The organism is Virgisporangium aurantiacum (genome assembly GCF_016863635.1).
Classification (GTDB): domain Bacteria; phylum Actinomycetota; class Actinomycetes; order Mycobacteriales; family Micromonosporaceae; genus Virgisporangium; species Virgisporangium aurantiacum.
The window spans coordinates 1-57,671 of the sequence record NZ_BOPG01000022.1 but is presented as its reverse complement, the minus strand read 5'-3'; the positions used below and the strand labels follow the sequence as shown (position 1 = coordinate 57,671).

Below are 57,671 nucleotides of genomic sequence, written 5' to 3'. Positions count from 1 at the left end.
CGACGCGGCGCACCTCCCAGCCCACCTCGTCGTACTGGGCAACCAGCTCGGTCGGGGTGGCCACACCGGCGTCCACCAGCATTTTCGCGGTCGCGACCAGCGGGTCGCGGCCGACGTCGGCGGCGATCTGCGCCGGGGTCCGGTAGACGCTCTCGTCGTCGGCGCCGTCGTGGCCCATCAGGCGCACCGTCGTCAGCCGCAGCACGGCCGGGCGGCGTTCGGTGCGCACGAACGCGGCGGCCTCGGCGGCGGCGTCGTAGGCGGCGGCGAGGTCGCAGCCGTCGGCCTCGAAGTACGTGAGCCCGATTCGCGACCGGAGCATCGCCGGCACCCAGCCCTCCGGCGAGGCCACGCTGACGCCCAGCCCGTTGTCTTCGCACACGAACAGCAGCGGCAGTTTCTCGCCGCGGTGGTCGAACCAGCCGGCGGTGTTGAAGGCCGCGGTCGCGGTGGCGTGGTTCACCGCGGCGTCGCCGAACGAACACACGACGATCGCCTCGGGCGCATAGCGTCCGCGCTGGTCGATGTCGTCGGCGGGCGTCGCGCCATCGGCGGATTTTTCGGGACGCACGTGAGCATGGCCGTTCGCCTCGATCGCGTACGCCAGCCCGACGGCGCGCGGCAGGTGCGCGGCGGCCGTGGTGGTCGTGGGGATGATCCGCAGGTCGGCGTTGCCGAACACCTTCTGCCGGCCGCCGGCGATCGGCTCGTTGGCCGAGGCGACCAGCCCGCGCAGCACGTCGCGCATCGGGTCGGTGCCGGGCACCTGGGCGGCGCGGGCGCAGTAGAACGCGCCCGACCGGTGGTGCAGCAGCGCCGGGTCGGCCGGCGACACCGCCGCCGCGACCGCGGCGTTGCCCTCGTGACCGGCCGAGCCGATCGTGTGGAAGCCCTCGTCGAAACTGCGGAGCCAGCGGGCGGCCAGGTCGAGGTGCCGGCTGACGAGTTGGGCCTGGAACAGCTCGCGGGCGAGCGTGCCGGTGAGGCCCGACCCCTCGCGAACCGGCTCGTCGGGGTCGGCCGGAGACTCGGTCGGCCGCAACTGGGCCAGTTCGGCGTGGAACCGCTCGTCGAGATCCTGCGGTGTCGTCACGCGTGACAGCATCTCCGAAAACGGCGTCCCCCTGCCAGCCTGACGCACGGTCAGTGTCTGTTTCGCAGCGCGGCGTACTCGTCCGAGGCAAGGAACACCGGCAGCAGGAGCTCCGCGGTGACGCCGAGATCGCGGCCGATCGCCTCGTCGGGGGTGAGGAACACCATCGCCTGACCCTCGCCGAGCACCACGTCGTCCTGGGTCGCGTCGGTGCCGGCCCAGTAGGCGTGGATCTCGACGGTGTTGTGGGCGTTGATCACCGACGGCCGGAAGTGGACGCCGTACGGGGTCAGCTCGGCGACCGCGAGGCCGGTCTCCTCCATCAGCTCCCGGTGGGCGGCCTGCATGGGCTCCTCGCCGGGCTCGATGGCGCCGCCGGGGAACGACCACTGGTTGGCCGCGACCCGGGCATTGGCGTCCCGGTGCTGCATCAGGACCCGCCCCTGCCGGTCGACCAGGAGCACCACCGCGACGCGTCGTTCGATCACGCCTCCATATGCTGCCGGATGGTGTCACCCCTGGAGAAACGACAGGCGGATCTGACGCGTCGGATTGTCTCCGTTCGGGTCGACGAGGCAGATCGACTGCCACGTTCCGAGCGCGATCCGGCCGTCGAGCACCGGCAGCGTGGCGTACGGCGCCACGAACGCCGGCATCACGTGGTCGCGGCCGTGGCCCGGTGACCCGTGCCGGTGCCGCCACCGGTCGTCGGCGGGGAGCACGTCGTCGAGCGCGGTGAGCAGGTCGTCGTCGCTGCCGGCGCCGGTCTCGATGATCGCCACGCCGGCGGTGGCGTGCGGCACGAACACGTGCAGCAGCCCGTCACCCTTTCCGGCGACGAACGACGCGGCCTCGCCGGTGATGTCGCGAACCGTCGGCTGCGACCCGGTGCGAACGGTGATGACCTCGGAGTCCATCCGCAGAGTCTGCCCGACCGGGTGGCGGTCCTCCTCCGGAGGCCGCCACCCGCCGGTGGGTCAGCCGCCGCCTCCGCCGCAGCCACCCCCGCCGCCACCACCGCAGCCGCTGCTTCCGCCCCCGCCGCAGCTGCTTCCCCCACCACAGCTGCTGCCGCCGCCGTCGCTGCCCGCACCGCACCCGCTGCCGGCCGCGTAGCCGCCCGCACCGCCGGCCGCGGCGCCGCCGGCGTACCTGCGCCGCCGGCCCGATCCCCGGCCGCCGCCACCGGCCGGCCCGCCCCGGGCCCGCCGCCGGCTGGACGCCGCCGCGACGATCGCGAAGAACACGACGGAGATCAGGAAGCAGGCCGCGAATCCGACCAGCACATCCACGTTTTCGCTCATGTCAGCTCCCGCCTCCGCCGCAGCCCCCGCCGCCGCAACCACTGCCGCCGCCGCTGCCCGAGTCACCTGAACCACCAGAATCACCGGAACCACCCCAATCGCCGGAGTCTCCCCAGTCCGAGTCGTCGCCCCGCCGGCGGCGCTGCCGGGTGCGGCGGTAGATCGGTGTGCCGGCCGGCGGGCGCCGGAGCCGGCCCCACCGGCCGGTCACGAGCCCGATGAGTGCGACCAGCCCGAGGCACAGGAGCGCGCCGGCGATCCCGCCGGCGTCGAAGCCGGCATCCGCCAGCAATGTCGTGGTCTCAGCCATGCATAGACGCTAGGTATCGGCCCGCCTACGCGGCGGTCGATGCCGGGGAGCTTGGCCAAGACTTGAGCCCGGTGAGATCGGTGTGAAGAGCGAGTTACCGGCGGGTACCCGGTCGGCGCGGTGGTCGAGGTGACGGCGCCACCCCACACGGGGCAGGATGGGGTGAACAAGACAGGAACGCCATCTCGAGAAGGAACGCCTGTGGCCAGCGAACGCAAGCGCCCGGTGATCAGCGACGGCCTACCCAGCCAGCTGCCTGACATAGACCCGGAAGAGACCAACGAATGGGTCGAGTCGCTCGACGGTGTGATCGACGCCGCGGGTGCCAAGCGCGCCCGCTACATCATGCTGCGCCTGCTCGAACGGGCGCGGGAGCGCCAGGTGGGCGTCCCGCCGCTCACCACGACCGACTACATCAACACGATCCCGCCGGAGCGGGAGCCGTGGTTCCCGGGTGACGAGCACGTCGAGCGCCGCATCCGGGCGTACATCCGGTGGAACGCGGCGATGCTGGTGCACCGCGCGCAGCGTCCCGAGATCGGTGTCGGTGGTCACATCTCCACCTACGCCAGCGCGGCGAGCCTGTACGAGGTCGGCTACAACCACTTCTTCCGCGGCCGCAACCACCCCGGTGGCGGCGACCAGATCTTCTTCCAGGGGCACGCGAGCCCCGGCATGTACGCACGCGCGTACATGGAGGGCCGCCTGACCGAGGGACAGCTCGACGGGTTCCGGCAGGAGCTGTCGAGCACCACCGGCAGCCTGCCCAGCTACCCGCACCCGCGGCTGATGCCGGACTTCTGGGAGTTCCCGACGGTCTCGATGGGCCTCGGCGGCATCAACGCGATCCAGCAGGCCCGGTTCAACCGGTACCTGCACCACCGCGGCATCAAGGACACCAGCGAGCAGGCCGTGTGGGCGTTCCTCGGCGACGGCGAGATGGACGAGCCGGAGACGCTCGGCGCCATCGGCATCGCCGCCCGCGAGGAGCTCGACAACCTCACGTTCGTCATCAACTGCAACCTGCAGCGGCTCGACGGTCCGGTGCGCGGCAACGGCAAGGTGATCCAGGAGCTGGAGGCGTTCTTCCGGGGTGCCGGCTGGAACGTCATCAAGGTGATCTGGGGCCGGGAGTGGGACCCGCTGCTCGCCGCCGACACCGACGGCGCGCTGGTGAACCTGATGAACGTCACCCCCGACGGCGACTACCAGACGTACAAGGCCGAGTCGGGTGCCTACGTCCGCGAGCACTTCTTCGGCCGCGACCCGCGCACCCGCAAGATGGTCGAGTCGCTCTCCGACGACGAGATCTGGAACCTCAAGCGGGGCGGCCACGACTACCGCAAGGTGTACGCGGCCTACCAGGCGGCCACCGAGCACACCGGCCAGCCGACCGTGATCCTGGCCAAGACCATCAAGGGCTGGACGCTCGGCTCGCACTTCGAGGGCCGCAACGCCACGCACCAGATGAAGAAGCTCACGCCGGCCGACCTGAAGGAGTTCCGCGACCGGCTGTACCTGGAGATCCCCGACAAGGCGCTCGAGGACAACCCGTACCTGCCGCCGTACTTCCACCCGGGCCGGAACAGCGCCGAGATGGAGTACCTGCACGAGCGCCGCCGCCAGTTGGGCGGGTTCGTGCCCGATCGCAGCACCACGGTCGTCCCCTTGAACCTGCCGCCGGCCGACGCCTACAAGGATCTCAAGAAGGGCTCGGGCAAGAACAAGATCGCCTCGACGCAGGCGGTGGTCCGGCTCATCAAGGACCTGATGAAGAACAAGGAGACCGGCAACCGCTGGGTGCCGATCATCCCCGACGAGGCGCGCACGTTCGGCATGGACGCGATGTTCCCGACGGCGAAGATCTACTCGCCGCACGGGCAGAACTACACGCCGGTCGACCGGGAACTGTTCCTGTCGTACAAGGAGTCGACCAAGGGTCAGATCCTGCACGAGGGCATCAACGAGGTCGGCTCGGTGGCCAGCTTCACCGCCGCGGGCACGAGCTACTCCACCCACGGCGAGCCGATGATCCCGGTCTACATCTTCTATTCGATGTTCGGGTTCCAGCGCACCGCCGACGGCCTGTGGGCCGCCGCCGACCAGATGGCCCGGGGCTTCCTCCTCGGCGCCACCGCCGGCCGCACCACGCTGAACGGCGAGGGGCTCCAGCACGAAGACGGGCACTCGCTGCTCATCGCGGCGACGAACCCGGCCGTGGTGGCGTACGACCCGGCGTTCGCGTTCGAGATCGCGTACATCGTGGAGGACGCGCTCAAGCGCATGTACGGCGAGCGGCCGGAGAACATCTTCTACTACCTCACCGTCTACAACGAGCCGATCCACCAGCCGGCGCAGCCGGAGGACGTCGACGTCGACGGCCTGCTCAAGGGCCTGTACCGGTACTCGCCGGCCACCGCCGAGGGCCCGCGCCTGACGATCCTCGCGTCGGGCACCGGCATGCAGTGGGCGCTCAAGGCGCAGAAGCTCCTCGCCGAGGAGTGGGACGTGGCCGCCGACGTGTGGTCGGCCACCTCCTGGACGGAACTGCGCCGCGACGCGGTGCAGACCGAGGAGTGGAACCTCATGCACCCCGACCAGGAGGCGCGCCTGCCGTACATCACGAAGGCGCTGTCGGAGTCGGCCGGGCCGGTCGTCGCGGTCAGCGACTTCATGCGGGCGGTACCCGACCTGATCTCCCGCTGGGTACCGGGCCCGTACACGAGCCTCGGCACCGACGGCTTCGGCATGAGCGACACGCGGCACGCGCTACGGCGGCACTTCCACGTCGACGCCGAGACGATCGTGGTGGCGGCGCTGCGGCAGCTGGCCCGCAACGGCGACGTGCGGGCGAGCGCACCGGCCGAGGCGGCCAAGAAGTACGCGATCGACGACGTCAACGCCGCGCCCGTCGGCGAAACCGGCGGAGACACGTGACCGAGCACTTGTGCGAGGTCACCATTCGGCTCAGTGGAGTTGAGGCGCTCGCTTCGCGAGCACCTCAACTCCAAGGCCGCAGCTCGCGAAGCGAGCTGCGGCCGTGAGTTTGCCGATGCCGGCCTTTCCGCCGGGCTTCACCTGGGGCGTGTCCACCGCCTCGTACCAGATCGAGGGTGCCGTGGCCGAGGGGGGCCGCGGCACCTCCGTCTGGGACACGTTCGCGCACACGCCGGGCCGCACGCGGAACGGCGAGACCGGCGACGTCGCCTGCGACCACTACCACCGGTACGCCGCCGACGTGGACCTGATGGCCGACCTCGGTGTGGACGCGTACCGGTTCTCGGTGGCGTGGCCGCGCATCCAGCCCGACGGCGTCGGCCCGGCAAACCCCGACGGCCTCGACTTCTACGACCGGCTCGTCGACGCGCTCCGCGCGAAGGGCATCAAACCCCTGGTCACCCTGTTCCACTGGGACCTGCCGCAGGCCCTGGAGGACAAGGGCGGCTGGCTGAACCGCGACACGGCCACGCGGTTCGCCGAGTACGCGTCGCTGGTCGCCGGGAGGCTGGGCGACCGGGTCGAGCAGTGGATCACGCTGAACGAGCCGTTCATCGTCACCTCGCTCGGGCACGTGCTCGGCGTCCACGCTCCGGGACGCGCGGGCGTCGAGCACGCTCTGCCCGTCACCCATCATCTTTTGCTGGGCCACGGCCTGGCCACGGCCGCGATCCGCCGGCACTCGACGGCGGCCGTGAGCCTGGCGAACAACTACAGCCCGGCGTGGGCGGTCGGCCCCGACGGACGTCCGGAGACCGCGACCGACGACGACCGCGCCGCCGCCCAGCTCTACGACGTGTTCCACAACCGCCTCTACACCGACCCGCTGCTGCTCGGCGAGTACCCGCCCGGTGTCGAGACGCTCTCGCCGCTGGAGGGCCTGGTCCTCGACGGCGACATGGACACCATCTCGCAACCGCTCGACGCGCTGGGCGTCAACTACTACAACCCCACGGCGGTGCGCGCGCCGCAGCCGGGCGCCGACCTGCCGTTCGACCTCGCCCGGCTGGAGGGCTACGAGCGCACCGGCTTCGACTGGCCGGTGGTGCCGGCGGGCCTGCGCGAACTGCTGGTCGACCTGCTGCACCAGCGGTACGCGAACCTGCCGCCGCTGTGGATCACCGAGAGCGGCTGCGCGTATCCCCGGTCGCTCGACGACCAGGACCGGATCGCGTACCACGACGTGCACGTCCGGGCCGTGCAGGAGGCGATCGCCGCGGGGGTCGACGTGCGCGGCTACTGCGCCTGGTCGCTCATGGACAACTTCGAGTGGGCCGAGGGCTACAGCCAGCGGTTCGGCCTGGTCGACGTCGACTTCGACACCCTGGTGCGGACCCCGCGGGCGTCGTACCGCTGGTACCGCTCGCTGATCCGCGGTGAATGAACGGCGTCTGATCGGCTGGGCCAGGCGGGTGGGCGGCCGGGCCGCGTGCGGTGCCGCCGCCGTCCTGTCCTCCGCTTCGGGTGAGCTGGTCGTGCGGGCCGGCGACCTGGTCGCGAAGATGCACGACGCGCCGGTGCCGCACGACACGCTGCTGCTGGCCGACCGGCTCCGCGAGGTGTTCGTCCCGCCGCTCGCCGCGTCCGTCGTGGGCGGCCGCCCGGTGACGCTGTGGCCGCTCGGCGTCCCCGTCCGCGAGGCCGACCTGGATTCGCCGGGCCCGTGGGCGTCGGCCGGCACGCTGCTCGCCCGGTTGCACCGCGAGCCGGTTCCGCCCGGGGTCTTCGGGCCGTGCGACGCGCCGGTGCGCGTCGAGCGGGCACTGGGCCGGTTGGCGGCGACGCCGTCGTCTCCCGGCCGAAGGGCGAAAATCATCCGTGACGCGCTGAGCACGGTCGTCCTGCCCTCTGCGCCCGCCACCACCCTGGTGCACGGCGACTTCCACCTGGGTCAGGTGGTGCGCCTGGGCACCGGCCGCCGCCTGATCGACGTCGACGGCGTCGGTGTCGGCGACCCCGCCTGGGACCTGGCCCGGATGGCCGCCTGGTACCTGGCCGGCGTGATCCCGCCCCACGCCTGGACCATGTTCCTCACCACCTACCGCGCCGCCGGCGGCCCCGCCGTGCCGCCCGCCGCCGACCCCTGGCCGATCCTCGACCCGTACGCCCGCCTCCTGACCATCCAGGCCGCCGCCCTCGCGGTCGCCAAGCAAGACCTCGACACCGCGGAAACGTTCGTCGCCGCCTGCCACCGCATGCGCTGATCCCCCCTCAGAAGTCGATCTTGCAGTTGTGGTGCCTCACAAAACCGGCCAATATCGGGCGATCCCGGCACCATAACTGCAAGATCAACGGGGAGGGGTCAGCGGAGGGTGGAGCGGTTTGTGGGTTGGAGGCGGAGGTGGTCGGTCTTCAGGGCGGGTTCGGAGGGCTGGGGTTTGAGGCCGGGGCGGGTCAGAACCACGAGGGCGTGGTCGTTTTCGCGTACCGGGAGGGCGGGGAAGGTGTTCTTTTCGTAGGCGGTCGACAGGGTGGCCAGGGCGCCGTCGATCGACGGGGTCGGTGGCCAGGGGTGGTCGCGGTAGAAGACAAAGATCTCCAGGTCGGACGGGGGTGGCGGGGTCGTCGGGCGGGGGCCCACCGGGAGCGACTCCGTGCGGAGGAGGAGGACGTCGTCCGAGTCGATCATGGTGGCGTTGGCCGCCGGGCCGTGTCGCTTCCACACCGGGCCGCCGTAGAAGGCGGCCAGCGCCGCCCGGCGGGCCTCCATGTCGTCGGGGTAGCCGCGCAGCCACACGAACATGTCGGGGCGGTCGAGGTCGCGGAACTGGCCGAGCACGGTCATCCCCAGGTCCTCCTGGGTCTCCACGAACTCGCGGTCGAACAGGTCGATCAGTTCGTCGCGTCGGCTCGGCTTCAGCACATACCGTCGCAGCTCAACGAGCATTCATGATCCTCTCCAGTAGGTCGGCGATCGACTGCCGGGCGAGCACCGCCCGGAACGCGTCGGTGGCCTCGTCGTAGACCTCGGTCAATACGGGCCGGATGCCGTGCCCGACGGGGCAGAGCAGGTTCGGCTCGCTGTGGTGCAGCGCGACCAGCGGTTCCGGTGCGACGGCCGCGTAGACGTCCAGCAGGGAGATCTCCGCGGGCGGCCGGGACAGGCGCCACCCGGCGCCGGTGCCGCGCCGAACCGACACGAGACCCGCCCGCTGCAGGTCGCCGAGGCTGCGCCGGATGATCACCGGATTCGTGTTGACGCTCGCCGCCACCTCCTCGGACGTGAGCACCTCGCGCCCCTGGTGATGGGCAAGTGCCAGCCACGCCAGCGCGTGCGCCGCGATCGTCACCCTGCTGTTCGCCGCCACTGTAACAGTCTCTGTTACAACGAGGGTCGGCGCAAGCGCCGAATGCGGTGGTAGAGCCACGCACGGTAATCGATTGGTGCCGCAGGTAGCGCGGACTCGGCGTCGGGCTCTAGGCTGCCGACCGGCAGCGAGTGCAGGGAGGCCAAGAGTGACGGTCGTCGACGCCAACCCCAGCGTATGGGAGGTGTTGGCGGGGCGTGCCCCCGGAACCCCGGTCGGCCCGGCCGACCCCGGGCTGTGGCGTGCCGTCAGCGACCGCCTGAACCCGGCCCGGGCGATGCCGCGCCTGCGCGACGGGCTCGAGGTGGCCGACCTGGTCAGCGCGCGCGGCGCCAGGTACGTGATGCTGCGCTCGCCGGACAGCCGCACGCCCTGTTACGTCCGGCTCACGCCGGAGGAGATGAAGCTCGCCGAGCTGATGGACGGCGACCTCTCGGTGGCCCGGCTGGTGGGCGAGTTCGCCCGCATCACCGGTCGCCTCGCTCCTGAGCAGGTCACCCGGGTCGTCGCCGACCTCGCCGGCAACCGCATGCTCGAGGAACTGCCGCTCGACGCGTTCCGGCCGCTGGAGCAGGTGCGTCGGGTGCCGCCGGCCGTGAAGATCGCCAGCACGGTTCTGGCGTTCGCCCGCGGCCGCCGGGTCGTGCTCGCCGGCATCGATCCGCTGGTCAGCGTCCTCTACAACCTCGGCGGGCGGCTCGTCTTCACCCGCGTGTTCGCCGCGATCCTCGGCGTGCTGGGCCTGGCCGGGCTCGGCGCGTTCTGCGTGCTGTGGTTCCGGGCCGACCAGTCGCTGTTCCTCGTCGGGGACTCGTACCTGCTCGGCGTCGTCGTCATGGTGCTGCTCAACGTGGTGGCGCTGGCGTGTCACGAACTCGGGCACGCGCTCGCCGTCAAGCATGCCGGTAGACGCGTGCCCGCGGCCGGGTTCCTGGTCTACTTCGGCATCCCGTCGGTGTTTGTCGACACCACCGACGTCTGGATGGCCGGCCGCAAGCAGCGGATCATCACCACCGCCGCCGGCCCGGCCGCCGGCCTCGTGCTCGCCGGCCTGATGTCGCTGGTCGGCCTCGCGATCCCGCCGCTCGCGCCGCTGGCGTTCAAGCTCGCGTTCGCCTGGTACCTGAACTCGCTGTTCAACCTGAACCCGTTCCTCCCGCTCGACGGCTACTACCTGCTGATGGACTGGCTGGAGGTCCCGAACCTGCGGGCCCGGGCGATGGCCTGGCTCGGCGCCCGGATGCGCCGCCGCCCGCCGGCGTTCGGCCAGCTCGACCGCGAGGGCCGCATCATCGCCCTCTACGGGATGCTGTCGATGGTGTGGCTGCTCATCGCGGTCAACCTGTTCTGGCGGTTGTACGTCGACCGGATCTCCGGCGCCGGCACCGGGCTGTGGCACGCCGGCCTCGGCGGCAAGCTCCTGCTCCTGATCATCGTGGTGATCCTCACCGCGCCCGTGCTCTACCTGCTCGCCGGCAAGGGCGCGCGGCTGTTCCGGTCGTGGCGGCGCAAGACCGCCGAGGCCAACCACAACAAGGACTTCCCGCAGCGGCTCGACGTGCTGCGCACGTCGGCTCTCGGCGGCCTCGGCGCCGACGCCCTCGCCGACCTCGCCTACGACGCCACCTGGGAGCGCCCGGTCGACGGCCGGCCGCTGATCGTCCGCGGTTCGGCGATGCCGCAGGTGTACGTGGTCGCGGCCGGGGTCGCGGAGGCGCGCCGGCCGGGCGACCCGGGCGGGGTGATCCGGCAGCGGGTCGGCACCGGCGGCGTGGTCGGCCTGGCCAACGTGATCACCGGCAACCCGTCGAGCCTGAACTGGTACGCGATCGGCGCCACGCTGCTGGCGATCCCGGCGACGGCGCTGATCAACGCGGTCGGCGAACTGCCGGCGCCGCCACCGGCCGAGCTCGCCGAACTCGAGGACCTGCTCGACGAGTCCCCGCAGTTCTCGACGCTGTCGGCGGAGGCCTACCTCGGCCTCACCGCGCGGGCCGAACCGGTGCCGCTGCGGCCCGGCGCGGCCGTCGTGCTGGAGGGGCCCGGCGACGCGGTGGTGGTCGCGTCCGGCACCCTCACCCGCTTCGACGGGCAGGAGATCCGCCGCGGCAACGTGCTCGGCCCGTTCGGGAACGAGGAACCCGGCGAGGCCGCGGTCGCCCGCACCCCGGCCCGGGTGTGGCTGCTGCCGCGCCTGGCGACGCTGACGCCGCTGCCCGGGTCCGACGCGCCGGTCTCCGGCACGGGTGCCGGCCGGGTGCCGCCGATCGCCGGCGTGCACGGCACGGGTGCCTATCCGCCGCTCACCGTCCCGCCCGGTCCGCCGCCGGCCGACCTCGACCCCGAGGTCGACGGCCGGTTCGAACGGCGGATGTGGTGGCTGGTCCTGATCTTCCTGCTGTTCGGCCTGCTGCTCACCGGCACGAACTTCTGGCCGGCGCCGGCCTGGGCCGAGATGCCGGACGACCGGGCGATGCTGACCGTCACCAACGGCAGCGCGCTGGTCACGGTCGACGGCGAGGAGTCCCGGCTGGACAAGAACGCCGATCGCTACATCGGCGCCGGCGCCCGCATCGCCACCACGAAGGACTCGGCGGTCCGGCTGGTCTTCCGGGGCGGCGCGGCGAGCGTCCTGTGCGCCGACACCTCGGTGACGATCGGCGACCTGCTCAGCCCGCCCGGGCACCCGGTGGCGCCGACCGCGCTGCTGACCATCAACCGCGGCCGGTTGCTGACCGACACGTCCAGTTCGTCCGGTGCGTTCCGTCCGCTGACGATGACCGTCAACACGCAGGCCGGCCCCCTGGTGACCGCCGGCGCCGTGCGGCTGACCGTCGAGCCGGGTGCCGCACAGGTCGCGTCCGGCGTGGCGGCGCTGAACGGAACCAGCCTGCCGACCGGCGGGCCGGCACCGGCCTGCGGCGACGGCACGTCGCTGCCGGTCGGGTCGGACAAGAGCCGGGAGCAGCCGCCGGTGGCGGTCACCGACACGCCGTCGCTGCCGTCGCTGTCGCCGAGCGACTCGGCGTCCTCGTCGTCGGAGAGCGAGAGCGCGACGCCCACGACGACCCGCACGCCGCGGCCGGGCACCACGACCACGAACCCGGGCAACCCGCCGGTGCAGACCACGCCGCCGACGCAGCCGCCGACCTCGCCGACGCAGCCCACCGAGCCGCCGGTGAGCCAGTCGCCGACGTCGTCGAGCACCCCACCGGTCATCACGCGCGAGCCGACCGGCGAGCCGACGTTCACCGATCCGCCCGACTGATCGTCCAATGCGGATTCGGTCAAGACAGACGGTCGTGACCAAAACGACGAACGGATGCACCCGCGCGGGGGTCGACCAGCGCAGATAGCCCGGTTACGTTTGGGGCGATGCGTGTCGAGATGATCACTCAGCGGAGGCTTGGCGGGGAGCGTTCACCCGCCATACCTGCCGCGACTTGTGATCCGGACTCCGCATCGAGGTCCGCATCATGCGGGCGGCGGCCCGCTGCACCCACACCGGATCGGCCGGTTCCCAGGCGTACTCACCGGGCCGGGTCACCCAGCGCACCGCGCCGGTCGGCAGCGGGGTCGGCGGGGCCGGGATCCACGATCCGGCCCGGTGCAGCACCACGGCCGAGTTCCCGGCCAGCGCCGGCAGCAGGCCGGCGCCGCCCTGCACCAGGAACATCCACCGGTGCGCCTGTTTTCCGTTCGGCGCGACGGCCACCGGGCCGTGGACCTCCCGGGCCAGCTTCCGCCCGACCGGACCGGCCACCTCCAGGACGTCGAACGTGTGCCCGGTGGCGAGCAGCACGCCGTACTCGGACCGCTGCCACCAACCGGCGATCCGATCGGGGTCGAGCAGTGCCTGCCGCTCCCAGTCCGGCACCGCCGGGTGGCAGGTGACCGTCGGGCAGCCGATCTGGTCGCAGTCGAACCGGTCGCCGCTGAGGCGGGCGCCGGGGACGACCGGCCAGTCGTGATCGGCGTAGCGGTGGGCCGCCCGCCGGAGCCGTAATCGCTGGAACATGTGCCGAACCTCCGCGCGGAAAGTTTCGCAAGCCCGCGTCACTTTCGCCGGGCCGAGTCGTTTGACCGATCAAGGTTTCTGCAACTTGCACGAGCACTTGCACGAGCAAAACTAGAGCGCGGTACCAGACCCGACCGCACAGCGCGTGCGATGTAACGCCAACGGCGTCACCTGGCCGGCTTCGAGGGAACCAGGGGGTATCCACCGTGGACGAGCTGCCGATCGGCCGTCGCGTGGCGTACTGGCGCACCCGCCGGAAGATGTCACAGCAGGTGTTCGCCGATCGCCTCGGCAAGTCGAAGAGCTGGGTCGACAAGGTCGAGCGCGGGGTCCGCCGCCTCGACAAGTTCTCCGTCGTCTACGAGATCGCCGACGTGTTGCAGCTCGACGTGCAGCTCCTGCTCGGCAAGGATCCGCAGCGCCGGCCCGACAGCATCAACTGCATCGACCAGGTCGAGGTCGAGGAGATCCGCGCGGCGCTGGAGCGCTACGACCAGATCAGCGCGTTCTTCCACGCCCCGCCGGAGCCGCCCGCGCTGCCCGAGATGCGCAAGGCCGTCGGCCACGCGTGGCTGACGTACCAGCACGCCAAGTACGGGGTACTGGCCCGGGCGCTGCCCAAACTGCTGCGCGAGGCGCAGGCCGCCGACACCGCGCTCGCCAACACCGCCAGCTCGGCCGGCGCCGCCCACCTGCTCGGCGAGGTGTACCAGATCGCCTCGTCGGCGCTGCGGAAGCTGGGCGAGCACGAGCTGGCGTGGCTGGCCGGCGACCGGGGGATAGCGGTCGCCCAGCGCGCCGACGACCCGCTGCTCGCCGCGACCGCCACCTACCGCGTCGCGCTGTCGCTCATGTCGATGGGCCGCGCCCGGCCGGCGCTCGAGGTCAACGTCAACATCGCCAACCGGCTCGCGTCGGGGGGCGAGAGCGGCGAGGCGACCGAGCCGGAGCGGCTGAGCGTCTACGGCGCGCTGCTGCTGCAGGGCTCGATGGCCGCCGCCCGGATCGGCGACATGGCCACGGTGCGTGACCTGCTCGCCGGCGCCGACGACGCCGCCCGCCAGATCGGCGGCGACCAGAACCACTACTGGACGTCGTTCGGCCCCACGAACGTGCAACTGCACCGGGTCGCCACCGCGGTCGAGTTGGGCGAGGGGCGGCTCGCGGTGGACGTCCACGAAAATCTTGATGTGGAGGCGTTCTCCGCCCTCATGCCGGAGCGCCGCGCTCACCACTATCTCGACGTGGCCCGGGGATATGCCCTGGTGGGCGAGGTGTCCAAGGCCAGTGAGATGCTGCTGGAGGGTGATCGGCTCGCACCGTCGGAGATCCGGTGCCGGCCGCTCGCCCGGGAGGTTCTCAGCGACATCCTGCGCCGCACCCGGGGCGCACCCCCACCCCCGGTCGCGGAGTTGGCCGAGCACATGGGAGTTGGCGTATGACGGCTGCCGCGGGCGATACGCGGAAGCTGGTGCTGTACATCGTTGTTTGTGGTTCACCCGTCGCGCGCAGCGCTGCCGACGGCGTCCGGCTGGCCCTCGCGGACGGCTGGGAGGTCTGCGTGGTGGCGAGCCCCGACGGGCTCAAGTGGATCGACGTCCCCGCGCTCGCCGCGCTGACCGGGCACCCGGTGCGGCACCGCTACAAGTATCCGGGCGACCTCGACGTCCTGCCCGGGCCCGACGCGATCCTGGTGGCGCCGGCCACCGTCAACACCATCAACAAGTGGGCCGCCGGCATCGCCGACACGCTGGCGCTCGGGCTGATCGTCGAGGCGGTCGGCAACGGGCTGCCGATCGTCGCGATGCCGTTCACGAACGAGGCGATGGCGCGCCATCCGGCGTTCCCGCGCAGCGTCGACCTGCTCCGCGAGTGGGGCGTCACCGTGCTGTTCGAGCTTCCGTCGTTCGCGCCCGGCACGGGAGAGTCCTTTGTGGACGATTTCCCGTGGCGGATCGCCGTCGACGCGGTGAAGCAGCGGGCGTGGCGGTCCGAGAACGCCGATCACTGGTAGCCTCGCCGCCGTGACAATCCTCGCCGACGTCGTCGCGTTTCTCGACGACCGGTACCCGCCGGCCTGGGCCGAATCCTGGGACCGGGTGGGCCTGGTGCTCGGTTCTTTCGACGCCGAGGTCGACACGGTGCTGTTCGTGGTCGACTGCGTGCCGGAGACGGTCGAGGAGGCGGTGTCGGTCGGCGCGCAGCTGATCGTCGCGCATCACCCGCTGCTGCTGCGCGGGGTGTCGACGCTCGCACCCACCACGTACAAGGGCCGCATCGTGCACCGGCTGATCCGCGCCGGCATCGGCCTGTTCACCGCCCACACCAACGCCGACGTGGCCGCTCCGGGCGTCTCCGATGCTCTTGCCCTTGCGCTGGGGCTGCGTGACCTTCGGCCGCTGCGTCCTTCTGCTGTCTCTTCCGACATGGGCACCGGCCGCATCGGGACGTTGCCGTCGAAGCTGACGGCGGCGGCGCTCGTCGAGGTCGCGGCCCGCGCGCTGCCGCCGACCGCGTGGGGGGTCAGGGGCTCAGGGGACGCGGACCGCATGATCGAGACGGTCGCGGTCTGCGGCGGTTCCGGTGACCCGTTCCTGGGGGACGCCATGGCGGCCGACGCCTATCTGACGTCGGACCTGCGCCACCACCCGGCCAGTGAGTTCGTCTCGAACGGCGGGCCGGTGCTGCTCGACGCCGCGCACTGGGCCACCGAGCGACCGTGGCTCGATCTTGTCGCCGCCGAGGTTTCCGGTGCCCTGCCGGTGCGTACTGTCGTCTCTGACATCGACACCGACCCGTGGACGATGCATTGCTCTTCTCCCAAGGAGGTCCGGTGAAGGCCGATCCCGAGGCCCAACGGCGGCTGCTCGACCTGCAGGCCCTCGACACGGGGCTGGCCCAGCTCGCCCACAAGCGGCGCACCATGCCCGAGAACGCCGAGGTGGAGCGGCTGGGCAAGGAGGTGCAGGGGCTGGCTGACGAGCGGGCCAGCGCCCAGGTGGCCGTCGACGACCTCGACCGCGACATCGACCGCATCGAGCGCGACGTCGAGCAGGTCCGCACCCGCGCCGACCGCGACAAGGCCCGCCTCGACGCCGGCACCGGCCCGGCCAAGCAGCTCGAGGCGCTGCAACACGAACTCGAGACGCTCGCCCGGCGCCAGCGCGACCTGGAGGACGCCGAACTCGAGCTGATGGAGAAGAAGGAGGAGGCCGAGACCGTTCTCGCCGAGATCGACGGCCGCCTCACGTCGTCGCGCACCACGCTCGGCGAGGTCGAGCGCCGCCGCGAGGAACTGCTCGCCGGCATCACGAGGGACGAGGAGTTCCGCCGGTCCGGCCGGGCGCCGCTAGTCTCCGATCTGCCCGTCGACCTGGTCAAGCTCTACGAGCAGGTCCGCGAGAACACCGGAATGGGCGCCGCGCTGCTGCGGGCCGGTCGCTGCGAGGGCTGCCGCCTGGAGCTGAGCGGCAGCGAGAAGACCCGCATCCGCGCCGCCGCTCCCGACGACGTCGTGCGGTGCGACGACTGCCGCCGCATCCTGGTGCGCACCGCGGAATCGGGGCTGTAGCCCTTGCACGTGATCGTCGAGGCCGACGGCGGGTCCCGGGGCAACCCCGGGCCGGCCGGGTACGGCGCGGTGGTCCTGTCTGTTGCTGATGGCTCGGTTCTGGCGGAGCGGTCCGCGGCGATCGGCACCGCCACCAACAACGTCGCCGAGTACGGCGGGCTGATCGCCGGCCTGGAGGCGGCGCTCGAGCTGGGTGCCACCCGGGTCGACGTGCGGATGGACTCGCAGCTGGTCGTCGAGCAGATGTCCGGCCGCTGGCAGATCAAGAACCCCGGGCTGCGCGCGCTCGCGGCGCGGGCCGCCGATCACGTCAACAAGTTCACGTCGGTGACGTTCCAGTGGATCCCCCGCGAACGCAACAAACGCGCCGACGCGCTGGCGAACCAGGCCATGGACGCGGCGGCTGGCATCGTGCGGGCCGCTCCGGGCGGTCCGGCCGCTGCCGCCGATCGCGAGGCGGAGTTGCCGCGGCCGCCGCTCGCCGGTCCCGAATCTCCTGGACGCCGGGCGGCCCGGAAGGTGGCCGCGGAGGCCGCCGCGCACTCCCGCCCGCGTCCCCCGTCCTCCTGGGAACCTCGGTCGGCGGCGCCGCTACGGCTGATCCTGATCCGCCACGGCGAGACCGCTTTCACCGCCGAACGCCGCTACTCCGGCCGCGGCGACGTCCCCCTGACCGAGCGCGGCCTGGCCCAGGCGTCCGCCGTCGCGGCACGGTTGGCCGGCGTGTCGCTGGCGGCGGTGGTGACCTCCCCGCTGGAACGCTGCGTCCGCACCGCCGAACTGGTGGCCGGTCCCGCCCGCGCCCCGGTGATCGTCGACGCCGACCTGATCGAATGCGACTTCGGCGACTGGGAGGGCCTGACGTTCCGCGAGGTCCGCGAGCGCTGGCCGGCCGAGCTCGAGACCTGGCTGGGATCGACGGCCGTGTCCCCACCCGGCGGCGAATCGCTGACGGCGGTGGCCGAACGGGTATCCTCCGCGATCGCGCGACTGCGCTCCGGTCACGGCACGGGCGTGGTGGCGGTGGTGAGCCACGTGTCCCCACTGAAACTGATCCTGCGCGACGCCCTCGCCGCGGGCGACGAGTTCCTGTTCCGTTGCCACCTCGACCCGGCGGGAATCTCCACAGTGGACATGTGGCCCGATGGGGCGGTGTCGGTGCGGTCGATCAACGAGACGTTCTTCCTGAGTTAGCAGGATGTCAGGACGGAAGTTCGTCGACGTTGACCCGGAAGGCGAACGGTGACTCGACCGCCAGCGTCTCGCCGGCCCCGACGGTGACGTGCTCGACGTAGTGGTCACCGTCGAGGCGCAGCAGCCGCAGCGTCGCCACGCCGGTCTGGCCCGGTTCGACGAGCAGGTACCACTCGATCTTCGCGGCGGCGTAGAGCTGCATCTTCAACAGCCGGTCGTTTCCGGCGTTGCCCGGTGACACGATCTCGCCGACGAGGACGACCTCGGCCGCCTCGATGAACGTTCCCTCGGTGTCGGTGTCGGCCACCACCAGATCGGGGATGACGATCCGATCGGCGCCGAGCCGCACGTTGACCGCCTCGAACGCCAGGAAGCCGGCCGCCTCGGCGGCCCGGTCGAGCGTGTACGCGAGGACCATGGACAGCCGCTGGTGCCGCTTGCTCGGCGCGGGGCTCACGACCAGACTCCCGTCGAAGAGTTCGATCCGGTTGGGCGTCTCGCCGAGCGCGAAATACTCGGCCTCGGTCCACGGCCCCGGGTGCGGATCCAGCACGGCGACACTCATCGGCGGTTCACCTCCTCGACCATGCTCCCACAGCCGGCCACGGCCGGCGCTGTCCCACGGAATGGGCGACGGACGAGTTGGCCTGTACGCCGGGTTCTGTACCCGCCGAAGCGGGCTGGCGACCATCCATCTCGGCCTGCCGTTGCCGACAGGCTCTAGCGGCCTACCCGCAGGCTCGGGCGGGCAGCCCTCGAACGCCTGCGCAGACCTTCCCGTGGGTCGGTCCTCTTGGCCTTGCTCCGGGTGGGGTTTACCGAGCCACCCCGGTCACCCGGGGTGCTGGTGGGCTCTTACCCCACCGTTTCACCCTTACCGGCCCCCAAGGGAGCCGGCGGTCTGTTCTCTGTGGCACTTTCCCGCGGGTCGCCCCGGGTTGCCGTTGACAACCACCCTGCCCTGTGGAGCCCGGACGTTCCTCGGCGGCATCCTCACGGGTGCCGACGCGGTCGCCCAGCCAACTCGTCCATCGCAGCGCCATTATAGAGACGACAACGACCGCCGCACGTGGGCCCGCGCGTGATGGATCCGGCTCTTCACCGTGCCGACCGGCACGCCCACCTGCACGGCGATCTCGTCGTAGTCGAGTTGGCAGATGTCCCGCAGCACCAATGGTGTCACCAGCTCGGGGCGGTGGGCCTCCAGCCGCTCCAGGGCGTCGAGCAGGTCGAGCCGGGAACCGGCGATGACGCTGGTCGTCCGCGGGTCCACGATATCGACCGGAACGGACGACGCGGAACGCTCCAGGGAGCGACGCTTCAGCGAACGATAGGTCTGCCGGGCGCAGTTCGCGACCACCACGTGCAGCCACGTCGTGAAGCGCGACCGGCCCTCGAACCTGCCGATCGTGCGTGCCACCTGCAGCAACGCGTCCTGGCACGCCTCCTCGGCGTCCTCCCGGCACGGTAACAGGCGCTGGCAGTGTCGCAGCACCGTCGGGCGTACCCGGCCCAACAGGTCGTCGAGGGCCGCCTTGTCGCCGGCCGCCGCTCGACGGGCCAGGTCTTCCACCAGATCGTCAGCCCCCATAATGCCTAAGCATGCCGGTCCCCAGTGTCATCGGTCGATACCGCATCCGCGAGCGCCTCGGCTCGGGTGCGTTCGCCACCGTGTGGCTCGCCGACGATGATGCGCTCGACTCGCTCGTCGCCGTCAAGGTGCTCGCGGAGAACTGGTCGGATCATGCCGACGTGCGCAGCCGGTTCACGCAGGAGGCGCAGGTCATGCGGCGCGCCGATTCCGACCGGCTGGTGCGGGTCTTCGACGTCGGCGAACTGCCCGACGGGCGGCCGTACTTCGTGATGACGTACGCGTCCGGCGGGACGCTCGCCGAGAAGCTGAGGAACGGCCGGCTCCCGACCGGGGACGCGGTGCGCATCGCGGTCGAGATTGCCCGCGGGGTCGCGACCCTGCACGCGGCGGGCGTCATCCACCGGGACCTGAAGCCGTCGAACATCCTGTTGGACGAGGACGGCGGCACCCTCATCGCCGATCTCGGCCTGGCCAAGGCGATCGCGCACGCGTCCGGGTTCACGGTGGTGGCCGGGTCGCCCGGTTACATGGCGCCGGAACAGGCGGTGCCGGGCGGTGGCATCGACGTGCGGGCCGACGTCTACGCGATCGGCGCGCTGCTGTACCACATGCTCACCGGCGCGCCGCCGGCGAAGGCCGGCGTCCGCACGTCGGTGCGGCCCGCGGTCGACGCGGTCGTCGCGAAGGCGCTCAAACCCCGTCCCGCCGACCGGTTTCCGTCCGCCGACGCATTTGCGACCTCACTCGCGTCCACAATGGACAGTAAGCCGCGTGGGCGCCGCATCCTTCGCGCGGCGGCCGTGCTGGCGATGGCCGCGGCCGCCGCGCTGGTTCCGGCCGCGGCCGCGGCCGGCCCCGACGCCGGCCTCACCCGCGTGGCCGACGCGTCGGGCCGGGTGTCGGTCGCGGTCCCGGCCGCCTGGGCAAAGGAATTCCGGGACGCGGGCTGGGAGCCCGCCGTTCTGCGCCTACCGCCGGGACAGCAGCCGGCGGTGCTCGTGGGGCCGGATCTGTCCACATGGGACGATCCGGCCAGCCGCACGCCGGGCCTGTTCGCCGGCCTGCTGCCGGCAACGGGGACGGCGCCCGCGCTGCCGGACCACCGGGGGTGTGTCCAACAGCCCGAGCGCCGATCGGGCGAGGCCCGTGTCTTCCGGTGGACGCGCTGCGCCGGCGGTGACGTGTCCTACAGCGAGGTGCTGCTGCCGGGCGTCTACGTCCAGATCAAGCAGATCGGTGCCGTCGACCGCACCGACCGGCTGCTGAGCCGGCTGCGAATCCGTTAGGACGGGCGGGTTGCGCTCACCGGGCGGGTGACGATCTCGCCGTGCGCGCAGACCACGCCGAACTCCTCGGCGATCCGGATCGAACCGGAAGCACCGGGCGGGGTGACGAGCGCGGCGGTCGCCCGCGGACCGCACAGCGGCTGCGTGTCGGCCTCGTCGGCGTTCGGACGGAACGTCCAGACGATGAGCGCCCAGGCGCTGTCGCCCCGGTTGAGCGTCACCGTCTCGACGGCGCCGTCGGACCGCGTCACCTTGGTCTCGCGCGGTTCGTTGTTCGCGAGCAGTTGGAGGGTGATGTAGCCGGCCAGCGTGCAGCGGTTGCCGGTGTTGGTCAGCTTCACCCGGGCCTGGTAGCTCGACCCGGCCTGGCCCGGCGGTGCGTACTGCTCGATGTCGCCGGTGAGCTGGTTGGTCTGGCACTTGGCCGGTGTGTTGGCGCCGACGTTCGTCGGGGTGCCGGTGGGCGTCGTGCTCGCTTCGGTGGGGGCGCTTTCGGTGGGCGGCGTGCCTTCGGTGGACGCCGAGGGGGAGCCCGCCGGTGCGGCCGTCCCGTCCTGGTGCCTGGGCTTGTCGGTGCAGCCGGTCGCCACCATCAGGGTCAGTGCGGCGGCGACCGCCAGTGCTGTAACGCGCATCGGATTGTCCTTCCGGGTCATCTCATCATCGGGTTCGATGTCGATGGGTGTGATGCACCCGGCCGCGACCCGGTTCACGGCGACGTCTGTCGCGTGGCCGACTAATCTCGGCGGGCAATGGAACCCACCGAAGTCGCCCTGCTCATCGTCGCCGGCATCGGAGCCGGCATCGTCAACGGCTTCGCCGGCGGCGGCTCCCTGATCACGTTCCCGGCGCTGATCGCCACTGGCCTGTCCCCGGTGAGCGCGAACGTCACCAACTCGCTGTCGGTGGTGCCCGGTTACGCGGCGAGCGTCTACGGCACCCGCAAGGACCTGGCCGAGCTGGTGGGCGACCGGCGCAGCGCGGTGTGGGAGCTGATCCCGGTGGTGATCGCGGGCGCCGGCACCGGGTGCGCGCTGCTGCTGCTCGCCCCCGCCCGCGCGTTCGACTTCGTGGTGCCGTTCCTGGTGTTGGGCGCCGCCGTGATCCTGGCCTTCCAGGACCGCCTGCGCGCGGTGGTCGGCCACCCCCAGGACCTGTCGCCGAAACGCCGCCGGATCGCCCTGCACGCGATGGCCGGTGCCGTGAGCGTCTACGGCGGCTACTTCGGTGCGGCGATGGGCGTGATGATGGTGGCCGGGCTGGGCCTGGTCATCGCGTCGACGATGGCCCGGATCAGCGCGCTGAAGAACGTCATCTCCACGACGGTCGGCCTCACCACGGTGGTGGTGTTCGCGCTGTTCGGCCCCGTGGACTGGCTGGCGGTGGCGATCGTCGCCCCGTCGACGATCGCGGGCGGGTACAGCGGCGCCCGGTTGGCGCGGCGGTTGCGGAGTGACGTGCTGCGCTGGATCATCGTCTGCTTCGCGGTGGTGGTGGGCGTGGTGCTGTTGGTGCGCGCGTTCTGAGGTTCCGTCGGAGCGCCGGCGATGGATACCACGCCGCAACGGTGTTCGCGTGCCGGATGGTGCGAACACCGTCGCGGGGATTGCTTTGAATCTATGTCACGAGTCGCGGAGGCGTTCCGCCAGGAAATCCCAGATTGCCTGGCCCGCCCGCGCGCCCAATCCGCGCATGACCCCGGTGCTGAAGTCTCGCGCGGCTTCCGCTCCTCGTGCTTGTCCGCTCGCGTCGGCGGCGTGAATCGCGTTGTCGAATCTCGCCCGCCGATCCTCTTGCTGGTGGCGGCTCGTGGCCTCCGGGCTCCTGTTATCTGACACGTTTCCTGTCGAGCTCTCCTCACTGAAACGTCCCTGTTCGGGGCGGTTCGTTGATAACTCGGACAATTTCCCTCCAGGTGAAGGGAGGGGCTCTCTGAATGGAGCCCGACGTTTTTAGTTGGACTCCGCGACGGAGTCCGACTGTGCTCGCCCCAGGAGATCCGCGGACAGTTCTCTGTCGAATCCCGTGACGTAGGCCTTGATGGCGTCGCGAATGAGGCTGGACCGCGTGACGTGTCGGTATCCAAGACCTCGCGCGTAGGCCTCGACCCGATCGAGTTGCCCGACCAGATCGTGATCGAGCCGGATGCGCATGGACTCGCCGAATTCCTTGCCGGAGCTGTCGTCGGTCGCGAGCCGGTCGTCGCTCGATCTCCCGAGCTTGCCCTCCCGATTCAGCAGCTCGATCAGCGGAGCGAGATACGCGGCGACGGCGTCTCGGATCATCCTGGATCGTGTGTAGCCTCTGAGACCCAGGCCGCTGGCGTGGTCCTCAAGCCGCTGAAGCCAATCTCGCTGGTCTGCTTCGAGCCGGACCTGAACAGCGCGATCCTTCGTCGCGGTGCCAGAACCGCCGAGGCGGGACGACGTGGCGATGAGCGCGATGACGAGAACGCCCGCGATGCTGATCATCTGGTCGAACGGGAAATGGACTGTCGTCCACCGTCTCACGTCATCACCCCCCGCCTGAGGGATTGGACTCTGTCGCTTCGACATGAGCTGGGTCTCCTTTGATATTTCGTGCCTCCGTGGTGGTTCGGAGCCGAATGTACCACAGTGGTACATCGCCGGTCGGCGGACCTCGGCGGCAGGGCTTGTCACCTATATGAACGTCCATTAACGTCTCGTCACGTCTGCGTGAGACCTTCAAGGGACGGTGACGTCGATGGCCCCAGCCGAGGCCGGAACACCCAAGTACCTCCACGTGCTCAACACGCTGCGGCAGCGCATCGCCGACGGCGTCTACCGGCCGGGTGCGGCGTTGCCCTCGGAGAACCAGCTCGCCGGCGAGTTCGACGTGTCCCGGGCGACCGTGCTCAAGTCGTTGCAGGCGTTGAAGCTGGACGGCTGGATCGAGTCCCAGCAGGGTAAGGCGAACTTCGTCCGGGGTCGGCCGCCCGCGCGACGGACGGTGCCGGCGTACGTGCGGGCGGCGCTCGACGCCGACGAGTCGAGGGCGGTGGAGCTGCTGTCGGTGGTGGCGGTGCTGGCCGAGTCGCGAATCGCCGAGATGCTGAACGTCGTGGCGGGGACGCCGGTCTACCGGCGGAGCCGGCGCACGGTGGGCGCGGACGGCCCGGTCGACCTGGTGACGCTCTACGTGCCGGTGGACGTGGCGGCGGGCACGAAAGCGGGCCGGCCGGAACCGATCCGGGGGAGTCTGCTCGCGTATCTGGCCGCGCGAAAAGGCATCCGGGGCGACTACGCGGTCGAGTGGACGACCGCCCGCCGACCCTCGCCCGAGGAAGCCGACCTGCTCGACATGGACAAGGAGGACCCGGTTCTCGCGGTCACCGTCGCCGCGTACACCGCGGCCGGCGAGCCGGTGCTCGCCTCGGTGCTGGTGCTGCGGCAGGAGATCGAGGACACGTACCCGCTCGCACCGGCATGCCGGCAATGACCGGCGTCATGCCACCCGGAGCTCGGTGCCGTCGACGGCTACCACGTCACCGCGGGTGAGGGTCCGGCCGCGGCGGGACTCGGCCTCGCCGTTGACCGTCACGGCGCCGTCCTCCAGCAGGAGTTTGACGTCGGAGCCCACCTCCACCACATCGGCCAGCTTGAGGAACTGGCCGAGGCGGATCGTGTCGGTGGTGATGGGGACTTCGCGCATCAGAAGGCTTCCAGCGGGGTCGTCCGGCTCAGGCCGTCGTGGGTGGGGATCATCGGGGACGGGCTCAGCGCCACCGTGTCGGCCCCGTTGTGGACCAGCAGCCCGGTTTCGCCGGTCTCCAGCCACAACCCGTCCACGACCCAACCGGCAACGGCGTCCATCGGCAACGGGCCGCCGGCCACCAGGTCGACGTCGTTGAAGTACGGGCCTTCGGAGACGTCTATCGCGGTGACCGGCAGGTCGACGATCGCCGCCAGCTCGGCGGGGGCCGCCGGCCGCCACTCGTACCCGCGGGGTTCGGCCACGTCGACGGTGTTCCAGGTGATGGACAGGTCGTCCCACTTCTGCCAGGCCAGTTCGAGCTGCTCGCCGCCCTCGAAGGCCAGCACCACCGGGGCGCCCGGAACCATGCGGTCACCGGTCCAACCGGTCCAGCCGGCCGTGACCCGCTGGCCGACCAGCGCCCGCAGGCGGTCGCGTTGCCGGTACAGCTGATCGGCCGCGGGCATGAAGTCGAGCACGTCGACACTCTACGGGGGCACCGGTGAGGATGATGGGTCGGATGTGGGCCTTCGGATCGGCCGCCGGGATCGCCCGGCGGATCGCCGCCCGGGAGTTGTCGTCGCGGGAGGTCGTCGCCGCCTGCCTGGAGCGGATAGCGGAGACCGCCGGAGAGACCGGCGCGGGGAGCGGCATTGCGCTGAATGCGATCGTCGCGCTGCGGGCGGACGCGGCGCTGGCGGAGGCGGAGGACGCCGACCGCGCGGCGGCCCGCGGGGAGATCAGGGGACCGCTGCACGGCGTCCCGTTCACGGTGAAGGACTGGATCGACGTGGCGGGCCTGCCCTGTGCGGGTGGGCGGGCCGACCGGCGGGCCCGGATGCCGGCCCGGGACGCGACGGCGGTGGCCCGGATGCGGGCGGCCGGCGGCATCGTGCTCGGCAAGACCAGCATCGGGCCCGACAACGAGGCGTACGGCCGCACCAACAACCCCTACGATCCGCGGTTCAGCCCGGCCGGCAGCAGCAGCGGCGAGGCGGCCCTCGTCGGCGCGGGCGGCTCGCCGCTCGGGCTGGGCAGCGACTCCGGCGGCAGCATCCGGCAACCGGCGCACTGCTGCGGGGTCGCCGGGCTCAAGCCGACCACCGGGCGGGTGCCGCTCACCGGGCACTTCCCGTTCATCTGCGCGCTGACCGATCCCCGCACGGTGATCGGTCCGCTGGCCCGCCACGTCGAGGATCTCGCGCTCGTGCTGCGGGTGATCGCCGGACCCGACGGGGCCGACCCGAGCGCGGTACCCGTGCCGCTGGCCGACCCCGACGCGGCCGGGCTGAGCGGGATGCGCGTGGCGGTCTACGTCGACCATCCCGGTACGACGCCCGATCCGTCCGTGGTCACCGCGACCCACGACGCCGCGCGGGCGCTCGAAGCGGCCGGGCTCGTCGTCGAACGGGCGACACCGCCCGGCCTCGACGAGGTGTACCCGATCACGCGGGACTACTGGCGGCGGCCCGAGTCGGACTCGGCCGACGAGTGGGTCGCCGACCGAAAGCCGAGCGAGCTGACCGCGATCGACGTGCAGCGGTCGCTGTTCGAGTGGGACCGGTTCCGCCGCCGGATGCTGCCGTTCCTGCACGAGTACCCGCTGGTGGTCTCGCCCGCCGCGGAGAAACCGGCGGTGCCGCACGGCGCCGACGCCGGCCGCATCCCGTACACGCTCACCTGGAGCCTGCTCGGCAACCCGGCGGTGGTGGTGCGGGCCGGCACGACTCCGGACGGCCTGCCGGTGGGCGTGCAGATCGCCGCCGCGCCGTGGCGGGAGGACCTGGCACTGGCGGCAGCGTCCATTGTGGAGCGTGCGTCGGGAGGCTGGCGGCCACCGAATACATAGACATACGATGATGCCGGCCGGGCTCTTCGGAGGAGGTTCCATGAACCGCAGAACTGTTTTCCTCGCGGTGGCCGGCCTGATCGCCGCGCTGCAGGTCGCGATCCCCACGGCGGCACAGGCGGCGGCCCCGTTGCCCGACCCGAAGGTGCATCCGGTACAGGTGACCGGGCCGCCGGCCGAGCGGCTCAACCTCATCATTCTCGGTGACGGGTACCAGGCCGACCAGCAGAGCATCTTCCTCGCCGACGTCGACCGGAACCTGGCGGTCATGTGGGCGACCGAGCCGTTCCGGACCTACCGCAACTACATCAACGTCTACGCGGTCGAGATCGCATCGATCGACTACGGCGTGCGGTGCGACCCCGACGGGCGGGTGCGCAACCCCGACGGCACGATCCGCGACACCGGCGTGCGCGAGGGTCCGATCGACGGCAAGCGCACCGCGCTGCGCATGATCTTCCAGAACGGGTGTGCCGACCCGTTGGCGCGCGGCACCGTCTACGGCGGAGCGCCGCTGAACTGCGCGGCCGATACCGCCTACTACCCGCCGGGCGTGAACCCGTGCGAGACCGGCAACCAGGCGCACAACCGCATCCTCGACAACTACGTGATGCCGGTGCTCGGCATTCCGCGCACGTCACAGAACGTGCAGACGCTCGCCATCTTCAACACGTTCACGTACGGCGGCATCGGCGGCACGAGCGCGACGACCTCCGGCGGCTCGCCGCAGGGTCCGCTGATCTCGCTGCACGAACTGGGCCACTCGCTCGGGACGCTGCTCGACGAGTACCCGTACTCGTCGCGCGACGTCGTACGGCCCTGCTACACCGGCGCCGAGCCGACGAGCTTCCACCACACGATCTACACCAGCACCGGGCAGATGGTCGCCGACCAGCACAAGTGGTGGCGCTGGGTGGGCGAGGAGAGCCTGTCCGGCGGAACCGTCGGCCTGCACGAGGGCGGCGGCATGTTCCCGTGCGGCCAGCGCCGGCCGAGCGAGCACTCGATGATGCGGTGGATCGGCTTCGACCTCGACCAGATCGGCCGCGAGCACATGGTCGCCCGGATCACCGGCATGCGGAACGCCGGGCAGATGGCGATCCGGCACACGCCGCTGGGCACCGTGCCGTCCGACGGCGTGCTCTGGGTCGAGACCGGGCACCCGCGCTACCACGAACTCCAGGTGACCTGGCGGGCGAACGGCGCGGTGCTGCCCACGAACAACAGCCGGAGCCTGGAGACGCGCGGCCTCGCGCCCGGCACCGTCGTGAGCGTCGAGGTGCGCGACCCCGTCGGGCCGGCCGGCACCGACTGGGTGCGTAACCCGTCGACGGGCAACTCACCCACCGACTCCGGCTACAACGGCCCCCGGTTCACGCAGACCCGCCAGTGGACGCTCGGCGCGCCCGGCGTGGTCGCGTCGCCGCCCGCCGCGCAGATCACCAACTCGACGATGACGAGCCAACCGGTGGCCGGCGACGAGGTCGTCTTCGTCGAGACGAACCACCCGACCAACCGGGTGCTCAGCGTCGCCTGGTCGCTCGACGGGCAGCCCGTACCGAACCCGGACAACAGTCGCCGGGTGGATCTGGGTGCTCTGCGCCCGTCCAATGGGGTTCATAAACTGGCCGTGGCCGTGACCGACCCCGCGGACCCCAGCCAGACCGCCACCCGGGAATGGACCGTCGACAACGCGGCGCCGACCGCGCCGCGGCGGCTGTCGACGCCGCTGACGACGCTGGCCGGCGGGGTGGAGCACCCGGTGTACTTCGACGGCTGGGACATGTGGCTCGACCCGCGCGACAACCAGGCCGGCCGGTACGTGGTCGGCCAGTTGCGGCTCGACCGCGACGGCTGGTTCAACTACTTCGGCTTCCCCGAGCAGCCGATGCCCGCCTCGCCGTTCCAGTTCCGCCACTCCGGCACGAGCGTGAAGGCGCTCACGTACGGCAACCTCGGCACCGGCGGGCTGTCGCGGGCGACGTTCGAACAGACCCTGCCGGACGACCACCCGAGCGGCCGGTTCGTCCCCGGTTTCGGGACGCACACGGTGGAGCACCGCGCCATCGACGCGGCCGGGAACGTCGGGCCGGCGGACTCGTACCGGGCCACCGTGCTGCCCGGCTCCTCGCCCGCCTGCACGCGGACGCTGACCGGGCGGCAGTCCTCCGTCAACGCCGCGTCGGGCGTGACGTGCCTGACGAACGCCCAGGTCACCGGGCAGGTGACGGTGCGGGCGGGCGCCTCGCTGGTGGTCCGCAACTCGACGGTGAGCGGCACGCTGGTGTCGACGAACGCCCAGGCGGTGCAGCTCTTCGGGTCGACGGTGGGCGGTGCGGTGGTGCTCACCGGCACCCGCCGCGACATCACCCTGGCCGGCAACCGCTTCTCCGGCACGGTGATGCTGGCGAACAACACCCAGGTGACGGCGAACGAGCGCTACTCGCGGCTGGCCGGGGCGTACGGGCCGGTGGTGGTCGGCAACCAGATCACGGGCGCGCTGAGCTGCTCCGGCAACAGCGCACCGGTGCGCGACTTCGGCGCCCCCAACACGGTTCGCGGCGCCCGCGCCGGCTGCTAGGCCGTCCGGATCTTGGACTCCCCACGGGCCCATGGCACCGCAGGGAGTCCAAGATCCGGGGTTAGGCTGGGGGCGTGAAGTTCAGCGGCGAACTGCAGGCCACGGGCGGCAACACCACCGGGTTCCAGATCCCCGACGCGTTTGTCGAGGAACTCGGTGGCGGCGGCCGCCCCAAGGTCGTGGTGACGGTCAACGGCTACACGTTCCGCAGCTCCATCGCCAAGATGGGCGGGGAGTACTGGCTGGGCGTCAGCGCCGAGCGGCGCGCGGCCGCCGGGGTCACGGCCGGCGACCTGCTCGACCTGGAGATCGAGCTCGACACCGCCCCGCGTGAGATCGAGGTGCCCGCCGACCTGGCCGCGGCCCTCGACGCCGACCCGGGCGCGAAGGAGTTCTGGGGCGGCATGTCGTACAGCAACCAGCGCTGGCACGCCGAGCAGATAACCGGCGCCAAGAAGGCGGAGACGCGCGCCGCCCGCGTGGCGAAGTCGATCGCGATGCTCCGCGAGGGCCGGGCCCGCTGAGCCTGGATAGCATGGCCTCCGTGGGGCGGCCGGTGATCTTTGATCTGTACAACACGTTGATCGACGGGGCCGACGGGCGGCGCGACCGGGTGGTCGGGGAGATGGCCACGATTCTCGGGATCGCGCCGGCGGATCTCGTCGCCGCCTACCGCGAGTCCTGGGACGACCGGCTGGTGCGGTGGAGCGTCGAGGAGACGGTGCAGATCATCGCCGGGCGGCTCGGCGTCACGCCCACCGACGAGCAGGTGAGCCGCGCGGCGGCGTTGCGCCGGGGCCTGGCCGACCGGCTGCTCGGGCTGGTGCCGGCGAGCATCCTGGCGGCGCTCGACGGCCTGCGGGCGCGCGGGCACCGGCTGGCGCTGGTCAGCAACGCCACCTCGGAGACGGCGGAGTCCTGGCCGCACAGCCCGCTCGCCGGCCGGTTCGACATCGCGATCTTCTCCAGCGCGGTCGGGTTGGCCAAGCCGGATCCGGCGATCTACGAACTCGCGGCCGGGCGGCTGGGCGTCGCGCCGGCGGAGTGCGTGTTCGTGGGCGACGGGTCCGACGACGAACTCGCCGGCGCGGCGGCGGCCGGCATGACGGTGTTCCGCACGGTGGAGTTCCGGGACACGCTGCCCACCTGGCCGGGGCCGGTGATCGACTCGCTCGCGGAGCTGCCCGAGTTGCTGGGGGAACCCAGCCCCGCGCCGACCCCGTAGGATCGCCCGGGTGGAAACCGCGGTGGAGGTCCTCAACCGGGTCTGGGGGTACGCCGGCTTCCGGGGCGAGCAGGCCGAGATCATCGACCATGTCAGCAACGGTGGCGACGCGCTCGTCCTGATGCCGACCGGCGGCGGCAAGTCGCTGTGCTATCAGATCCCGGCGCTCGTGCGTCCCGGCGTGGCCGTCGTGATCTCACCCTTGATCGCGCTGATGCAGGATCAGGTGGACGCGCTGCGCACGCTCGGCGTGCGCGCCGGCTTCCTCAACTCCACGCAGGATCCCGACGAGCGGCGCCTGGTCGAGTACGCGTTCCGCAACGGCGAGATCGACCTGCTGTACGTGGCACCCGAACGGGTGAGCACGCGGGCCACCCAGGACCTGTTCGACGGCGCTAAGATCTCGCTGTTCGCGATCGACGAGGCGCACTGCGTGTCGCAGTGGGGGCACGACTTCCGGCCCGACTACCTGCAGCTGTCGATGCTGCACGAGCGGTGGCCCGACGTCCCGCGGATCGCGCTCACCGCGACCGCCACGATGGCGACCCGCACCGAGATCGCCACCCGCCTCAACCTCGGCGACGCGCGGCACTTCACCGCGAGCTTCGACCGCCCCAACATCCAGTACCGCATCGTGGCGAAGAACAGCCCGCAGCGGCAGCTGCTCGACCTGTTGAAGACCGAGCACCGGGGCGACGCGGGGATCGTCTACTGCCTGTCCCGCGCGTCGGTGGAGAAGACCGCGGAGTTCCTGAAGGAGAACGGGATTCCGGCGCTGCCGTACCACGCCGGGCTCGACGCGTTCACCCGGGCCACGAACCAGTCGCGGTTCCTGCGCGAGGAGGGGCTGGTGATGGTCGCGACGATCGCGTTCGGCATGGGCATCGACAAGCCCGACGTGCGGTTCGTCGCGCACCTCGACCTGCCGAAGTCGGTGGAGGGCTACTACCAGGAGACCGGCCGGGCCGGTCGCGACGGGCTGCCGTCGACGGCGTGGCTGGCCTACGGGCTGCAGGACGTCGTGCAGCAGCGGCGGCTCATCGACACCTCGGAGGGCGACTTCGCCCACCGGCGCAACATGTCGGCGCACCTCGACGCGATGCTGGCGCTGTGCGAGACGGTCGAGTGCCGGCGCGGGCAGATCCTCGCGTACTTCGGCGAGCAGCCCGACGGGAAGTGCGGCAACTGCGACACGTGCCTGCAGCCGCCGGAGGCGTGGGACGGCACCGTCGCCGCGCAGAAACTGCTGTCCACCGTGCTGCGCCTGCAGCGCGAGCGGGGCCAGAAGTTCGGCGCCGGCCAGTCGATCGACATCCTGCTCGGCAAGAAGACCGACAAGGTCACCCAGTTCCGGCACGACCAGCTGAAGGTGTTCGGCATCGGCGCCGACCTGCGCGAGGCGGAGTGGCGCGGCGTCGTGCGGCAACTGCTGGCGCAGGGGCTGCTCGCCGTCGAGGGCGATTACGGGACGCTGGTGCTCACCGACCGCAGCGCGTCGGTGCTCCGCGGCGACGCGACCGTGATGATGCGCCGCGAGTCCGAGCGCGCCGCGGCGAAGGCTTCCCGGTCGAAGAGCGCCGCGCCGGTGGTCGACCTGCCCGCCGAGGCCGTGCCGCTGTTCGAGAAGCTGCGGGCGTGGCGCACCGGCGTGGCCCGGGAGCTGGGCATGCCGCCGTACATCGTCTTCAGCGACGCCACGCTGCGCGCGATCGCCGCGCTGAACCCGACGACGTTGCCGGAGTTGGCCACGGTGAGCGGCGTGGGCCAGAACAAGCTGGCCAGGTTCGGCCAGCAGGTCCTGGACACGCTCACTGCACCGGGATGAACACCCGCATCACCGACGGGCCGCGGTTGGCCCACAGGTGGTACGGCACGGCGGTGAGGGTCACCTCGCGGCCACCGGCCGCCGGCTGCTCACCCAGCGTCGCCCAGCCCCGGCCGGCCCAGGGGGAGTCGTCGCGGGCGACGCCGGTCGCGGTGATCACGACGGTCCCGTCGCGCGTCTCCTCGTTCAGCGGACGGTCGACGAGCAGTTCGACGTGGTTGAGGTCGACGCCGGGCTCCTGGTCGGGGCTCTCCAGGCAGTAGACGATCGGGCCGCGTTCGATCGCCACCGTGCCGCGCAGCGCGTCGGCGGCCGGGTGCGGCACGGTCAGCCGGGCCGGCATCGGCAGGGTGAGCGTGACGGTGTCGCCGACCCGCCAGTAGTGGCTGATCTCCAGGTAACCCTTGCGGCGCACGGCGTCGGCCGGCTCGCCGTTCACGGTGACGGTGGGGTCGGCGCACCAGTCGGGCACGCGCAGCGCGAGCGTCCACTGTGGACTTTCGAGGTCGGTCACCGTCAGCTCGACCGTGCCGTCCGCCGGATACGTCGTGCGCATCTCCAGCGTCGCCGGACCGGCGGAGACGGTGGCCGGGAGGTACTGGTGGATCTGCACGCCGTCGCCGGTGTGCGTGGCCACGTACCCGCCGAGCGACGCCACCGTGCGCATGATGTTCGGCGGGCAGCAGGCGCACTTGAACCAGGCCGGCCGGGTGCCGGGGGCGTCGGCGCGGGTCGGCCGCTCGTCGGCGGGCGCGGCCGGACGCTCCGACCGGCGCTGGGCCGGGTTGTTGTAGAAGAACCCGAGCCGGTCGACCGACGTGCTCGCCGCGAACAGGTTGTACAGCGAGCGCTCGATCGAGTCGGCGTACCGGCTCTCGCCGGTGGCCAGCAGCAGCCGCCACGAGAACATGATGTTGCCGATCGTCGCGCACGTCTCGCCGTACACGAGGTCGGGCGGAAGTTCGTACTCGTCGCCGAACGCCTCGCCCTCGAAGCGGGAGCCGACCGCGCCGTTGAGGTACATCTTGGTGGCGTGCATCGACTCCCACTGGCGCACGGCGGAGTCGAGCAGGGCCCGCTCGCCGGTCTCCAGGTACACGTCGACCACGCCGCACAGCAGGTACAGCGCGCGCACCGCGTGCCCCACGACGGTGGTCTCGTCGCGCACCGGCGTGGAGTCCTGGAAGTACGCGGAGCCGAAGTGGTGCGGCTCCAGCACGCCGTGGCCGCGCACGTCGATCAGTTGCTGCGCCAGCGTCAGGTACGAGCGGTCATCGGTGACGCGGTACAGCTCGACGAGCGCCATCTCGATCTCGGGGTGGCCGTCGGTGTCGGGACGCCGGTGCTCGCCGAAGTCGCGCACCACGCAGTCGGCGGCCCGGCGCGCGATCGCGAACAGTTCGCCGCCGCCGGTGGACCGGTGGTCGGCGACGCCGGCCTGGATGAGGTGCCCGATGCAGTACAGCTCGTGGCCGTTGGTCAGGTCGTCCCAGCGTTTCTCGTGGCCGCCCTGCACGTAGGAGTTGATGTAGCCGTCGCTCTGCTGCGCGCGTCCGATAACGGCCGTAAGCTCCGCGACGGCCGCGACCACCGCCTCCGACGAACCCCGGGCGAGGTCCCACGACAGCGCCTCCAGCGTCTTGTAGAGGTCGGAGTCGCTGAACCAGAAGCCGCGGTGGGCGGCACCGCTTCCGATGCCGCGCAGGTTCTCGACCGAGCCGTCGCGTTCGAGCCAGCGCAACGCGTGCGGGGTGGTGGCCTCGCGGTTGTCGCGCTGCCATTGCGCCCACCAGCCGTCGGTGATGACGACGTCGAGGGGCCGCACCGCGGTGTGGTCGGTCGATCGGGGAACTACGGGTGCCATATTTCTCCTTCTACCCGCGCATTGCGCCGGCGACCAGCCCGCTGACGTAGAACCGTTGCAGCGCGACGTACAGCACGAGGCACGGGATCATCGCGACCACCACGCCGGCCTGCAGCGCGCCGTAGTCGATCGCGCCGTACGCGCCGGAGCGGATGTTCACCAGCATGATCGGCAGCGTGTACTTGCCGCCGTCGTTGAGGAAGATCAGCGGGGCGAGGAACTCGTTCCACGACGTGAGGAACGCGAACAGCGCGACCGTGACCACCCCGGGCACCACGATGCGCAGCGAGACGTGCCGCATGGCGCCGAAGTCGGAGCAGCCGTCGACCAGCGCCGCCTCCTCCAGCTCGCGCGGCACCGACTCGAAGCTGTTGCGCATCATGAACACCCCGAAGGGCAGCTGGAACATGATGAGTACCAGCGACAGCCCGATGAGGCTGTTCTGCAGGCCGAGTTCACCGAGCACGATGTACAGCGGCAGCAGGATCGTGGCGTAGGGGACCATGAGGATCGCCAGCGTCACGCCGAACAGCGCGCCGCGGCCGCGGAACCGGTACCGGGCGAACCCGTACCCGCCGAGCACGCAGACGAGCACCGTGCCGATGATCGTCAGCACCGACAGCACGATGCTGTTGAACAGGTACGTGCCCAGCCCCTCGCCGTACGAGGTGAGGCCGCTGTAGTTCTCCAGCGACAGCGACTGCGGGAACCACGTCGGCGGTACCCGGCTCGCCTCCTCGGGTGACTTCACCGAGTTGAGGAACGCCCACACGAGCGGGAACAGGAACGCGACCGCGAGGGCACCGCTGACGGCGTGGAACGCCGTTGTCTTCACCGCACGCATCGGCGTCACTCGTCCTTCTCGCGCAGCAGCCGCAGCTGCACCCCGTTGATGACGACCAGCGCGATCAGCAGCACCACCGCGAGCGCCGCCGCGTGGCCGAGTTCGAACGACTGGAACGCCGTGTTGTACAACGCCAGCACCATCGTGATCGTGCTGTTGTCGGGCCCGCCCCGGGTGAGCACCAGGAACTGGTCGAACGCCAGCAGCGACCCGGTGACCGACAGCACGAACAGCAGCGCCAGCGTGGGCCGCAGGCTCGGCAGCGTGATGTACCGCAGCCGCTGCCAGGTCGACGCGCCGTCGACCTTGGCCGCCTCGTACAGCTCGCCCGGGATCGCCTGCAGGCCGACGAGCAGCACCACGACCTGGAACCCGATGAACTTCCACACCACGAGCATGATCGTGGTGAACAGGGCCATGTTCGGGGTGTCGATGAACCCGACCGGCTCGTCGACGAGGTGCAGCGCCAGCAGGATCCGGTTGAACACGCCGAGCTGGTCGTTGATGTCGACGAACCACATCAGCGCGGCGGCCGCGGTGCCGACCACGTACGGCAGGAAGTACGCCGTCCGGTAGAAGCGGACGCCGCGGCGGGGACTGTTCGAGATGGCCACGAGCACGAACGCGACCGCGAACAGGACGACCGTGGTGATCGCGGTGTAGAGGAGCGTGAACCAGATCGCGCCGATGAACTGGTCGTCGTCGCCGATGCGGGTGTAGTTGTCGAGCCCGGTGAACGTCGGCGAACCGAGCAGCGGCCAGTCGCTCACCGACATGTAGAGCAGGATCAGCAGCGGCACCACGAACAGCACGAGCACGATGACCGCCGTCGGCGCCACGAACAGCATCCCGACGAACGGTCGGCGTCCGGAGCTCTTTCTTCTCCTCGGAGTTTCCGGGGTGCCCCCGTCCGAGCCGCTGGTGACAGCGGCCCGGACAGGAGCGTCGGTGGCGCGGGCCATCAGTTAGCAGCGTCCAGAGCTGCCTGGATCTTCTGCTGGCCTTCCTTGATGGCCTTGTCCATGTCGTTCGTGTAGAGCGCGCCGCGGACGGCGGCGAGCCACGGGCCGTTGGGGTTGTTGAAGAGGTCACCGAACGGCAGCGCGAACGGGGTGAACCCGTTCTTCAGACCGTCGGCGATCAGCTTGGTGCGCGGGTCGCCGGCCGTGTACTTGTTGCCGGACAGGTCGGTGCGGCCGGGCAGGTCGCCGTTCTTGGTGATGATCTCGACCTGCGCGTTCTCCTCCAGCGTCCACTTGAGGAAGTCCCACGCCTGGGTGGGCTTCTTGCTCGTGGCGCTGATGCCGGCGACGTCGCCGCCGATGAACGTCGACGTCTTGCCGCCGCCCGGTGCGGGCAGGGCCGCGACGCCCCACTCGAACGCCTTCTGCTTCAACAGGTCGCTGACGATCGGCGAGCCGAGCGGCAGGATGCCGATCTTGCCGGCGACGAACTGCGCCGCCCACGTGGACCCGTCCTCGGTCTTGGTCGCCGTCGGCACGAGGTTCTCGTCGATCATCGTCTTGTAGAGGGTGAAGATCTTGCGGTAGGTGTCGTTGTCGAAGTCGAACTTGGTGCCGTCCTCGTTCAGCGTCGGCTTGCCGTCGGCCCACGCGTACGGGAACCCGGTGTAGACCCAGCAGCCGCCGCAGTTGCCGGCGAGGTAGAAGCCCTTGACGTCGCCGCCGAGGGTGTTGATCTTCCGGGCGTGCGCGAGGATCTCGTCGAAGTTGGTGGCCGGCTTCTCCGGGTCGAGCCCGGCCTTCCGGTAGAGATCCTTGTTGTAGAACATCACCGACGAGTCGAGCTTGTGCGGCACCGCGTACGTCTTGCCCTTGTACGAGGCGACGTCGAGGTGCGACTTCGCCAGCGCGCCCGCGAACGGCAGCGCCTTGATGTCGGCGGAGATGTCCTTGAACAGGCCCTGCTTGGTGTAGTTCGGGGTGTAGACGACGTCGGAGGCGAGGATGTCGGGCAGGCTCTTCGAGCCGGCGGCCGCACCGACCTTGGGCAGGTACTGGTCGGTGGGGATGATCGTCAGCTTGACCTTGTTCTTGTGGGTGGCGTTGTAGCCGTCGACGAGCCGCTGGCTGAACTGGTCGGTGGCGGCCCGAACCCACATCGTGATTTCGGATCCGTCGTCGGGGGTGCTGCTTCCGCCCTCGTCGTCGTCACCACAGGCGGCGATACCGGTGGTGACCAACAGGGTGGCGGCGATGGTGCTCAGGACGCGGTAGCGGGTGGATCGCATTGGTCCTCTCCTAGGTATTTCCTCAGGGGCTTCAGAACCCTCGCGCGAGCCGGTGGTAGGCCTGGCTCCAACGCAGTTCGTCGGCGAACCGGCGGGTGGTGGTGCCGGCGTCGATGACGACCAGTTCGGTGCCGGTCATCTCGGCGAGGTCGTGCAGTTCCTCGGTGGTCACCGCGCGGGAGAGCGTGGTGTGGTGCGGTCCGCCCGCCATCAGCCAGGTCTCGGCCGCGGTGGGCAGGTCGGGCTCCGGCCGCCAGACGGCGCGGGCCACCGGCAGCTTCGGCAGGGGATGGGCCGGCGGAACGACCTCGATCTCGTTGGCCACCAACCGGAAGCGGTCGCCGAGGTCGACCAGCCCGACGACGATCGCCGGGCCGGGTTCGGCGTCGAACACCAGCCGCACCGGGTCCTCCCGGCCGCCGATGCTCAACGGGTGGATCTCGCACGACGGCGTGCCGGCCGCGATGCTCGGGCAGACCTCGAGCATGTGCGCGCCGAGCGTGCGTTCCCGGCCCGGGGTGAGGTCGTAGGTGTAGTCCTCCATGAACGACGTGCCGCCCGGCTTCCCGGCCGACATCGCCTTGAGCGTGTGGACGAGGACCGAGGTCTTCCAGTCGCCCTCGCCGCCGAAGCCGAAGCCGTCGGCCATCAGTCGCTGCACGGCCAGGCCCGGCAACTGCCGGAGCCCGCCGAGGTCTTCGAAATTCGTGGTGAACGCCTTGAAGCCGCCGGTGGTCAGGAACTCGCGCAGCCCCAGTTCGATGCGGGCCGCGTAGCGCAGCGAGTCGCGCCGGTCGCCGTCCTTCTGGAGCGTTGCGACGACGTCGTACAGGTCGTCGTATTCGGCGACAAGTTTCTCCACCGCCGCGTCGCTGACGGCGTCGACGGCGGCCACCAGATCGTTGACGCCGTAGGTGTTGACCGACACGCCGAACCGCAGCTGCGCCTCGACCTTGTCGCCCTCGGTGACGCCGACGTCGCGCATGTTGTCGCCGAACCGGGCCAGCCGCAGCGAGCGCATCGCGGCGTAGCCGGTGGCGGCCCGGGCCCACGCGCCGATCCGCGTTCCGACCCGCGGGTCGGAGACGTGGCCGGCGACGGTCTTGCGGGCGACGCCGATGCGCGTCTGCATGTAGCCGAACTCGCGGTCGCCGTGCGCCGCCTGGTTCAGGTTCATGAAGTCCATGTCGATCTCGGCCCACGGCAGCTCGACGTTGGCCTGCGTGTGCAGGTGCAGCAACGGTTCGCGCAGCGCGTCGAGCCCGGCGATCCACATCTTCGCCGGCGAGAACGTGTGCATCCACGCGATCACGCCGACCACCGCGGCGTCGGCGTTGGCCTCGCGGCACACCCGCAGGATGTCGGCGGAGCTGGTGAGGACCGGCTTCCACACCACCCGCACGGGGATGTCGGCGCACTCGTCGAGCCGGGCCACGATCTCGCGGGACTGGTCGGCGACCTGCTCCAGGGTCTGCGGACCGTACAGGCCCTGGCTTCCGGTGAGGAACCACACCTCGGCGGTCGCGTCCTGAAGACTCATAGGGGCAGTCCCTTCCGGATCTGGGAGTGTTTCACCGTTGGCCGTACACGTTCTGGTAGCGCTCGAACAGCGCGTCGACCGCCTGTTCGGGGAGCCGCTCGACCGGGCCGAGCTGGCGGGCGAGGTGCATCGTGCGGGCCACGTCCTCGCACATGACGGCCGCCTTGACGGCCGCCCGGGCGGACCGTCCGATGGTGAACGGGCCGTGCTGGCGCATGAGGACGGCCGCCGACCGGTGGCCGTCGAGCGTCTCCACGATGCCGCGTCCGATCGAGTCGTCGCCGATCAGCGCGAACGGGCCGATCGGGATGTCGCCACCGAACTCGTCGGCCATCGCCGTGATGCCGCAGGGGATGGGTTCGCCGCGGGCGGCCCACGCGGTGGCGTACGGGCTGTGCGTGTGCACCACGCCGCCGACGTGCGGCAGGTGTGCGTAGACGTACGCGTGTGCCGCGGTGTCGCTGGACGGCGAGTGCCGCCCGTCGACCAGGTTGGCGTCGAAGTCGCAGACGACCATCGTCTCCGGCGTCAGCTCGTCGTAGCTCACGCCGGACGGCTTGATGACGAGCAGGTCGGCGCCCGGGACGCGGGCCGAGACGTTGCCGCTGGTCCACGTGACCAGGCCCCACCGCACGAGTTCGGCGTGCAGGCGGCAGACCTCACCGCGAAGCCGGTCGATGTCGTGGAGGACCGGGGACGGGTACAGCTCGGACAGCGTCAAGACGGGTTCCCCCAAGGTCTTGTTATCGCTAACATGTCGGGACGATCTACAGATCTGCGGAAGTCGGGTCGGCGCGTTTCGTGAGTGTTACCGCTATCATTCGCGGCGTCAAGGGTCCCTCCGAAACCCTTTTCGAAGGTTTCGGCAGATGAGTTCAGGGAGCGTGCCATGGACAGCTACGTGATCGGCGTCGACTACGGCACGCTCTCCGGGCGCGCGGTCGTCGTCCGGGTGGGTGACGGGGCGACGGTCGGCGAGGCTGTGCACGACTACCGGCACGGCGTCATCGAGCGCAGGTTGCCGTCGTCCGGTGCCGCCCTGCCGCCGGACTGGGCCCTGCAGGTGCCGGCCGACTACGTCGACGTTCTGAAGATCGCCGTTCCGGCCGCCCTGGCCGCGAGCGGCGTGCCGGCGTCGTCGGTGATCGGCATCGGCACCGACTTCACCGCGTCCACCCCGATGCCGGTCAAGGCCGACGGCACGCCGCTGTGCGAACTGCCCGAGTTCGCCGACCGTCCGCACGCCTACGTGAAGCTGTGGAAGCACCACTCCGCCCAGCCGCACGCCGAGCGCATCAACGCCGTCGCGGCCGAGCGCGGCGAGCCCTGGCTGGCCCGCTACGGCGGGCGGATCTCCTCGGAGTGGGAGTTCGCCAAGGGCCTGCAACTGCTCGAGGAGGACCCGGAGATCTACGCCGCCACCGACATCTGGATCGAGGCGGCCGACTGGATCGTGTGGAAGCTCGGCGGCACGTACGTGCGCAACGCCTGCACCGCCGGTTACAAGGCGATCCGTCAGGACGGGGCGTACCCCGACAAGGACTACCTGGCCGCGCTGAACCCGGAGTTCGCCGGGTTCGTCGAGGAGAAGCTGGCCGGCCCGATCGGCGCGCTCGGCGACCGCGCGGGCGGGCTCACCGCCGAGGCCGCCGCGTGGACCGGGCTGCCGGCGGGCATCGCGGTGTGCGTCGGCAACGTCGACGCGCACGTCGCCGCCGCCACCGCGCAGGCCACCCGGCCCGGCCGGATGGTCGCGATCATGGGGACGTCGACCTGCCACATCATGAACTCCGACGTGCTCGCCGAGGTGCCCGGCATGTGCGGCGTCGTCGACGGCGGCATCGTCGCCGGGCTGTGGGGCTACGAGGCGGGGCAGAGCGGCGTCGGCGACATCTTCGGCTGGTTCGTCGAGCACGGCGCACCCGCGTCCGCCCACGAGGAGGCCGCGGCGCGCGGCCTCGACCTGCACGACCTGCTCAGCGAGCGGGCGGCCGCGCAGCCCGTGGGCGCGCACGGCCTGATCGCGCTCGACTGGCACAGCGGCAACCGGTCGGTGCTCGTCGACCACGAACTCTCCGGCGTGATCGTCGGCCTGACGCTCGCGACCCGGCCCGAGGACATCTACCGCGCGCTGCTGGAGTCGACAGCGTTCGGCACCCGCACGATCATCGAGACGTTCGAGGCGGCCGGTGTGCCGGTCGGCGACCTCATCATCGCCGGGGGACTGGCGAAGAACGCGTTCCTGATGCAGATCTACGCCGACGTCACCGGCCGGACCCTCGACGTGCTCGCCTCCGCGCAGGGATCCGCGGTGGGCTCGGCGATCCACGCGGCGGTCGCCGCCGGCGCCTACCCCGACGTGCACGCCGGTGCCGACGCGATGGGCGGCGTGCAACGCGCGGTCTACCGACCGGACCCGGACCGGAAGGCCGCGTACGACGAGCTGTACGCCGAGTACGTCACGCTGCACGACTACTTCGGCCGCGGCACCAACGACGTCATGCACCGCCTGAAGCGCATCCAACGCAAGGTCCACGCCTCCTGATATCCCGTCGGGCGTCCAAGATCCGATCGGGTGGGCGGCGGGCGGCCGCCGAGGTCGTGGTCTTGACGATGGGGGTCGATGGGATCAGAGTGTGTTGTTAACGCTAACGCCCCCCGCTCGGCCGGTACCTGAGGACCGACCTTCCCCGGCGCCGGCCGGGTAGTTCCGCTCGTCCCCGTCAGGACGGTGAGCCCGTGAACGGCCCAACCCATCCACTCACCCGGCGCGGACTTCTCCGCGCGTCGCTCCTCGGCGCCGGTGCGGCGGCGCTCGGCACGGCCGGCTGTTCCGAAGTCGGCGCCGGGCTCGCCAACACCGAGCTCGACCCCGGCTCCATCTCCTACTGGAACCTCTTCGGCGGCGGCGACGGCGTCCGCATGCAGCAGATGCTCGACGGCTACCGCAAGGCGAACCCCGGAACCGATCTCGAAGCCGTCACGCTGTCCTGGGGAAACCCGTACTACACCAAGCTTTCCCTGTCGACGGTCGGCGACCAGCCGCCGCACGTCGCGGTGTCGCACCTGACCCGCATGAAGACGCTCGTGCAGGCCGACCTGCTGCAGGAGCTGAAGCCGGAGGACCTCGACCGGCACGGCATGTCGCCGGACAAGTTCAACCGGCGCGCCTGGGACGCCGGACTCGTCGACGGCAAGGCGTACGCGATCCCGATCGACACGCACCCGTTCGTGCTGTTCTACAACACCGACATCTGCGAGAAGGCCGGACTCCTCGACGGAAACAAGAATCTCAAGGAGATCAAGGGCCCCGACGCGTTCGCCGACGCGCTGACGAAGGTCAAGGCCGTCACGGGAAAGTTCGGCGCCACGCACGGGATCACGTCCGACACGGCCAGCCCGTGGCGATTCTTCCAGACGCTGTACTCGCAACTCGGTGGTGAGGTGCTCGCCGACAACGGCACCCGCATCGTGCTCGACGACGCCAAGGCCCGCCAGGTGCTCGACTACATGCGCGCGTTGACCGTCGAGAAGGGACTGATACCGGGCAACGCCGACTACCAGAGCGCGATCGCGCTGTTCGCCCAGGGGCAGTCCGGGTTCCACCTCAACGGCGAATGGGAGATCACCACGTTCCAGACCGCGAAGATGCCGTTCGGCATGACGCTGGTGCCGAACATCTTCGGCGGCGCCTACGCCGTGCAGGCCGACTCGCACACGCTGGTGCTGCCGGTGCGTCCCGACCAGGACCGGGCGATGCTCGACCGGTCGTTCGGCTTCGTGAAGTCGATGCTCGACCAGAGCCTCACCTGGGCCGAGGGCGGCCACGTTCCCATCTGGCAGCCGTTCGCGACCAGCGACGCCTACCGCAAGCTCACGCCGCAGTCGAACTATGCGGCCGCCGCCGACGCCGCCGTGTACGACCCGCCCGGCTGGTACTCCGGCTCGGGGTCCAACTTCGAGATCATCATGGGCTCCGCCATCGGTGCCATGGAGGCGGGCCAGTCGTCGCCCGCCGACGCCATCTCGCAGATCCGCTCGAAGTTGTCGGTTCTCGCCGCGACCCCGTCGCCGGTGTAAGAGTCCCCAGGAGGTTGGCCGTGGCCAGCACCGAAACCACCGCAGCGACACCGACCCAGGAATCCGCCGACGAAACGACGGCGTCCGGCCCGCGCAGGATGCCCGGACACGGGCGATCGGCGTGGGCGTTCCTCGCCCCGTTCCTCGTCCTCTATCTGCTCTTCATCATCGGGCCCGCGCTGTACGGGCTCGTGATGAGCTTCTTCGACACCAGCCTGGTGAAGCCCGGCCTCGGCGGGTTCGCCGGCTTCGACAACTACGCCGAGGCGCTGTCGAGCGGCGACTTCTGGTCGGCGCTCTGGCACACGTTGTGGTTCACGATCCTCACCACGCCGCCGCTCGTGGCGCTCGGCCTGCTGTTCGCGCTGCTCGCCGAGCGGGCCCGCCGCACCCGGTGGTTCTTCCGGCTCGCGTTCTTCCTGCCGTACGTGCTGCCGTCGGCCGTGGTGGCGCTGATCTGGATCTGGCTCTACACCCCGGCTCTGGGCCTGATCAACCGCACGGTGACCTGGTTCGGGTTCACCGAACCCAACTGGCTCGGCGACCCCGGCCTGGCCATGGTGTCGCTGGCGATCACCACCGTCTGGTGGACGCTCGGCTTCAACTTCGTGCTGTACCTGGCCGGGCTGCAGGACATTCCGCGGGACCTGTACGAGGCCTCGGCGATCGACGGCGCCAGCCCGTGGCAGCAGGTGCGCAGCATCACGCTGCCGCTGCTCGCCCGCACGACGTCGCTCGTGGTGGTGCTGCAGATCATCGCCTCGCTGAAGGTCTTCGACCAGATGTACATCATGACCTCGGGCGGACCGAACTTCTCCACCCGCTCGGCGCTGCAGTACATCTACGACGCCGGGTTCACCGACTTCCGCACCGGCTACGCCGCCGCCGCGTCCACGCTGTTCTTCCTCGTGGTGCTCGCGGTCTCGGCCGTGTGGCTCGCCATGACCCGCCGCCAGGAACCGGAGTTGTGAGATGACGACCATCACCGACCGCTCCGACGCGGCCGCGACCGAGCGGCCGTCACCGACCGCGGCATCCGTCGACCGGCGCATGCGGGTGTTCAACGCCACCTGCGTGGGCGTGCTGATCGCGTTGGCGTTGCTGTGGCTGGTGCCGTTGCTGTGGGCGGTCGACACGGCATTGAAACCCAACGCGGAGACCACGAACCCGACCTGGAAGATCGAGAACCCGACGCTCGAGTCGTTCCGGACGTTGCTGGAACAGGGCGACATCATCAACTGGTACGCGTCGAGCCTCATCACCGCGACGCTGTCGGCGCTCGGCACGGTGGTGGCCGCGAGCCTCGCCGCGTTCGCGTTGTCGCGCATGCGGTTCCGGTTCCGCTGGGCGATCTTCTGGTTCATCCTGATCGGCATCATGATTCCGCGGCAGGTGCTGATCGTGCCGCAGTTCCGCGAGTTCCAGGTGGTGAACCTGCTGAACACGTACTGGTCGATCATCCTGCCGCAGATCCCGCTCGCGATCGCGGTCTTCATCTTCAAGCAGTTCTTCGACGGGCTGCCGCGCGACCTCGACGAGGCGGCCCGCATCGACGGCGCCGGGTTCTTCCACATCTACCGGCGGATCGCGCTGCCGCTGGCCCGGCCGGCGGTGTCGGCGGTGGCCATCTTCAGCTTCGTCTGGACGTGGAACGACCTGCTGTGGCCGCTGCTCGCGCTGACCAACCCGAAACTGATGACGATCCCGGTGGGCCTGGCGACGGTGCAGGGCACGTACGGCATCCGGTACGCCGACACGATGGCGTCGGCGATCCTCGGCGCGTTGCCGCTGGTGCTGGTGTTCCTGTTGTTCCAGCGGCGGATCGTCGAAGGCATGGCCAACACCGGTCTGAAGGGATGAGAATGCACCACTCGTCGGTGACGCTCGATCCGGCCTTCCGCGTCGCCGCGGTCGACCCGCGCGTCTACGGGTCGTTCGTGGAACACATGGGCCGCTGCGTCTACACCGGGATCTACGAACCGGGGCATGGAAGCGCCGACGCGCACGGCTTCCGGGCCGACGTCGCCGACCTGGTCCGGGAACTGGGCACGCCGGTGCTGCGGTATCCCGGTGGCAACTTCGTGTCGGGCTACACCTGGGAGGACGGCGTCGGCCCGCGCGAGAACCGGCCGACCCGGCTCGACCTGGCCTGGCGGTCGCTGGAGACGAACCAGGTCGGCGTCGACGAGTTCGCCACCTGGGCGCGCGGGGTCGGCAGCGAGCCCATCATGGCCGTCAACCTGGGGACGCGCGGGGTCGATGCGGCGCGCAGCCTGGTCGAGTACGCCAACCATCCGGGTGGCACGCGGTGGTCGGATCTGCGACGTAGCAACGGGTTCGCCGATCCGCACGGCATCAAGCTGTGGTGCCTCGGCAACGAGATGGACGGCCCGTGGCAGATCGGCCACAAGACCGCCGACGAGTACGCCCGGCTGGCGAACGAGACGGCCAAGGCGATGCGACGGGTGGACCCGTCGATCGAACTGGTCGTGTGCGGCAGTTCCAACATCCGCATGCCGACGTTCGGCACCTGGGAGGAGACCGTGCTGCGCGAGACGTACGACGCGGTCGACTACGTCTCCCTGCACAGCTACTACGAGCAGCGGGGCGACGACCGGGGCAGCTTCCTCGCGAGCGCGGTGGACCTCGACCGGTTCATCGAGGCGGTCGTCGCCACGTGCGACCACGTGCGCGCGACCGGCCGGCACCGGAAGCGGATCAACCTGTCCGTCGACGAGTGGAACGTGTGGTACCAGGCGCGGTTCCCCGGCGAGGAGAACCTCGACTGGGCGGAGGCACCGCGTCTGATCGAGGACGAGTACTCGGTGGTCGACGCGGTGGTCGTCGGCAGCCTGCTGATCTCGCTGCTGAAGCACGCCGACCGGGTGAAGATCGGGTGCCTGGCGCAGCTGGTGAACGTCATCGCGCCGATCCGCTCCGAACCGGGCGGGCCGGCGTGGCGGCAGACCAGCTTCCACCCGTTCGCGCTGACGTCGCGCCACGGCCGCGGCACGGTGCTGCGCGTCGAGCCGATCGGGCCGTCGTACGAGACGGCCGAGCACGGCGAGGTCCCGATCCTCGACGCGACCGCGGTCCACGACGAGGAGACCGGTGCGGTGACGCTGTTCGCGGTCAACCGCGACCAGTACGAACCGCTGACCCTCGACGTCGACCTGCGGTCGCTGCCCGGGCTGGCCACGGCCGGGCACGTGGCCCTGTTCGACGCCGACCCCGAGGCGACGAACACGGCCGCGAACCCCGACCGGGTGACCCCGACCAGGCAACCCGACACGAAGGTGGCCGACGGCCGCCTGTCGGTGCGGCTCCCGCCGCTGTCCTGGAACATGCTCCGGCTGACCTCGTAACGCCTTTGCATGTACGACGCTCGATCCGGTGTGGTTACGGGCGCGGCACCCGCACTGGATCGAGCGTCGTATATCTGCGCAGGCGCCACCACGCGCCGCCCACGAGCGCCAGCGCGACCACCGTCATCGCCAGGTCGCCCGTCACCGCGGCGAGCGTCGACGACGGTTCGTACGTCGGCACGACCCAGGCGAGCGTCGCCGCGAGCAGCAGGCTCGTCGACGCCGCGGCGAGCACGTGGCCCTGCGTCCAGCCGGGGCGCCCGGACCACCACAGGATCAGGCCACCCGCGACCGCCGTGGCGGCGACCATGAGGGCGACGCCCCACCAGCCCGGCACCTGGTCGTCGGTCAACCGGGCGGCGACCACGACGAGCACGATCCACAGTGGACGCGGCGGCCGCGCGTCCGACCGCCCGGGAGAACGTCGGGGAAGGCGCACCGCCGCCACCGCCAGCGCGACCACCACGCCCGCGGCGACCGCCCGCTGCAGCGGGCTCGCCACGAAGCCCTTGCTGGTGTCGGCGAACACGATCCAGCAACCCAGCACGAACAGGATCGCGGTGACCAGCAGGCCGGGCCACCGCAGCCACGGCCGGTGCCGCCGCTCCGGCGACACGAACGTCTCGACGATCGCGATCGGCACGCAGACCGTCAGCACCACGTGGTTGCCCACGTAGCTCAGCAGTTGCGCGACGCTGAACTCCAGGCCGGGGACCCAGGTGCGGCGCGCGCCGACCGCGTTCGCGGCGAACTGCGTGTCGTCGAGGAAGTCCACGTTGAACAGGGCCTGGTCGACGAACGACACCTGGAACACGCCGTACGCCGCCGCCAGCAGGACGATCATCGGCCAGCCGCCGCCCGTCCGGCGGGCCGCCTCGCGGATCAGCAGGGCGGCGCCGCCGTACATCGGGGCGAGGAACAGCACCACGAACGGGAAGTCGACGGCGGTGAAGCCGCCCCAGGAGCACTCGGCGGCCCACGGCGCGAGCACGAACAGGGCGAGGGCGGCGCGACGCATATGTCGACGCTGTCACGCCGCCCCGGCCCGGTGATCCGGCGCGGGAACGATCCCGGGGTCTACCCCAGGGTGCGCCGGTCGAGGTTCAGCTTCGTACCGAGGCGCAGCACGATGAACTCGTTGTCGTCGGGGACGCCGGGGGTGCGGCCGGCCGAGTTCGGGTAGTTGTTGTCGTTCGTGACGAGGATCGTGCGGTCGTCGAGGATCAGCAGGCCCTCGATCGTGAAGAACGGGAACCGGAACGGGTCGCCGAAGCCGCCGACGCCGCGGGGGTTGGCGATGTTCAGCAGGTCGGCCATCGGCGTCTTGTCGAGCAGACCGTCGTTGTTCGAGTCCTGCAGGTCCACCAGGAAGATCCGCTTGAACACGGCGGCGGCGCCCTGGCCGTCGTCGCGCTCGATCACCAGGAACTGGTGGTCGTTGACCATCACCGCGTCGGCCACCGAGTGGGCCGGGCTCTCCCGCTGGTACATCCACCGCGTGCCGGTGTACGCACCGGTCTGCACGCTGAACTCGTTGAGCCGCAGGCTGCCCGCCGGGTCACCGGCGACGGTGCCCTCCAGCAGCGCGTAGATCGTGCGCTTGTCGGGCGACAGCGCCAGCGACTCGAAGCCCCGGCTGCCGCCCAGGTTCGACGGCGTGTCGCCGCGGAGCGGGTTGTCGGGCGCGAACACGCCGGGCAGCGACACCGGCGGCGCCAGCAGCCGGCCGGCCCGGTCGAAGTGCAGCAGGAACGGGCCGAACTCGTCACCGACCCAGTAGGTGCCGTCGGGCAGCCGGACGAACGACTCCGGGTCGAAGTCGGTGCCGGTGAGCACGCGGTCGGGCCGGAACAGCGGGAACGGGACGTGGCCGTTCGGGTCGGTGAGGTTGATGCCACCGACCGGGTCGACGGTGCCCGCCCGCCAGTCGGGCGCCACGCGCTGGATGCGCAGGATGAAGTCGGCGCTGTTCGCCTTGTTGCCGTACCCGTTGTCGCTGATCACGTCGTAGGTGCCGTCGGAGTTGCGCAGCTGGCCGCTGAAGCCCTGGATCGGCTGGTCGGCGAACGGCGGGGTGACGCCGTTGATCGGCGCGGTGCCGAGCAACGATCCCGACGGCTCGCTGCCGGAGAGGAAGGTGTGGGCCGGCAACTTGGCGAACTTCTCCAGTCGCGCGGTGCCCGGAGCGGGCTCGTCAGCCGTGCCGTGGGCCGGGCCGGCGGCCACCACGACCAGCGCGGCAGCGGCCAATGAAGAGATCAACTTCGCTTTCAAACGGTTTCTCCTTCTCGCGATGTGGCGTCGACAGGCCATCGACGGTAGACGAACGAGGGGTGAAATGTGGCCCGGCGCCCCGTTTCGCCAGTCTGATGACAGGGATATGAAAGGGCGACGCCGCGCACGATGGCGCCTGTCGATCCACTATCATCGGCTCGCGTCGATGGAGACGGGAAGGGTTGGCGGGCATGTTCACGAGACGGCTCAGAACGAAGCTTGCGGTACCGGCGGCGGTGCTCATCGCGTCCACCGGTCTTTTATTCACCGATCCGGCCGCGGCCCAACCGCGGCCGGAACCGACCCCGAACCCCTGGCAGATGCGGCACTGGCCGCAGACCCAGCCGTGGCAGGAGTCGGAACCGCTGCGCACCTGGTCGCTGCCCGGCACCGAGGCGCCGGCACCGATCGACCCGCAGAACTACGAGCTTCCCGACCACATGACCTGGGACGACTACAAGCGCATCCCGGGCACGAAGTGGAACAACCCGAACGTCAAGGGGTCGGTGCGCAACTTCCGCGGCGCGCTCGTGCTGCTCGACTACCCCGACCAGCCGTTCGCGATCACCCAGCCGAAGAACTCCACGCTGTACGGCAACCCGAACCTCGTCTCCGACGTGCCGCGCGAGCAGGTCGCCCAGTTCTACAAGGACTTCCTGAACACGCCCAACGAACTCAACCGGGGCCACACCATCCACGAGTACTGGATGGAGGACTCGGCCGGCCGGTTCGGCATCGAGCTCGGGGCGTTCGGCGCCTACCGGATGCCGTCGAAGAGCTACCAGTACGGCATCGAGGCGTCGATGCAGCGCGGCGCCGGCTGCCCGGCCGGCGAGACCTGCCAGCTCAACATCCGCACCGACGCCCGCGCGGCCTGGATCGCCGACGTCGGCGAGGACGTCGCCGCGCAGTACGACTTCGTCTTCTTCCTCAGCGCCGGCCAGGACGAGTCGTCGACGTGGCAGGAGTTCGGCGAGATGAAGTTCCAGAACAAGGAGGACGTCACCGACGAGTTCGGCCCGCCCGACGCGGCGCTGCCGAACTGGAACAACACCCGGTACGTCGAGTGGTCGTCGTGGGCGGCGAGCGCGAACATCTGGCCCAACGCCACCCAGGGCTCGTCGACCCAGGCCGAGAGCTCGGGCATGTCGACGTACGCGCACGAGTTCAGCCACATCCTCGGCATCGGCGACAACTACAACAACCCGTACTCGGTGCCGGCCCGCCGCGCCTACAGCGGCCCGTGGGAGATGCTCGACCGCGGCACGTTCAACGGACCGGGCGGCCCGCACAGCCGCTGGCTGATCCCGGCCGTCGGCGGGTCGTCGATGGGGGCGCAGCACATGCTGCGCAACAAGCTCAAGCTGGGCATCGTCGACGAACAGAACGTGCTGCGGTTGTCGCGCGAGGCGCTGGGTTCGTCCGGGGTGGTCGTGGCCAAAGTGACGGCGCGCGCGGCGCAGCAGGGTCTCGCCGGCGTCAACATCGCGATGGGGACGGGTGACCTCGCGGCGCCGTGCGACGTGAACACCGATCCGCTGTGCGACGGGCGCGGCTACCAGAACTACACGGTCGAGGTCATCGACCGGATGGGCTTCGACTCGTTCACGCCCGACGCCGGTGTGCTCCTGGCCAAGACGAAGAACCAGGACAACGCGCCGTTCATCTGGACCGTCGACGCCAACCCGCAGGACATCGACAAGGTCGACTTCGTGAAACCGGACGGCACGCCGCAGAAGATGACGATCGGCGACTACCGGCAGTTGTCGGACGCGCTGTTCCACGCGGGCGTCGACTCCGGCAGCGGCTTCGAGTACGTCGACCAGGCCAACCGGCTGCACTTCTACGTGCTCGACCTGCAGCGCGACCGCCGCGGCATCCTGAGCTACACCGTCGCGGTCCGGTCGCTCGACGGCGCCGGCCCGCACGTGCGCGGGGTCAAGGCCTACCCGTCGGTGACGAAGGCGCCGCGCACGGGCGGCTGGGCGAAGTGCGTGCTCCCGGTCCGCAACACCGGCAAGGCAGCGCCGGTGAGCGGCCACCCGGAGGACGTGACGGCGTACGTCGGCTCCGACGTCTACCGGGTGAAGGCGGCGACGTCGGCCCGCGGCTGGACCACGTGGGTGGCGAACGCGGTAGCGACGGCGAAGTTCGGGCAGACGGTGCCCGTCACCGTGTATGTGAAGCGCGATCCGGGCGCCCAGCGCTCGGCGGCGGTGCAGCTGACCGCGACCTCCGAGAGCGACCCGACCAAGTCCGCGACGACGTCCTGCATCGTCGTGTAACGGCTGAGACACGCGGGGTCCGCTCTTTCCAGAGCGGACCCCGCTTCGTGTTCGACGCGTCTATGCTGCCCTGACCCTCTCAGGTTGCCCGGCCAGCGGCCGATTCCAGGGTCGCTGCGAACCGAAGCGAAGGTTTGGGTGATGAGCGGATCAGCACGGGCGACCTGGTGGTACCTGGGTCTTGGTGCGGCTGTCATGGCCGTGGGTCCGATGCTGCCCGCGGCCGGGCGGCAGGTCGTCTACGTGTGTGCAGGGCTGTCGGTGATCGTCGCGATCCTCGTCGGTCTGCACCGGTACCGGCCGCCGTGGCGGCGGCCGTGGTGGCTGCTGATCGGTGTCGTCTGCGCCGGAATGCTGGCCAGCCTGTTGTGGGCGATCGACCTGGCGGTGTTCGGCGAACGGCTGTACCCGTCGGCCGGCGACCTGGTCTACGCCCTGATGTTGCCGTTGTTGATGCTGAGCATCCTCGGCTGGACGCGGCGCGGCGAACGGCGCGGCGGACGGGTCGAGGCGGCCATCGTCGCCGCCGGCGGTGGCGCCCTGATCTGGGCCATCGTGGTCGAGCCGATGCTGCACCACAGCCACGTCGGCGGCGTGCAGCTCGCCCTGTACCTCGTGTACCTCGCCGGCGACCTCGGCGTGCTGGCGCTGACCGCCCGGATGCTGCTGATCACCCAGGTGCGGACGCTGGCGTACCGGCTGCTGATCACGGGCGCCGGGCTGCTGATCCTCACCGACATCGTGTACTACGCCGTGTACGCCGACACCGGCACCGAGCCGACGTTCACGTCGGTCGGCTACGTGACCGTCTACCTGCTGCTCGGCGGCGCCGCGCTGCACCCGTCGATGGCGCACAGCGGCGGGCAGGTCGCCTCCGAGCCCAACCCGACGTCGAAGTCGCGGCTGTGGGGCTACGTGCTCCTGATCGCGACCGCGGTCGCGCTCACCGGGTTCCAGATCGTCCGGTCCGGCCACGGCTCCGACGGCGAGTGGGTGCACGTGCTCGTGCCGCTCGGCCTGGCCGGCGTGATGGCGATGCTGCTGGTGGTGCGGTTGTCGCAGCTCGCGGTGCTGCTCGAACGGCGGTCCCGCCTCGACGACCTCACCAACCTCGGCAACCTCGTGCAACTGCGCGCGGAGCTCGACTCCGTGCCGCCCGGATCGGCGCTGCTGCTGATCGACCTCGACGGCTTCCGCGACGTCAACGACAGTTACGGCCACGGCGTCGGCGACGACATCCTGCGCGAGGTCGGCCGGCGGCTGGCCGTGACCGCGGGCGGGCTCGACGTGTCGCTGATGCGGGTCGGCAGCGACGAGTTCGCGGTTCTCCTGCGCGGCGGCGCGAAGTACGCGGTCGAGTTCGGCGGGTGGGTGGTCGACGCCGTCCGCGCCCCGTACCCGGTGCCCGGCGGCGGAACGGCGCTGCTCACCGCGAGCGTCGGCGTGCTGCCGCTCGACCGGCCGACCACCGCCGCCCACGCCCTGCGCGAGGCCGACCTGGCGCTGTTCACCGGCCAGAGCAACGGCGGCAACCAGGTCGCCGTGTACGACGTCGCCGCGCACACCGAGCGGCAGGCCCGCACCCGCATGGTCCGCGACGTCGACCGCGCCCTCGTCGACGGCGAGTTCACCGTCCACTACCAACCGATCGCCGAACTGGCCACCGGCCGGATGGTGGCGGCCGAGGCGCTGCTGCGGTGGACGCGCGCCGACGGCACCCGCGTGTCGCCGGCCGACTTCATCCCGGTCGCGGAGCAGAGCGGCGCGATCGTCCCGATCGGTACCTGGGTGATCCAGGAGGTGTGCGCCCAGCTGCGGGAGTGGTACCCGCGGTTCGGGATCTCGGTGACGGTGAACGCCGCCGCCCGGCAGGTGCGCCGCAACGACTTCGCCGCGACGGTGCTGGCCGCCCTGGACGACAACGAGCTGCCCGGGTCGGCGCTGATCGTCGAGATCACCGAGACCGGCCTGGTCACCGCCGTGCACGACGCGGCGACGGTCGCCGCCCAGCTCCAGATGCTCCGCGACCGCGGGGTGCGGATCGCGATCGACGACTTCGGCACCGGGTACTCGTCGCTGGCGTACCTGCGGCAGCTGCCGGTGGACATCCTCAAGATGGACGGCTCGTTCACGGCCAACCACGTGGAGGGCGGCGCCAGCGACCAGGCGTTCGTCCGGGCGATCGTGGAGCTGGCGAGCAGCCTCGGGCTGCGCACGATCGCGGAGGCGGTGGAGACCGCGGAGCAGGCCGACCGGTTGGCGCTGCTCGGCTGCGACATGGCGCAGGGGTACCACTTCGCGCGTCCCGCACCGCCGGAGGCCGTCGAGGAGATCCTGGCGGCGGCGGCTGCCTTCGCGGGCGGCCCGGTACACGGCGGCCCGGCCCGTTCTCCGAACAGTGGTCCATTGGACGACAGTCGACCCGCGACGCGCCCGGCCTCGGCCGTGGTGTGACCGCTATGTGACATGCTGTCCCACAACGATCCCACCGTCCGGTGTATCAGATCGAGGAGGGCGCCGCATGGGCGGTGAGCGCGAGTCACCGCACGACGTGATCGCGCAGCTCATGGCGGCCGCGATCGATGGTGACGAGCGGGCCTGGAACAAGTTGGTCGAGCGGTTCAGCGCGCTGCTCTGGTCGATCTGCCGCACGTACGGGCTCGGCCCGGCCGACGCCGCCGACGCGTTCCAGCTCACCTGGCTGCGGCTGCTGGAACACATGGAGACGATCCAGGAGCCGGCCCGGCTGGCCGGCTGGCTGGCGACCACGTGCCGGCGGGAGTGCATGGCGATCCTGCGCCGGAGCCGGCGGGTCATGCTCAGCTCCGACGACGCGCTGTTCGACCGGGTGTCGGGCCAGGCGCCGGAGGCCGACCGGGCGACGCTGCTGTCCGACCGCGACGCCGAACTCTGGTTGGCCTTCGGCCGGTTGAGCGAGCGGTGCCAGCGGCTGCTGCGCGTTCTGGTGGTGGAGCCCGAAGACGGCGCGCCCTCGTACGACATGGCGGCCGCCGTGCTCGACATGCCGAAAGGCAGTCTCGGGCCGACCCGTGGGCGCTGTCTGGAGCAGTTGAGAAAATACCTTGACGACGGGGGTATCAGCGGCGGCGGTCCGTGACTCATCTGAGGACACGGGGTGACATTGGGGAGGCAGCATGGACGACGACAACGTTCTCCTGAATCGCCTGCATGACATGTTCTCCGCACACGACGCTCCACCCGCGACCGTCATCGGCCTGGCGCAGGGGCTGTACGGCCTGCGTCACCTCGACGCCGAACTGGCGGCCCTCACCAGTGATTCGGCGGTCGACGCACCCGAGGTCGCGGTCCGCAGATCCGGCACCGACGTTCGTTTACTCACGTTCGAGAGTGCCGAGCTCGCCATCGAGATCGAGGTCAGCGGCACCGGCCGCATCCGGCGCGTGGTCGGCCAGCTGGTTCCGGGCGGCCCGGCGACGCTGGAGGCCCGGCAGCCCTCGGCGCCGCAGCCTCGGCACGCGGAAGCCGACGACCGCGGCCGCTTCGAGTTCGAGTCCCTCGCTCCGGAGCCCCTGAGCCTCACCTGGCGCCGCCCGGGATCCCGGCCCGTCACGACGGAATGGACGGGCCTGGCCTAGAGGGTTTGTGATCGTGGGGCCTCGCGGCCCCACGATCGGTCCTACGCCGGCGTACCCGGCAACAAATTGTGGATCACGTGGCCGTAGCCCTGCAGCTCCGGCTCGCCCTGGATCAGCTGGTCGAACGCGGCGCGCGGGCTCAGGGCCGCGTCGGCCCGGCAGCGGTCGGCGATCGCGGCGCAGATCTGCGGCGCCGTGAACGACGTGCCGCTCCACACCGCCCACGAGTTCGACGGGAACAGGTAGTCGGGAACGGTCGGGGTCGCCTCCGGCGGCATCAGTCCGGCCACGAACGTCGACACGACGCCGACGCCGACCGTCGAGCAGTCGAGGAACCCCTTGCCGTGACTGGAGAACGGCGCGGGATCGTAGTCGGCGGTGAGCGCGCCGACGCCGATCACGCCGTCGAACGCCGCCGGGTACATGGGCTCGTCGGTGCCGTTGTTGCCGGCGGCGGCCACCAGCAGCACGTTCTGATCGCCGGCCAGTTGCTGCACCGCGTTCTGCAGCGCCACCGGCGGGATGCCGCCGACCGCCGGAACGCCGACGGACAGGTTGATGACGACCCGTACCCCGTCGTTGGACGCGTCCTCGGCGGCGCGCAGGACCGCCTCGGCGACGTCCTTCTCCGTGCCCAGGCCGTCGGACGTGGTGAACCGGTAGACGCGGGTCTCCACGCCGGGCGCGATCTGCTGGACGATGCCGGACACGAACGTGCCGTGCCCGCTGAACCAGTCGAGCCGGTTGTCGCCCGGGAACGGCAGCACGTCGAGGAAGTCGACGTTCTGCGCCGTGCGGACGATCGTGCCCAGCCACTGGTCGGTGCGGACCTCCGGGGTGATGCCGGTGTCGATGATCGCGATCCGCACGGGCGCGCCGGACCCACCGGTGGTCGGCGGGCCGACCGTCACCGTGGTGGGTGCCGGGAAGTCCTCGCCCTTGATGGTGTGCCCGAGCGGCACGATCGGATTCAGGGCGGCCCGGATTCCCCGTTCGCGCAGGGTCTCGCAGTCGACCATCAGCTGCTCGACGACCCGCCGGCCGCGGCTGACGAACACCCGTGCCGACGTGTCGCGCACCAGCCCGTCGCAGGTGCGCGGGACCGACTCGGGCGCGTAGCCCAGCTCGGACATGATGCGGTCGACCGGGACGAGCCCCGGCGTCGACACGTCGACGACGAGCTGGCTGCGGGCGACCAGCGCACCCGGGTTGCTGCCGTCCGGCCGGTACCGGTCGAACTTCACCGCGTACGCCTGCGGAGCGGCGTCCTGCCGGCGACGGATGGCATCGATGATCAGGTTGAGCCGTTCGGTGGACCCGGGATCCAGCTCGGCGAGCTGGCGGCGTACCGTTTCCCGGTCCTTCTCCAGTTGCTCCGGTGATCTTTTTAACTGTCTACCTAGCGTAGCCATAGAATGATCCCCCTCGTTCGGCTGCTGTAGGCTGACCCGATCTGTCGTCCCGCGCCATAGAGCGGTCGAGTAATGGTCACTGATCCCGCTATCGGACTGCTGTCCGAGGCCGAGGCCGCGTATAGCGGAGTCACCACCCATCCGGCCAGATACATCGCTGTCGCGGCCGACATCGTCGACCGGGCCCGCAAGGCGAACGATCACGAGGCCCTCGTCGTCGCGCTGCGTGCACTGGCCTGGGGCCGGCACGCCACGTTCGACAACGCCGCCGCGAAGTCCCTGCTCGACGGCGCGGTGCGGCTGGCCGAGCGGCACCGGTTGCCGCGCCGGCTGGGCGAGGTGCTGGTGAGCCGCGCGGTGGCGCTGCACGAGCTCGGCCGGCTGCCGGCCGCGATGCGCGACCTGGTCCGGGCCGAGCCGCTCGTCGCGCCCGATCAGCGTCCCGACCTGTTGATGCAGCTGGCGTTGCTGCACCACAGCGCGGGCCGGTTGACCGACGCGGCCGCCCTCTACCGGCGGGTCCTGGCCGATCCGCGGTGTCCGCCGATCATCTGGGTGAAGGCGGCGAACAATCTCGCCGACGCGCAGACCCGCCTCGGCAACCCGCGTGCGGCGCTGGAGCATCTCACCCGGGCCGTCGAACTGGCCCGCGACCTCGGCCCGCTGCTGCACGGCGTCCTCACGAACATGCTCGCGCTGTCGAGCTTCTACGCCGGCCAGGTCAGCGAGAGCATGCGCTGGTTCGAGGAGGCCGGCCCGCTCTACGCCGCGGCCGGCGTGCCGCTCGGCGACCACTACATGGACTACTCCGACGCGCTCGTCGACCTGCGCCTCGACGAGGAGGCCGCGGCCGTCGCGCGGATGGCCGCCGACGACTTCGACCGGTCCGGCGCCCGGCTGATGGCCGCCGAGGCCCGGTTGCGGTGCGCCCGGCTCGCGCTCGCGCTGGGCGACGTCGACCGGGCCCGGGCCGACGCCGACGCGGCGCTGCGCGACTTCCGCCAGCAGCGGCGAACGGCCTGGGTCGCGCGCGCGACCGTCGTCGCGATCGCGGCGTCCGGCTTGTCCGGCTCTTCTGGTGTCGGCTTTTCGGTGGACGCGCTGCGCCCGCTCCGCCGCGCCGCGGCGACGCTGGAACGGTTGGGGCTACGGGCGAACGCCGTCGAGGCGCACCTGTCGGCGGGGCGGGCGGCGCTGACGCTGCGCCGGTCCCGGGCCGCCGCCACGCATCTGGCCGCGGCCGGCCGGTTGGCGCAGGGCCAGCCGTTGCTGGTCCGGTTGCGCGGAAAGGTCGCGGCGGCCTTGCTGCACGGCGGTTCGCCCGCGGTGGCGCTGCGGAACTGCCGGGCCGGCCTCGCCGACCTGGCCCGCCACCGCGCCGTGCTGCCGTCGGTAGAACTCCGCGTGCTCGCCGCCGGCCACGGCGCGGAACTCGGCGACCTGGGCCTGCGCGCGCTCCTGTCGTCGGCCGCGTCACCGACCCGGATCCTCACGTGGCTGGAGCGCACGCGGGCGGCCTCGCTGCTCACGGTGGCGCCGCCGGTGCCCGAGGTCGAAGATGACGTGATCGCCCTGCGGGGGCTGGAGCAGGAGCTCAAGGCCGCGAAGCGGGAGCGCGGCGAGGAGCCGCGCGAGCTGCTGGCCCGGCAGGGCGCGCTGGAGGCACGCATCCGGCGCCGGTCATGGGCGCTCGGCGCGGCCGAGGGCGCCACCCACGACGTCGTCTCCGTCGCCGACCTGCGCGAACTGCTCGGCGGCGGCCGGCTGGTCGAGTACGCCGCCGTCGACGGCCGGGTGGTCGCCGTCGTGCTCGACCCCCGCCGCACGGTGCTGGTCGACCTGGGTCCGCTCGAACCGATCCGCCGCGAGATCGACTCGGTACTGTTCGCCCAGCGCCGCATGCTCCGCGGCGGGCGCCTGCTCGCACAGGCGCGGGCCACCGCCGACGAGGCGATCGCCGTGCTGACGAAGGTGCTCGTCGATCCGCTCGGGTTGCCGGCGGGGGAGCCCCTGGTGGTGGTGCCGTCCGGGCCGCTGCTGCGGGTGCCGTGGTCGCCGTTGGTGGCGGCGCCGGTCAGCGTCGCGCCGTCGGCCACGTTCTGGGCCCGCAGCCGACGAGCGGTCCAATCGACCGCCCAGCTGCCGCCCGGCCCGGCGACCCCGGCCGCCCAATCGGCCGCCCAGCCCTCAGCCCAGCCCTCAGCCCAGCCCTCAGCCCAGCCCTCAGCCCAGCCCTCAGCCCAGCCCTCAGCCCAGCCCTCAGCCCAGCC

General features: G+C 71.0%; 50 protein-coding genes and 1 other RNA gene (1 of these 51 running past the window's edge). 27 read left to right on the top strand and 24 right to left on the bottom strand.

What is annotated here, in order from left to right; translation table 11 throughout:
• The 5 genes in view from Vau01_RS16480 to Vau01_RS16460 are tightly spaced (at most 60 nt apart) and all read right to left on the bottom strand, a layout consistent with a single transcriptional unit that may run on beyond the window.
• Window positions 1-1,105, bottom strand: partial view of a thiamine pyrophosphate-dependent enzyme gene (locus Vau01_RS16480; RefSeq protein WP_203993141.1) — the start only. It extends 1,196 nt beyond the left edge of the window; 1,105 of the gene's 2,301 nt are visible here — the first part of the coding sequence; its start codon is at window positions 1,103-1,105; its stop codon lies beyond the left edge, outside the window.
• A 38-nt stretch (window positions 1,106-1,143) separates the two neighbouring features.
• Complete coding sequence (locus tag Vau01_RS16475) at window positions 1,144-1,581, bottom strand: NUDIX hydrolase (protein ID WP_203993139.1); 438 nt, start codon at window positions 1,579-1,581, stop codon at window positions 1,144-1,146.
• A 24-nt stretch (window positions 1,582-1,605) separates the two neighbouring features.
• Window positions 1,606-2,010 (bottom strand): YjbQ family protein, encoded by a 405-nt coding sequence (locus tag Vau01_RS16470; RefSeq protein WP_203993137.1) that lies wholly within the window; start codon window positions 2,008-2,010, stop codon window positions 1,606-1,608.
• A 60-nt stretch (window positions 2,011-2,070) separates the two neighbouring features.
• Window positions 2,071-2,397, bottom strand: a complete 327-nt coding sequence (locus Vau01_RS16465) for a hypothetical protein (RefSeq protein ID WP_203993135.1) — start codon at window positions 2,395-2,397, stop codon at window positions 2,071-2,073.
• Window position 2,398: 1 nt separating this feature from the next.
• A complete protein-coding gene (locus Vau01_RS16460; RefSeq protein ID WP_203993132.1) occupies window positions 2,399-2,707 on the bottom strand; it encodes a hypothetical protein in 309 nt (102 codons plus the stop codon).
• A gap of 201 nt (window positions 2,708-2,908) precedes the next feature.
• Between Vau01_RS16460 and aceE the strand changes: the two genes are divergently transcribed.
• From aceE to Vau01_RS16445, 3 genes are all read left to right on the top strand, one after another.
• Window positions 2,909-5,644 carry a pyruvate dehydrogenase (acetyl-transferring), homodimeric type gene (gene aceE, locus Vau01_RS16455; RefSeq protein ID WP_203993130.1) on the top strand — a complete coding sequence of 912 codons (2,736 nt, stop codon included), beginning with the start codon at window positions 2,909-2,911 and terminating at the stop codon, window positions 5,642-5,644.
• Window positions 5,645-5,759: 115 nt separating this feature from the next.
• Window positions 5,760-7,088 (top strand): GH1 family beta-glucosidase, encoded by a 1,329-nt coding sequence (locus tag Vau01_RS16450; protein ID WP_203993463.1) that lies wholly within the window; start codon window positions 5,760-5,762, stop codon window positions 7,086-7,088.
• Window positions 7,081-7,908 carry a phosphotransferase family protein gene (locus Vau01_RS16445; RefSeq protein WP_203993127.1) on the top strand — a complete coding sequence of 276 codons (828 nt, stop codon included), beginning with the start codon at window positions 7,081-7,083 and terminating at the stop codon, window positions 7,906-7,908. The genes Vau01_RS16450 and Vau01_RS16445 overlap by 8 nt, the downstream gene beginning before the upstream one ends.
• Before the next feature lie 98 nt (window positions 7,909-8,006).
• Here Vau01_RS16445 and Vau01_RS16440 read toward each other — a convergent pair whose 3' ends face one another.
• Together Vau01_RS16440 and Vau01_RS16435 are read right to left on the bottom strand one after the other, a co-directional pair.
• On the bottom strand, window positions 8,007-8,591 hold the full coding sequence (locus Vau01_RS16440; protein ID WP_203993125.1) for an NIPSNAP family protein: 585 nt from the start codon (window positions 8,589-8,591) through the stop codon (window positions 8,007-8,009).
• Window positions 8,581-9,012, bottom strand: coding sequence for an Rrf2 family transcriptional regulator (locus tag Vau01_RS16435; protein ID WP_203993122.1), 432 nt, complete (start codon window positions 9,010-9,012; stop codon window positions 8,581-8,583). The genes Vau01_RS16440 and Vau01_RS16435 overlap by 11 nt, the downstream gene beginning before the upstream one ends.
• A 148-nt stretch (window positions 9,013-9,160) precedes the next feature.
• Here Vau01_RS16435 and Vau01_RS16430 point away from each other — a divergent pair, with 148 nt between their 5' ends.
• A complete protein-coding gene (locus Vau01_RS16430) occupies window positions 9,161-12,280 on the top strand; it encodes a cyclic nucleotide-binding protein (RefSeq protein ID WP_203993120.1) in 3,120 nt (1,039 codons plus the stop codon).
• Window positions 12,281-12,403: 123 nt separating this feature from the next.
• Here the strand turns inward: Vau01_RS16430 and Vau01_RS16425 are convergent, their stop codons facing one another.
• Entirely contained in the window at window positions 12,404-13,030 is a 627-nt protein-coding gene (locus Vau01_RS16425) for a bifunctional DNA primase/polymerase (protein WP_203993117.1), read from the bottom strand.
• Window positions 13,031-13,236: 206 nt separating this feature from the next.
• Between Vau01_RS16425 and Vau01_RS16420 the strand changes: the two genes are divergently transcribed.
• From Vau01_RS16420 to Vau01_RS16400, 5 genes are read left to right on the top strand one after another with little or no spacing between them, the layout of a single operon-like run.
• A complete protein-coding gene (locus tag Vau01_RS16420) occupies window positions 13,237-14,472 on the top strand; it encodes a helix-turn-helix domain-containing protein (protein ID WP_203993115.1) in 1,236 nt (411 codons plus the stop codon).
• On the top strand, window positions 14,469-15,044 hold the full coding sequence (locus Vau01_RS16415; RefSeq protein ID WP_203993113.1) for a flavoprotein: 576 nt from the start codon (window positions 14,469-14,471) through the stop codon (window positions 15,042-15,044). The genes Vau01_RS16420 and Vau01_RS16415 overlap by 4 nt, the downstream gene beginning before the upstream one ends.
• A 10-nt stretch (window positions 15,045-15,054) precedes the next feature.
• The gene (locus Vau01_RS16410) at window positions 15,055-15,867 is read left to right on the top strand and encodes a Nif3-like dinuclear metal center hexameric protein (protein WP_203993111.1); all 813 of its coding nucleotides are present in this window, start codon (window positions 15,055-15,057) and stop codon (window positions 15,865-15,867) included.
• The gene (locus Vau01_RS16405; protein ID WP_203993101.1) at window positions 15,864-16,601 is read left to right on the top strand and encodes a zinc ribbon domain-containing protein; all 738 of its coding nucleotides are present in this window, start codon (window positions 15,864-15,866) and stop codon (window positions 16,599-16,601) included. Before Vau01_RS16410 ends, Vau01_RS16405 begins: the two co-directional genes overlap by 4 nt.
• 9 nt (window positions 16,602-16,610) lie before the next feature.
• Window positions 16,611-17,795: a bifunctional RNase H/acid phosphatase gene (locus tag Vau01_RS16400; protein WP_203993099.1), complete on the top strand. Its 1,185-nt coding sequence runs from the start codon at window positions 16,611-16,613 to the stop codon at window positions 17,793-17,795.
• A 7-nt stretch (window positions 17,796-17,802) separates the two neighbouring features.
• Here Vau01_RS16400 and Vau01_RS16395 read toward each other — a convergent pair whose 3' ends face one another.
• From Vau01_RS16395 to Vau01_RS16385, 3 genes are all read right to left on the bottom strand, one after another.
• Window positions 17,803-18,360 (bottom strand): Uma2 family endonuclease, encoded by a 558-nt coding sequence (locus Vau01_RS16395; RefSeq protein ID WP_203993098.1) that lies wholly within the window; start codon window positions 18,358-18,360, stop codon window positions 17,803-17,805.
• 69 nt (window positions 18,361-18,429) lie between these two features.
• Window positions 18,430-18,822: RNase P RNA component class A (gene rnpB / locus Vau01_RS16390), an RNA gene on the bottom strand.
• A 15-nt stretch (window positions 18,823-18,837) separates the two neighbouring features.
• Window positions 18,838-19,386, bottom strand: a complete 549-nt coding sequence (locus tag Vau01_RS16385) for an RNA polymerase sigma factor (protein ID WP_203993096.1) — start codon at window positions 19,384-19,386, stop codon at window positions 18,838-18,840.
• An 11-nt stretch (window positions 19,387-19,397) separates the two neighbouring features.
• On the opposite strand from Vau01_RS16385, the gene Vau01_RS16380 reads away from it, so the two are divergent.
• Window positions 19,398-20,675, top strand: coding sequence for a serine/threonine-protein kinase (locus tag Vau01_RS16380; protein ID WP_203993094.1), 1,278 nt, complete (start codon window positions 19,398-19,400; stop codon window positions 20,673-20,675).
• Here Vau01_RS16380 and Vau01_RS16375 read toward each other — a convergent pair.
• Window positions 20,672-21,310 carry a DUF4232 domain-containing protein gene (locus tag Vau01_RS16375; RefSeq protein WP_203993092.1) on the bottom strand — a complete coding sequence of 213 codons (639 nt, stop codon included), beginning with the start codon at window positions 21,308-21,310 and terminating at the stop codon, window positions 20,672-20,674. The genes Vau01_RS16380 and Vau01_RS16375 overlap by 4 nt on opposite strands.
• Before the next feature lie 117 nt (window positions 21,311-21,427).
• On the opposite strand from Vau01_RS16375, the gene Vau01_RS16370 reads away from it, so the two are divergent.
• Window positions 21,428-22,201 (top strand): sulfite exporter TauE/SafE family protein, encoded by a 774-nt coding sequence (locus Vau01_RS16370; RefSeq protein ID WP_203993090.1) that lies wholly within the window; start codon window positions 21,428-21,430, stop codon window positions 22,199-22,201.
• 426 nt (window positions 22,202-22,627) lie between these two features.
• On the opposite strand, the gene Vau01_RS16365 is transcribed toward Vau01_RS16370, so the two are convergent.
• Complete coding sequence (locus tag Vau01_RS16365; protein ID WP_203993088.1) at window positions 22,628-23,185, bottom strand: hypothetical protein; 558 nt, start codon at window positions 23,183-23,185, stop codon at window positions 22,628-22,630.
• 214 nt (window positions 23,186-23,399) lie between these two features.
• On the opposite strand from Vau01_RS16365, the gene Vau01_RS16360 reads away from it, so the two are divergent.
• Complete coding sequence (locus tag Vau01_RS16360; RefSeq protein WP_203993087.1) at window positions 23,400-24,134, top strand: GntR family transcriptional regulator; 735 nt, start codon at window positions 23,400-23,402, stop codon at window positions 24,132-24,134.
• Between the two features lie 6 nt (window positions 24,135-24,140).
• Here Vau01_RS16360 and Vau01_RS16355 read toward each other — a convergent pair whose 3' ends face one another.
• Window positions 24,141-24,347 carry an RNA-binding S4 domain-containing protein gene (locus Vau01_RS16355; RefSeq protein WP_203993084.1) on the bottom strand — a complete coding sequence of 69 codons (207 nt, stop codon included), beginning with the start codon at window positions 24,345-24,347 and terminating at the stop codon, window positions 24,141-24,143.
• A complete protein-coding gene (locus Vau01_RS16350; protein ID WP_203993082.1) occupies window positions 24,347-24,868 on the bottom strand; it encodes a hypothetical protein in 522 nt (173 codons plus the stop codon). Before Vau01_RS16350 ends, Vau01_RS16355 begins: the two co-directional genes overlap by 1 nt.
• Window positions 24,869-24,909: 41 nt before the next feature.
• On the opposite strand from Vau01_RS16350, the gene Vau01_RS16345 reads away from it, so the two are divergent.
• The 5 genes from Vau01_RS16345 (at window position 24,910) to recQ (ending at window position 31,869) form a co-directional block, all read left to right on the top strand.
• Complete coding sequence (locus Vau01_RS16345; protein WP_203993079.1) at window positions 24,910-26,238, top strand: amidase; 1,329 nt, start codon at window positions 24,910-24,912, stop codon at window positions 26,236-26,238.
• A 40-nt stretch (window positions 26,239-26,278) separates the two neighbouring features.
• Window positions 26,279-28,819 carry a M64 family metallopeptidase gene (locus Vau01_RS16340; protein WP_203993076.1) on the top strand — a complete coding sequence of 847 codons (2,541 nt, stop codon included), beginning with the start codon at window positions 26,279-26,281 and terminating at the stop codon, window positions 28,817-28,819.
• A gap of 74 nt (window positions 28,820-28,893) precedes the next feature.
• Window positions 28,894-29,343 (top strand): YdeI/OmpD-associated family protein, encoded by a 450-nt coding sequence (locus tag Vau01_RS16335; protein WP_203993074.1) that lies wholly within the window; start codon window positions 28,894-28,896, stop codon window positions 29,341-29,343.
• Window positions 29,344-29,354: 11 nt separating this feature from the next.
• On the top strand, window positions 29,355-30,044 hold the full coding sequence (locus tag Vau01_RS16330; RefSeq protein ID WP_239151629.1) for an HAD family hydrolase: 690 nt from the start codon (window positions 29,355-29,357) through the stop codon (window positions 30,042-30,044).
• Between the two features lie 10 nt (window positions 30,045-30,054).
• Entirely contained in the window at window positions 30,055-31,869 is a 1,815-nt protein-coding gene (recQ, locus tag Vau01_RS16325) for a DNA helicase RecQ (protein WP_239151628.1), read from the top strand.
• Here recQ and Vau01_RS16320 read toward each other — a convergent pair.
• From Vau01_RS16320 to Vau01_RS16295, 6 genes are all read right to left on the bottom strand, one after another.
• The gene (locus Vau01_RS16320; RefSeq protein WP_203993071.1) at window positions 31,853-33,733 is read right to left on the bottom strand and encodes a glycoside hydrolase family 127 protein; all 1,881 of its coding nucleotides are present in this window, start codon (window positions 33,731-33,733) and stop codon (window positions 31,853-31,855) included. The genes recQ and Vau01_RS16320 overlap by 17 nt on opposite strands.
• A gap of 10 nt (window positions 33,734-33,743) precedes the next feature.
• The gene (locus Vau01_RS16315; RefSeq protein WP_203993457.1) at window positions 33,744-34,577 is read right to left on the bottom strand and encodes a carbohydrate ABC transporter permease; all 834 of its coding nucleotides are present in this window, start codon (window positions 34,575-34,577) and stop codon (window positions 33,744-33,746) included.
• Window positions 34,578-34,582: 5 nt separating this feature from the next.
• Window positions 34,583-35,425: a carbohydrate ABC transporter permease gene (locus tag Vau01_RS16310; RefSeq protein ID WP_203993068.1), complete on the bottom strand. Its 843-nt coding sequence runs from the start codon at window positions 35,423-35,425 to the stop codon at window positions 34,583-34,585.
• Window positions 35,426-35,538: 113 nt separating this feature from the next.
• On the bottom strand, window positions 35,539-36,828 hold the full coding sequence (locus tag Vau01_RS16305) for an ABC transporter substrate-binding protein (protein ID WP_203993065.1): 1,290 nt from the start codon (window positions 36,826-36,828) through the stop codon (window positions 35,539-35,541).
• A 31-nt stretch (window positions 36,829-36,859) separates the two neighbouring features.
• On the bottom strand, window positions 36,860-38,368 hold the full coding sequence (gene araA / locus Vau01_RS16300; protein ID WP_203993062.1) for an L-arabinose isomerase: 1,509 nt from the start codon (window positions 38,366-38,368) through the stop codon (window positions 36,860-36,862).
• A 31-nt stretch (window positions 38,369-38,399) separates the two neighbouring features.
• The gene (locus Vau01_RS16295) at window positions 38,400-39,083 is read right to left on the bottom strand and encodes an L-ribulose-5-phosphate 4-epimerase (protein ID WP_373320257.1); all 684 of its coding nucleotides are present in this window, start codon (window positions 39,081-39,083) and stop codon (window positions 38,400-38,402) included.
• 174 nt (window positions 39,084-39,257) lie between these two features.
• On the opposite strand from Vau01_RS16295, the gene araB reads away from it, so the two are divergent.
• The 5 genes from araB (at window position 39,258) to arfA (ending at window position 45,813) form a co-directional block, all read left to right on the top strand.
• Window positions 39,258-40,913, top strand: coding sequence for a ribulokinase (gene araB, locus Vau01_RS16290; protein ID WP_203993058.1), 1,656 nt, complete (start codon window positions 39,258-39,260; stop codon window positions 40,911-40,913).
• A gap of 194 nt (window positions 40,914-41,107) precedes the next feature.
• On the top strand, window positions 41,108-42,448 hold the full coding sequence (locus tag Vau01_RS16285) for an extracellular solute-binding protein (protein ID WP_203993056.1): 1,341 nt from the start codon (window positions 41,108-41,110) through the stop codon (window positions 42,446-42,448).
• 20 nt (window positions 42,449-42,468) lie between these two features.
• Complete coding sequence (locus Vau01_RS16280) at window positions 42,469-43,419, top strand: carbohydrate ABC transporter permease (protein ID WP_239151626.1); 951 nt, start codon at window positions 42,469-42,471, stop codon at window positions 43,417-43,419.
• 1 nt (window position 43,420) lies between these two features.
• Window positions 43,421-44,308 (top strand): carbohydrate ABC transporter permease, encoded by an 888-nt coding sequence (locus tag Vau01_RS16275; protein ID WP_203993053.1) that lies wholly within the window; start codon window positions 43,421-43,423, stop codon window positions 44,306-44,308.
• Window positions 44,309-44,310: 2 nt separating this feature from the next.
• Window positions 44,311-45,813: an arabinosylfuranosidase ArfA gene (gene arfA / locus Vau01_RS16270; protein ID WP_203993050.1), complete on the top strand. Its 1,503-nt coding sequence runs from the start codon at window positions 44,311-44,313 to the stop codon at window positions 45,811-45,813.
• 34 nt (window positions 45,814-45,847) lie between these two features.
• Here the strand turns inward: arfA and Vau01_RS16265 are convergent, their stop codons facing one another.
• The gene (locus Vau01_RS16265; RefSeq protein WP_203993048.1) at window positions 45,848-46,831 is read right to left on the bottom strand and encodes a hypothetical protein; all 984 of its coding nucleotides are present in this window, start codon (window positions 46,829-46,831) and stop codon (window positions 45,848-45,850) included.
• Window positions 46,832-46,890: 59 nt separating this feature from the next.
• Window positions 46,891-48,087, bottom strand: coding sequence for an esterase-like activity of phytase family protein (locus Vau01_RS16260; RefSeq protein WP_239151625.1), 1,197 nt, complete (start codon window positions 48,085-48,087; stop codon window positions 46,891-46,893).
• Between the two features lie 191 nt (window positions 48,088-48,278).
• On the opposite strand from Vau01_RS16260, the gene Vau01_RS16255 reads away from it, so the two are divergent.
• The 4 genes from Vau01_RS16255 to Vau01_RS16240 all read left to right on the top strand — a co-directional run bounded on the left by Vau01_RS16255 (window position 48,279) and on the right by Vau01_RS16240 (window position 53,989).
• A complete protein-coding gene (locus tag Vau01_RS16255) occupies window positions 48,279-50,372 on the top strand; it encodes a M6 family metalloprotease domain-containing protein (RefSeq protein ID WP_203993044.1) in 2,094 nt (697 codons plus the stop codon).
• 141 nt (window positions 50,373-50,513) lie between these two features.
• A complete protein-coding gene (locus Vau01_RS16250) occupies window positions 50,514-52,826 on the top strand; it encodes a putative bifunctional diguanylate cyclase/phosphodiesterase (RefSeq protein ID WP_203993042.1) in 2,313 nt (770 codons plus the stop codon).
• 67 nt (window positions 52,827-52,893) lie between these two features.
• Window positions 52,894-53,490: an RNA polymerase sigma factor gene (locus Vau01_RS16245; RefSeq protein ID WP_203993039.1), complete on the top strand. Its 597-nt coding sequence runs from the start codon at window positions 52,894-52,896 to the stop codon at window positions 53,488-53,490.
• 37 nt (window positions 53,491-53,527) lie between these two features.
• Window positions 53,528-53,989: a carboxypeptidase-like regulatory domain-containing protein gene (locus Vau01_RS16240; RefSeq protein ID WP_203993037.1), complete on the top strand. Its 462-nt coding sequence runs from the start codon at window positions 53,528-53,530 to the stop codon at window positions 53,987-53,989.
• A gap of 41 nt (window positions 53,990-54,030) precedes the next feature.
• Here Vau01_RS16240 and Vau01_RS16235 read toward each other — a convergent pair whose 3' ends face one another.
• Window positions 54,031-55,401, bottom strand: a complete 1,371-nt coding sequence (locus Vau01_RS16235; protein ID WP_203993035.1) for a S8 family peptidase — start codon at window positions 55,399-55,401, stop codon at window positions 54,031-54,033.
• Between the two features lie 72 nt (window positions 55,402-55,473).
• On the opposite strand from Vau01_RS16235, the gene Vau01_RS16230 reads away from it, so the two are divergent.
• Window positions 55,474-57,671 (top strand): tetratricopeptide repeat protein (locus Vau01_RS16230; protein WP_203993032.1); only part of this gene is annotated, 2,198 nt, incomplete at its 3' end.

Bases quoted from the DNA above. Each gene is read 5' to 3' on its own strand.
- Vau01_RS16470 (WP_203993137.1), bottom strand. From the start codon at position 2,010: ATGGACTCCGAGGTCATCACCGTTCGCACCGGGTCGCAGCCGACGGTT.
- Vau01_RS16465 (WP_203993135.1), bottom strand. From the start codon at position 2,397: ATGAGCGAAAACGTGGATGTGCTGGTCGGATTCGCGGCCTGCTTCCTG.
- Vau01_RS16460 (WP_203993132.1), bottom strand. From the start codon at position 2,707: ATGGCTGAGACCACGACATTGCTGGCGGATGCCGGCTTCGACGCCGGC.
- Vau01_RS16450 (WP_203993463.1), top strand. From the start codon at position 5,760: ATGCCGGCCTTTCCGCCGGGCTTCACCTGGGGCGTGTCCACCGCCTCG.
- Vau01_RS16440 (WP_203993125.1), bottom strand. From the start codon at position 8,591: ATGCTCGTTGAGCTGCGACGGTATGTGCTGAAGCCGAGCCGACGCGAC.
- Vau01_RS16425 (WP_203993117.1), bottom strand. From the start codon at position 13,030: ATGTTCCAGCGATTACGGCTCCGGCGGGCGGCCCACCGCTACGCCGAT.
- Vau01_RS16415 (WP_203993113.1), top strand. From the start codon at position 14,469: ATGACGGCTGCCGCGGGCGATACGCGGAAGCTGGTGCTGTACATCGTT.
- Vau01_RS16395 (WP_203993098.1), bottom strand. From the start codon at position 18,360: ATGAGTGTCGCCGTGCTGGATCCGCACCCGGGGCCGTGGACCGAGGCC.
- Vau01_RS16385 (WP_203993096.1), bottom strand. From the start codon at position 19,386: ATGGGGGCTGACGATCTGGTGGAAGACCTGGCCCGTCGAGCGGCGGCC.
- Vau01_RS16380 (WP_203993094.1), top strand. From the start codon at position 19,398: ATGCCGGTCCCCAGTGTCATCGGTCGATACCGCATCCGCGAGCGCCTC.
- Vau01_RS16375 (WP_203993092.1), bottom strand. From the start codon at position 21,310: ATGCGCGTTACAGCACTGGCGGTCGCCGCCGCACTGACCCTGATGGTG.
- Vau01_RS16370 (WP_203993090.1), top strand. From the start codon at position 21,428: ATGGAACCCACCGAAGTCGCCCTGCTCATCGTCGCCGGCATCGGAGCC.
- Vau01_RS16360 (WP_203993087.1), top strand. From the start codon at position 23,400: ATGGCCCCAGCCGAGGCCGGAACACCCAAGTACCTCCACGTGCTCAAC.
- Vau01_RS16355 (WP_203993084.1), bottom strand. From the start codon at position 24,347: ATGCGCGAAGTCCCCATCACCACCGACACGATCCGCCTCGGCCAGTTC.
- Vau01_RS16345 (WP_203993079.1), top strand. From the start codon at position 24,910: ATGTGGGCCTTCGGATCGGCCGCCGGGATCGCCCGGCGGATCGCCGCC.
- Vau01_RS16340 (WP_203993076.1), top strand. From the start codon at position 26,279: ATGAACCGCAGAACTGTTTTCCTCGCGGTGGCCGGCCTGATCGCCGCG.
- Vau01_RS16330 (WP_239151629.1), top strand. From the start codon at position 29,355: ATGGCCTCCGTGGGGCGGCCGGTGATCTTTGATCTGTACAACACGTTG.
- Vau01_RS16320 (WP_203993071.1), bottom strand. From the start codon at position 33,733: ATGGCACCCGTAGTTCCCCGATCGACCGACCACACCGCGGTGCGGCCC.
- Vau01_RS16315 (WP_203993457.1), bottom strand. From the start codon at position 34,577: ATGCGTGCGGTGAAGACAACGGCGTTCCACGCCGTCAGCGGTGCCCTC.
- Vau01_RS16310 (WP_203993068.1), bottom strand. From the start codon at position 35,425: ATGCTGTTCGTGGCGCCGACGGCGGTCATCGTGCTCGTGCTGTTCGTG.
- Vau01_RS16305 (WP_203993065.1), bottom strand. From the start codon at position 36,828: ATGCGATCCACCCGCTACCGCGTCCTGAGCACCATCGCCGCCACCCTG.
- araA (WP_203993062.1), bottom strand. From the start codon at position 38,368: ATGAGTCTTCAGGACGCGACCGCCGAGGTGTGGTTCCTCACCGGAAGC.
- araB (WP_203993058.1), top strand. From the start codon at position 39,258: ATGGACAGCTACGTGATCGGCGTCGACTACGGCACGCTCTCCGGGCGC.
- Vau01_RS16275 (WP_203993053.1), top strand. From the start codon at position 43,421: ATGACGACCATCACCGACCGCTCCGACGCGGCCGCGACCGAGCGGCCG.
- arfA (WP_203993050.1), top strand. From the start codon at position 44,311: ATGCACCACTCGTCGGTGACGCTCGATCCGGCCTTCCGCGTCGCCGCG.
- Vau01_RS16265 (WP_203993048.1), bottom strand. From the start codon at position 46,831: ATGCGTCGCGCCGCCCTCGCCCTGTTCGTGCTCGCGCCGTGGGCCGCC.
- Vau01_RS16255 (WP_203993044.1), top strand. From the start codon at position 48,279: ATGTTCACGAGACGGCTCAGAACGAAGCTTGCGGTACCGGCGGCGGTG.
- Vau01_RS16250 (WP_203993042.1), top strand. From the start codon at position 50,514: ATGAGCGGATCAGCACGGGCGACCTGGTGGTACCTGGGTCTTGGTGCG.
- Vau01_RS16245 (WP_203993039.1), top strand. From the start codon at position 52,894: ATGGGCGGTGAGCGCGAGTCACCGCACGACGTGATCGCGCAGCTCATG.
- Vau01_RS16240 (WP_203993037.1), top strand. From the start codon at position 53,528: ATGGACGACGACAACGTTCTCCTGAATCGCCTGCATGACATGTTCTCC.
- Vau01_RS16235 (WP_203993035.1), bottom strand. From the start codon at position 55,401: ATGGCTACGCTAGGTAGACAGTTAAAAAGATCACCGGAGCAACTGGAG.